The sequence below is a fragment of the Neptuniibacter sp. genome (assembly GCF_024231755.1).
Taxonomy (GTDB): domain Bacteria; phylum Pseudomonadota; class Gammaproteobacteria; order Pseudomonadales; family Balneatricaceae; genus Neptuniibacter.
Genome location: NZ_JAAEQH010000105.1, coordinates 1 through 57671 on the forward strand (window position 1 = coordinate 1; position 57671 = coordinate 57671).

54 protein-coding genes and 5 tRNA genes are annotated in these 57671 nt (G+C 45.3%); 27 read left to right on the forward strand and 32 right to left on the reverse strand.

All coding sequences use genetic code 11. The annotated features are described in order from the left end of the window. Nucleotides 1–652, reverse strand: a 652-nt coding sequence (locus GY843_RS05010) for a thioredoxin fold domain-containing protein (RefSeq protein WP_297307142.1), incomplete at its 3' end; no start/stop codon positions are given. 22 nt (nt 653–674) lie between these two features. Continuing rightward, entirely contained in the window at nt 675–1475 is an 801-nt protein-coding gene (locus tag GY843_RS05015) for a pseudouridine synthase (protein ID WP_297307144.1), read from the reverse strand. A gap of 124 nt (nt 1476–1599) precedes the next feature. On the opposite strand from GY843_RS05015, the gene GY843_RS05020 reads away from it, so the two are divergent. The 6 genes from GY843_RS05020 (at nt 1600) to GY843_RS05045 (ending at nt 4497) form a co-directional block, all read left to right on the forward strand. After that, nucleotides 1600–2280 carry a Bax inhibitor-1/YccA family protein gene (locus GY843_RS05020; RefSeq protein ID WP_297307146.1) on the forward strand — a complete coding sequence of 227 codons (681 nt, stop codon included), beginning with the start codon at nt 1600–1602 and terminating at the stop codon, nt 2278–2280. A 110-nt stretch (nt 2281–2390) separates the two neighbouring features. Continuing rightward, nucleotides 2391–2783, forward strand: a complete 393-nt coding sequence (tusD, locus tag GY843_RS05025; protein ID WP_297307148.1) for a sulfurtransferase complex subunit TusD — start codon at nt 2391–2393, stop codon at nt 2781–2783. Nucleotides 2784–2786: 3 nt separating this feature from the next. Further along, nucleotides 2787–3152, forward strand: a complete 366-nt coding sequence (tusC, locus tag GY843_RS05030; RefSeq protein WP_297307150.1) for a sulfurtransferase complex subunit TusC — start codon at nt 2787–2789, stop codon at nt 3150–3152. 2 nt (nt 3153–3154) lie between these two features. Then, on the forward strand, nt 3155–3451 hold the full coding sequence (tusB, locus tag GY843_RS05035) for a sulfurtransferase complex subunit TusB (RefSeq protein WP_297307152.1): 297 nt from the start codon (nt 3155–3157) through the stop codon (nt 3449–3451). 2 nt (nt 3452–3453) lie between these two features. Continuing rightward, nucleotides 3454–3765 carry a TusE/DsrC/DsvC family sulfur relay protein gene (locus GY843_RS05040; RefSeq protein ID WP_297307155.1) on the forward strand — a complete coding sequence of 104 codons (312 nt, stop codon included), beginning with the start codon at nt 3454–3456 and terminating at the stop codon, nt 3763–3765. Between the two features lie 174 nt (nt 3766–3939). Next, nucleotides 3940–4497: a chemotaxis protein CheW gene (locus GY843_RS05045; RefSeq protein WP_297307157.1), complete on the forward strand. Its 558-nt coding sequence runs from the start codon at nt 3940–3942 to the stop codon at nt 4495–4497. 66 nt (nt 4498–4563) lie between these two features. Here GY843_RS05045 and GY843_RS05050 read toward each other — a convergent pair whose 3' ends face one another. The 7 genes from GY843_RS05050 to pedF form a co-directional block, all read right to left on the reverse strand. Next, nucleotides 4564–4971 (reverse strand): secondary thiamine-phosphate synthase enzyme YjbQ, encoded by a 408-nt coding sequence (locus GY843_RS05050; RefSeq protein ID WP_297307159.1) that lies wholly within the window; start codon nt 4969–4971, stop codon nt 4564–4566. 126 nt (nt 4972–5097) lie between these two features. Continuing rightward, entirely contained in the window at nt 5098–6849 is a 1752-nt protein-coding gene (locus GY843_RS05055) for a PQQ-dependent methanol/ethanol family dehydrogenase (protein WP_297307161.1), read from the reverse strand. Nucleotides 6850–7407: 558 nt separating this feature from the next. After that, complete coding sequence (locus GY843_RS05060; protein ID WP_297307163.1) at nt 7408–7722, reverse strand: hypothetical protein; 315 nt, start codon at nt 7720–7722, stop codon at nt 7408–7410. 509 nt (nt 7723–8231) lie between these two features. Continuing rightward, nucleotides 8232–9155 carry a quinoprotein relay system zinc metallohydrolase 1 gene (locus GY843_RS05065; protein ID WP_297307165.1) on the reverse strand — a complete coding sequence of 308 codons (924 nt, stop codon included), beginning with the start codon at nt 9153–9155 and terminating at the stop codon, nt 8232–8234. A gap of 10 nt (nt 9156–9165) precedes the next feature. Next, nucleotides 9166–9918 (reverse strand): quinoprotein dehydrogenase-associated SoxYZ-like carrier, encoded by a 753-nt coding sequence (locus tag GY843_RS05070; protein ID WP_297307168.1) that lies wholly within the window; start codon nt 9916–9918, stop codon nt 9166–9168. 54 nt (nt 9919–9972) lie between these two features. Next, on the reverse strand, nt 9973–10890 hold the full coding sequence (locus GY843_RS05075; protein WP_297307170.1) for an ABC transporter substrate-binding protein: 918 nt from the start codon (nt 10888–10890) through the stop codon (nt 9973–9975). After that, nucleotides 10883–11326, reverse strand: coding sequence for a cytochrome c-550 PedF (gene pedF / locus GY843_RS05080; protein WP_297307288.1), 444 nt, complete (start codon nt 11324–11326; stop codon nt 10883–10885). The genes GY843_RS05075 and pedF overlap by 8 nt, the downstream gene beginning before the upstream one ends. Before the next feature lie 481 nt (nt 11327–11807). Here pedF and GY843_RS05085 point away from each other — a divergent pair, with 481 nt between their 5' ends. Continuing rightward, nucleotides 11808–13637: a PQQ-dependent methanol/ethanol family dehydrogenase gene (locus GY843_RS05085; protein ID WP_297307172.1), complete on the forward strand. Its 1830-nt coding sequence runs from the start codon at nt 11808–11810 to the stop codon at nt 13635–13637. Between the two features lie 87 nt (nt 13638–13724). Further along, on the forward strand, nt 13725–14363 hold the full coding sequence (locus GY843_RS05090) for a pentapeptide repeat-containing protein (RefSeq protein ID WP_297307174.1): 639 nt from the start codon (nt 13725–13727) through the stop codon (nt 14361–14363). Between the two features lie 74 nt (nt 14364–14437). On the opposite strand, the gene GY843_RS05095 is transcribed toward GY843_RS05090, so the two are convergent. The 3 genes from GY843_RS05095 to GY843_RS05105 all read right to left on the reverse strand — a co-directional run bounded on the left by GY843_RS05095 (nt 14438) and on the right by GY843_RS05105 (nt 17193). Continuing rightward, nucleotides 14438–15079, reverse strand: a complete 642-nt coding sequence (locus GY843_RS05095; protein ID WP_297307176.1) for a response regulator transcription factor — start codon at nt 15077–15079, stop codon at nt 14438–14440. A gap of 9 nt (nt 15080–15088) precedes the next feature. Then, nucleotides 15089–16402 (reverse strand): sensor histidine kinase, encoded by a 1314-nt coding sequence (locus GY843_RS05100; protein WP_297307178.1) that lies wholly within the window; start codon nt 16400–16402, stop codon nt 15089–15091. Between the two features lie 146 nt (nt 16403–16548). Then, complete coding sequence (locus GY843_RS05105) at nt 16549–17193, reverse strand: response regulator transcription factor (RefSeq protein WP_297307180.1); 645 nt, start codon at nt 17191–17193, stop codon at nt 16549–16551. 244 nt (nt 17194–17437) lie between these two features. Here GY843_RS05105 and GY843_RS05110 point away from each other — a divergent pair, with 244 nt between their 5' ends. Next, nucleotides 17438–17629 carry a hypothetical protein gene (locus GY843_RS05110; RefSeq protein ID WP_297307182.1) on the forward strand — a complete coding sequence of 64 codons (192 nt, stop codon included), beginning with the start codon at nt 17438–17440 and terminating at the stop codon, nt 17627–17629. A gap of 75 nt (nt 17630–17704) precedes the next feature. Here GY843_RS05110 and GY843_RS05115 read toward each other — a convergent pair whose 3' ends face one another. Then, entirely contained in the window at nt 17705–18142 is a 438-nt protein-coding gene (locus tag GY843_RS05115) for a copper-binding protein (protein ID WP_297307184.1), read from the reverse strand. 170 nt (nt 18143–18312) lie between these two features. Between GY843_RS05115 and GY843_RS05120 the strand changes: the two genes are divergently transcribed. From GY843_RS05120 to GY843_RS05135, 4 genes are all read left to right on the forward strand, one after another. Then, nucleotides 18313–19482 carry an ABC transporter substrate-binding protein gene (locus tag GY843_RS05120; RefSeq protein ID WP_297307185.1) on the forward strand — a complete coding sequence of 390 codons (1170 nt, stop codon included), beginning with the start codon at nt 18313–18315 and terminating at the stop codon, nt 19480–19482. Between the two features lie 22 nt (nt 19483–19504). Further along, entirely contained in the window at nt 19505–20479 is a 975-nt protein-coding gene (locus tag GY843_RS05125) for a YVTN family beta-propeller repeat protein (RefSeq protein WP_297307187.1), read from the forward strand. A gap of 74 nt (nt 20480–20553) precedes the next feature. Continuing rightward, on the forward strand, nt 20554–21294 hold the full coding sequence (locus tag GY843_RS05130) for an ABC transporter ATP-binding protein (RefSeq protein WP_297307189.1): 741 nt from the start codon (nt 20554–20556) through the stop codon (nt 21292–21294). Beyond that, the gene (locus GY843_RS05135) at nt 21291–22076 is read left to right on the forward strand and encodes an ABC transporter permease (RefSeq protein WP_297307191.1); all 786 of its coding nucleotides are present in this window, start codon (nt 21291–21293) and stop codon (nt 22074–22076) included. Before GY843_RS05130 ends, GY843_RS05135 begins: the two co-directional genes overlap by 4 nt. Nucleotides 22077–22123: 47 nt before the next feature. Here the strand turns inward: GY843_RS05135 and GY843_RS05140 are convergent, their stop codons facing one another. Genes GY843_RS05140 through GY843_RS05155 form a run of 4 tightly spaced genes read right to left on the reverse strand, consistent with a single transcriptional unit; the run spans nt 22124 to nt 25736 of the window. Beyond that, nucleotides 22124–23311, reverse strand: a complete 1188-nt coding sequence (locus GY843_RS05140; protein WP_297307193.1) for an MFS transporter — start codon at nt 23309–23311, stop codon at nt 22124–22126. A gap of 34 nt (nt 23312–23345) precedes the next feature. Beyond that, nucleotides 23346–24020: an ATP-binding cassette domain-containing protein gene (locus GY843_RS05145; protein WP_297307195.1), complete on the reverse strand. Its 675-nt coding sequence runs from the start codon at nt 24018–24020 to the stop codon at nt 23346–23348. Next, complete coding sequence (locus tag GY843_RS05150; protein ID WP_297307196.1) at nt 24013–24774, reverse strand: ABC transporter permease; 762 nt, start codon at nt 24772–24774, stop codon at nt 24013–24015. Before GY843_RS05150 ends, GY843_RS05145 begins: the two co-directional genes overlap by 8 nt. Continuing rightward, on the reverse strand, nt 24771–25736 hold the full coding sequence (locus tag GY843_RS05155; protein ID WP_297307198.1) for an ABC transporter substrate-binding protein: 966 nt from the start codon (nt 25734–25736) through the stop codon (nt 24771–24773). Before GY843_RS05155 ends, GY843_RS05150 begins: the two co-directional genes overlap by 4 nt. 310 nt (nt 25737–26046) lie before the next feature. Here GY843_RS05155 and GY843_RS05160 point away from each other — a divergent pair, with 310 nt between their 5' ends. Beyond that, on the forward strand, nt 26047–26523 hold the full coding sequence (locus GY843_RS05160; protein ID WP_297307290.1) for a rhodanese-like domain-containing protein: 477 nt from the start codon (nt 26047–26049) through the stop codon (nt 26521–26523). A gap of 136 nt (nt 26524–26659) precedes the next feature. Further along, a complete protein-coding gene (locus GY843_RS05165; RefSeq protein ID WP_297307200.1) occupies nt 26660–27328 on the forward strand; it encodes a response regulator transcription factor in 669 nt (222 codons plus the stop codon). 291 nt (nt 27329–27619) lie between these two features. On the opposite strand, the gene rnhA is transcribed toward GY843_RS05165, so the two are convergent. Together rnhA and GY843_RS05180 are read right to left on the reverse strand one after the other, a co-directional pair. Beyond that, nucleotides 27620–28060, reverse strand: coding sequence for a ribonuclease HI (gene rnhA / locus GY843_RS05175; protein ID WP_297307202.1), 441 nt, complete (start codon nt 28058–28060; stop codon nt 27620–27622). Next, nucleotides 28047–28727, reverse strand: coding sequence for a class I SAM-dependent methyltransferase (locus tag GY843_RS05180; protein WP_297307204.1), 681 nt, complete (start codon nt 28725–28727; stop codon nt 28047–28049). Before GY843_RS05180 ends, rnhA begins: the two co-directional genes overlap by 14 nt. Nucleotides 28728–28913: 186 nt before the next feature. Here GY843_RS05180 and gloB point away from each other — a divergent pair, with 186 nt between their 5' ends. From gloB to GY843_RS05220, 8 genes are all read left to right on the forward strand, one after another. Beyond that, nucleotides 28914–29687 (forward strand): hydroxyacylglutathione hydrolase, encoded by a 774-nt coding sequence (gloB, locus tag GY843_RS05185; RefSeq protein ID WP_297307206.1) that lies wholly within the window; start codon nt 28914–28916, stop codon nt 29685–29687. Between the two features lie 93 nt (nt 29688–29780). Beyond that, on the forward strand, nt 29781–31361 hold the full coding sequence (locus GY843_RS05190; protein ID WP_297307208.1) for a LysM peptidoglycan-binding domain-containing protein: 1581 nt from the start codon (nt 29781–29783) through the stop codon (nt 31359–31361). Between the two features lie 15 nt (nt 31362–31376). After that, a complete protein-coding gene (locus GY843_RS05195) occupies nt 31377–31625 on the forward strand; it encodes a hypothetical protein (protein ID WP_297307210.1) in 249 nt (82 codons plus the stop codon). A 96-nt stretch (nt 31626–31721) separates the two neighbouring features. After that, nucleotides 31722–33563, forward strand: a complete 1842-nt coding sequence (locus GY843_RS05200; RefSeq protein WP_297307212.1) for an extracellular solute-binding protein — start codon at nt 31722–31724, stop codon at nt 33561–33563. Beyond that, nucleotides 33563–34672, forward strand: a complete 1110-nt coding sequence (locus GY843_RS05205) for a microcin C ABC transporter permease YejB (RefSeq protein WP_297307214.1) — start codon at nt 33563–33565, stop codon at nt 34670–34672. Before GY843_RS05200 ends, GY843_RS05205 begins: the two co-directional genes overlap by 1 nt. A 2-nt stretch (nt 34673–34674) precedes the next feature. Next, nucleotides 34675–35718, forward strand: coding sequence for an ABC transporter permease (locus tag GY843_RS05210; RefSeq protein WP_297307216.1), 1044 nt, complete (start codon nt 34675–34677; stop codon nt 35716–35718). Beyond that, nucleotides 35715–37340, forward strand: a complete 1626-nt coding sequence (locus GY843_RS05215) for an ABC transporter ATP-binding protein (RefSeq protein ID WP_297307218.1) — start codon at nt 35715–35717, stop codon at nt 37338–37340. The genes GY843_RS05210 and GY843_RS05215 overlap by 4 nt, the downstream gene beginning before the upstream one ends. A 187-nt stretch (nt 37341–37527) precedes the next feature. Continuing rightward, complete coding sequence (locus tag GY843_RS05220; protein ID WP_297307221.1) at nt 37528–38841, forward strand: NAD(P)/FAD-dependent oxidoreductase; 1314 nt, start codon at nt 37528–37530, stop codon at nt 38839–38841. A 120-nt stretch (nt 38842–38961) separates the two neighbouring features. On the opposite strand, the gene GY843_RS05225 is transcribed toward GY843_RS05220, so the two are convergent. Beyond that, nucleotides 38962–39303, reverse strand: coding sequence for a hypothetical protein (locus GY843_RS05225; protein ID WP_297307223.1), 342 nt, complete (start codon nt 39301–39303; stop codon nt 38962–38964). A gap of 90 nt (nt 39304–39393) precedes the next feature. Next, on the reverse strand, nt 39394–41238 hold the full coding sequence (gene dsbD, locus GY843_RS05230) for a protein-disulfide reductase DsbD (RefSeq protein WP_297307225.1): 1845 nt from the start codon (nt 41236–41238) through the stop codon (nt 39394–39396). Between the two features lie 373 nt (nt 41239–41611). Between dsbD and GY843_RS05235 the strand changes: the two genes are divergently transcribed. Next, entirely contained in the window at nt 41612–42679 is a 1068-nt protein-coding gene (locus GY843_RS05235) for a 3-deoxy-7-phosphoheptulonate synthase (protein ID WP_297307227.1), read from the forward strand. Nucleotides 42680–42749: 70 nt separating this feature from the next. Here the strand turns inward: GY843_RS05235 and GY843_RS05240 are convergent, their stop codons facing one another. The 9 genes from GY843_RS05240 to GY843_RS05280 form a co-directional block, all read right to left on the reverse strand. Continuing rightward, a complete protein-coding gene (locus GY843_RS05240; protein WP_297307228.1) occupies nt 42750–43862 on the reverse strand; it encodes an Hpt domain-containing protein in 1113 nt (370 codons plus the stop codon). A gap of 117 nt (nt 43863–43979) precedes the next feature. Beyond that, complete coding sequence (gene clpX, locus GY843_RS05245; RefSeq protein ID WP_297307230.1) at nt 43980–45269, reverse strand: ATP-dependent Clp protease ATP-binding subunit ClpX; 1290 nt, start codon at nt 45267–45269, stop codon at nt 43980–43982. A gap of 121 nt (nt 45270–45390) precedes the next feature. Further along, nucleotides 45391–46017 carry an ATP-dependent Clp endopeptidase proteolytic subunit ClpP gene (clpP, locus tag GY843_RS05250; RefSeq protein ID WP_297307232.1) on the reverse strand — a complete coding sequence of 209 codons (627 nt, stop codon included), beginning with the start codon at nt 46015–46017 and terminating at the stop codon, nt 45391–45393. 165 nt (nt 46018–46182) lie between these two features. Then, nucleotides 46183–47517, reverse strand: a complete 1335-nt coding sequence (gene tig / locus GY843_RS05255; protein WP_297307234.1) for a trigger factor — start codon at nt 47515–47517, stop codon at nt 46183–46185. Nucleotides 47518–47854: 337 nt separating this feature from the next. After that, a tRNA-Leu gene (locus GY843_RS05260) sits at nt 47855–47939 on the reverse strand. An 18-nt stretch (nt 47940–47957) separates the two neighbouring features. Continuing rightward, nucleotides 47958–48033: transfer RNA gene (locus tag GY843_RS05265), tRNA-His, on the reverse strand. A gap of 27 nt (nt 48034–48060) precedes the next feature. After that, nucleotides 48061–48145 (reverse strand) — tRNA-Leu (locus tag GY843_RS05270). Between the two features lie 17 nt (nt 48146–48162). Beyond that, a tRNA-His gene (locus tag GY843_RS05275) sits at nt 48163–48238 on the reverse strand. A gap of 19 nt (nt 48239–48257) precedes the next feature. Then, nucleotides 48258–48334: transfer RNA gene (locus GY843_RS05280), tRNA-Arg, on the reverse strand. 352 nt (nt 48335–48686) lie between these two features. On the opposite strand from GY843_RS05280, the gene folD reads away from it, so the two are divergent. Then, nucleotides 48687–49541, forward strand: coding sequence for a bifunctional methylenetetrahydrofolate dehydrogenase/methenyltetrahydrofolate cyclohydrolase FolD (gene folD, locus GY843_RS05285; protein ID WP_297307237.1), 855 nt, complete (start codon nt 48687–48689; stop codon nt 49539–49541). A 119-nt stretch (nt 49542–49660) separates the two neighbouring features. Here the strand turns inward: folD and cysS are convergent, their stop codons facing one another. Then, nucleotides 49661–51046: a cysteine--tRNA ligase gene (cysS, locus tag GY843_RS05290; protein WP_297307239.1), complete on the reverse strand. Its 1386-nt coding sequence runs from the start codon at nt 51044–51046 to the stop codon at nt 49661–49663. Nucleotides 51047–51126: 80 nt separating this feature from the next. Then, nucleotides 51127–52062: a hypothetical protein gene (locus GY843_RS05295; RefSeq protein ID WP_297307241.1), complete on the reverse strand. Its 936-nt coding sequence runs from the start codon at nt 52060–52062 to the stop codon at nt 51127–51129. Between the two features lie 202 nt (nt 52063–52264). On the opposite strand from GY843_RS05295, the gene GY843_RS05300 reads away from it, so the two are divergent. Together GY843_RS05300 and GY843_RS05305 are read left to right on the forward strand one after the other, a co-directional pair. Continuing rightward, on the forward strand, nt 52265–55270 hold the full coding sequence (locus tag GY843_RS05300) for a PAS domain-containing sensor histidine kinase (protein ID WP_297307243.1): 3006 nt from the start codon (nt 52265–52267) through the stop codon (nt 55268–55270). After that, the gene (locus tag GY843_RS05305; RefSeq protein ID WP_297307245.1) at nt 55260–57527 is read left to right on the forward strand and encodes an EAL domain-containing protein; all 2268 of its coding nucleotides are present in this window, start codon (nt 55260–55262) and stop codon (nt 57525–57527) included. The genes GY843_RS05300 and GY843_RS05305 overlap by 11 nt, the downstream gene beginning before the upstream one ends. Nucleotides 57528–57671 lie beyond the last annotated feature (144 nt).

Below are 57671 nucleotides of genomic sequence, written 5' to 3' on the forward strand. Positions count from 1 at the left end.
GATTACAATCTTCGCAGCCGGGATATTCGAATAGAACCGCCAGAGGCTTCCCTTCCTCCAAGCCACTTAGATTATTGCTGCTTTGAAATGACACAGAGGGATAGAGTTCACCGTCAATTTCTTTATTGATAAGTGACTGCGCAAGAGATGTTTCAGCATCTCCAGAAACGACGTAATCAAGAATTTTGGCCAACATCTCTTTACTACGGTAGCCATCAATTCGCAGGAAAGGCTCATCAGAATCAGTATAAAAAACAAGTGTTGGCGTGTATTGAACTTTCCATTTGATCGCCAGCTCTTTTTCACTAAGAACGGATCCGTCGGGAAGTGTCACTTCACGATCTCCCCAGAGATTCAAGGCGATCAGATCAAAGTTTTCCTGGATGTACTGCCCAAGAATTGGATCAAGAAGGCTTTGCTGTACCAGATTGTAACAGTAAGGGCAGCCAGCCTGGTGGAAGTAAAGGATCAGCTTCTTACCCTCTTCCTTTGCCTCTTCGATATCATCTGTTAACTCTAGGAAACTGTCTTTGAACCAGTAAGGGGATTCAATCACACTACCTGAGTACTCAAGCAGCCGAGTCTCTTCAGCTTTGAGCCCAATACTACTCAGGAGAACTATCAGGGAGAATATATAAGCAACGGTCTTCATCTGCGGCCTGCCTCTTTGCTGATCAACTCTCTAATTTTGGTTGCAGAAACACGGTTCGACAACCTTCTATTAGCTCGTCCTTAAAACTTGCCGGGAAAAGCCCTTGCCAACCAAAGTTCGTAAAGAGCTGGTCAGTGTAAGCATCCACAGGAGCTGTTACTGATAGAGTTTCACCAGTAATCGGGTGTTCAAAGCTAATATGACTGGCCATTAGCATTAAACGCTGCAGCTCATAACGCTCCCTAAGCGCCTTATTATGCTTGTTATCGCCATGCTTAGTATCACCTGCTATCGGGTGAAAGATATGTTTCATATGACGACGGATCTGGTGTTTGCGGCCAGTCTGAGGTTTAACCTCAACCAGCGAGTAACGTGATTTCTCGTAGCGGCTCACAGGCATATCTATTTCCACAGTTGCCAACCGCTTGTAGTGACTTACCGCATCCTGTGCAGGCTTATCTTGATCGGCATGTTTATCTGCAATTTTATCCAGCTGCTCTTTGAGTGGATAATCGATCACATCCTGTTCCGGGGTGTACCCACGCACCATGCAAAGGTAAGTTTTATCCACTTTTCTTTCTGCAAAAACAACATTCATTTTCTGTGCTATCTCTTTGTTTTTGCCGAATAAAATAACGCCAGAAGTTGGTCGATCCAAGCGATGAATTGTATAAGGACTACCACCTTCAAAATACTTTTTCAGCATCGATGCGAGGTTCGGTGTACCCCGGGGAGCGATCCAACTAGGGTGTACAAGCAATCCAGAAGGTTTGTTTACAGCTATCAGATGTTCATCTTCAAAGAGGATATTTAACTCATTCATATATCAAGCGCAGGGCATGTGTGTGGTTATAAAGCTTAAATTATAAGCATCTCACATTGAAAAACCGAGTAAAATGCTTATATATAAGGGTAATAAATAACAAGGAAATTCTTTCGAGGATAATATGCGTAACGTTAATACTTACGACGTTCGTTCTGAGCAATCGGTTCTTCAGACGAACAAAGTAATTCGCAACACTTATATGCTACTGGCAATGACAATGGTTGTGAGCGCGGTAACTGCTGGCATTGCGATGCTTGTGCAAGCACCGATGATTGCTTACTTAGGAGCTGTCATTCTAGGCTTCGTGATGCTCTTCATTCTCAATAAGAAACAGAACAGCGCAGCAGCACTTCCACTAGTTTTTGCTTTCACGGGCTTGATGGGGTTTGGCCTTGGCGCTGTTATCAATCGCTATTTAGGCCTTGCTAATGGTGGTGAGATTGTCACTACAGCATTCGCCATGACCGCTCTGACTTTCTTTGGCCTGTCTGCTTACGTGCTTACATCGAAAAAAGATTTCAGCTTTATGGGCGGGTTCTTGTCAGCAGGGATGATCGTAGCCCTGGTAGCCATGGTTGCTCTTTTCGTACTTCCACTGTTTGGAATTCATATGCCAGCTCTTCATTTGGCATTTTCTGGACTGATTGTACTACTAATGTGCGGCATGATTTTGTATGACACCAGCAATATTGTTAACGGTGTTTACACAAACTACATTATGGCAACAGTTAGCCTGTACCTAAATATCTACAACCTGTTCATCCATCTTATGAGCCTGCTGGGTTTCATGAGCGACGACTAAGAATCAGTTTTAAAGAAAAGCCCCGCTTTCTGTTAAGATGGCGGGGCTTTTTTATTTATATGAACTCAAATTCTATCTTGGCTTTTGCAAGCAACGTTAGTGAACAAGCAATGAAATTTTCCATCATCATTCAGTCCTCCCCTTTTTCCCGGCAGTCAACAACCACTGCTTATCGTTTTGCTGAAGCACTACTGGAAGAAGGTCACGAGCTGTTTCGTGTGTTCTTCTACTCAGATGGCGTATTAGCCGCTAACCAACTCGTTTCACCACCACAGGATGAAAACAACATACCCGATCAATGGAGCGCTCTCGCAGATAAGCACAAGCTGGATCTCGTTGTGTGCATCGCTGCAGCGGTCAAGCGTGGCGTCATAGATGAGAATGAAGCCAAGCGTTACGAAAAACCGGCCTCGAACCTTCAGAATACATTCGAACTTTCTGGTCTAGGTCAACTGGCAGAAGCAATTGCCATTTCTGATCGCGTGATTACTTTTGGAGGCTAATGTATGAGTGAAAAAAAATCAGTTCTTATTATCAATCGTACAGCCCCATACGGTAGCAGCAATGCCAGAGAGGCACTCGACGTTGCGCTAACCTGTTCGATTTTCGAGATGCCCGTATCTTTGCTATATACCGATGACGGTGTATATCAGCTTCTCAATGACCAAAACCCTGGAGCGATCGCCCAGAAAAACCTGCAGGCCCTGCTATCCTCTCTGCCGATGTACGATATTGATCAGATCTATATCTCAGAAACCTCTGCGAACGATAAAGAGTTGGATTTATCCGACTTAAGCCTTCCTGCGCAAGTGGTTAATAGCACTGAAATCGCGAAGCTGATTCAATCCCATGACACTGTACTGACTTTTTGATTATGACTTTACATATTTTAAACAAATCACCCAGCAACACCGGCGTCATAAAGGATATGCTTCAGGCAGTCTCGGAAAACGACTCTATTCTGATGATGGAAGATGCCGCCTATTTCGTACTGGAAGCTCATGTAGCTGTTTTCGGCTCTCTTCCTAAGTCAGTACAACTGTATGCGCTATCTCCTGATATAGAGGCTCGAGGACTGTCCAGCAAAACCCCGAGCATAATCACACTGATTGATGACAAAGGCTTTGTACAACTCTGCTGTGATAACAGCAAAACCGTGAGTTGGTTCTAGAAATGAACATTGAATTAGATGATGAAGGTTACCTGCGCAATCTGAACGACTGGTCTGAAGAGGTTGCAGCGTTATTAGCCGAGCAAGAAAACATTGAGCTTACACCCGCTCATTGGGAAATCATCGAAGTGATTCGTGAATTCTATACTAACTTTGAGCACTCACCGGCCATGCGCCCTTTAGTGAAAGCAGTGTCAATTAAGCTAGGCAAAGATAAAGGCAAGAGCATATATCTAATGAAACTCTTCCCTGGCAGCCCAGCTAAACTCGTTGCGAAAATCGCCGGCTTGCCAAAACCCGATAATTGCCTGTAAATAATCCAGAAATTAGAGCAGTTTTGAGTTTCATCAACACTCAGTGTGGTCTATGCTTTAAAAAATAATTCCAGGGTTTTCAATAGCATCCAAGCTATGGGATACTCAGGTTAATTATGAGTAGTTATCTATACGACTGCTTAACATGTTGTAAATTCAGATGGGTAGAACGTAATGGGTCTAGAAGCAGCAGCTGAACATCTAAAAGCTTTGCAAGCAGAGCAAGCGATTCATAGCGAAGCAGAAAGCAAGCGCAGCAACCAAGAGGAAGTTGTCTACCACCAGTGGGCTACCTTTAAGGTGGATAACGAGCTTTATGGAGTTGACGTAGTTCAGGTTAAGGAAGTGCTGCGTTACAGCGAAATCACTCCCGTACCAGGATCTGATTACTTCATTCAGGGAATTATCAATCTGCGTGGTAACGTAGTAACAGTTATCGATACCCGTCAGATGTTCGGCCTGATGCCTCATACACCTGACGACGACACACGTATTATTGTTGTTGAGTACAACGAGCAAGAAGTTGTTGGCTTGGTTGTAGATAGTGTTGATGAGGTTATCAACCTACCTCAGAACGACATCGATCGCGCTCCAAGCGCAACAGGCGAAGAAACCACGAAGCGTTTCGTTCAGGGAGTATGCTACTACAACGGCATCCTGATTATCTTACTGGATCTTCTGAAGATGCTTCAGAGCATCACCCCAATGGATATGGATGACGATGGGTTTTAATCTACCCTCTTAACAATAAAAAAGGCTGCTTATGCAGCCTTTTTTATTACTAGAACTAAAGCGAGCTTAGTCGCCGATATGTACAGCCACTTTTCTTACCGAACCACTGTGGCGATGCTCCCAACAAAATATCCCCTGCCAGGTTCCCAGGCATAATCGACCATTCAGAACAGGTATCGAGAGCGAGGTAGAGGTCAGCGCACTTTTGATATGCGCAGGCATATCATCTGCACCTTCAAATACATGTGTATAGAGCGGATCGTTCTCTGGTACCAGACGGTTAAGCCAGCGCTCTAGGTCATGCTGCGCACTCGGATCGGCATTTTCCTGAATGGTAAGGCTAGCACTTGTATGCTGTATCAGGAGCGTACAGAGCCCCTCTGCTACGCCAGAACGATTTATCAAACCTTCTACCTGCGAGGTAAATTCATAAAGCCCCTGACCACCCGTTTTTACCTGCAATAACTCAACCATATAAACCCTCGCTACGAACCTACGAACAACTAAACAGAATTGTAAAACGAAAAAAGCCAGCTCGAAAGCTGGCTTTTAAATGGGACAGGTTGAGTCTCACAAAGGAGACTCAGAAGTCATTAAGACTTACTTAGGTAGTTTGAAAGTCCAAACTGTGCCGCCCTGGTTCAGGTGCTTAACACGTTTAGCTACTTCACCACCCCATAGAGGTACTGCACCACCCCAACCGGATACTACAGACAGGTACTGTTCGCCGTCCTGCTCCCAAGTAATTGGGGAGCCAACGATACCAGAACCAGTGTTGAATTTATAAACTTCTTCACCAGTCTTAGCGTTCAGACCCAGCAAGTAACCTTCTGGAGTTCCGTAGAATACCAGGTTACCTTTAGTTGTCAGCGCACCACCCCAAAGAGGAGCGTAGTTAGTTTTACGCCATACTTCTTTACCAGTCTTAGGATCCATCGCACGTAGAACACCGATGTACTCGTCGTTCATTGGTTTGATAGTGAAGCCTGCACCCAGGTACGCTGCACCTTTCTTGTATGCAGTTGGCTCGTTCCAGATATCCATCGCCCATTCGTTAGATGGTACATAGAACAGACCAGTGTCCTGACTGTATGAAACTGGCATCCAGTTTTTACCACCCAGGAAGGAAGGAACTGCTAGAACAGACTTACCTTTTTTGCCGTCTTTAGAGTCAGCTGGGTTGCCTGGACGGTTAGAATCGTCATAGATTGGACGACCTGTTTTTGGATCCAGACCTTTAGCCCAAGTGATCTTATCTACGAATGGGAAACCACGGATGAAGTCACCGTTTTCGCGGTTCAGGACGTACATGAAGCCGTTACGGTCAGCTGTAGCTGCTGCTTTAACTGTTTTACCGTTAGCTTTGTAGTCGAAAGAAACCAGCTCGTTTACACCATCGTAATCCCAACCATCGTGTGGAGTAGTCTGGAAGTGCCATACGATCTTACCAGTATCTGGGTCAATCGCTACACGAGAAGAGGAGAACAGGTTGTCACCAGGACGCAGGTGAGAGTTCCATGGAGCAGGGTTACCAGTACCGAAGAACAGTAGATCTACGTCTGGATCGTATGTGCCGCCCAACCAAGTTGCTGCACCACCGGATTTCCACAGATCACCAGGCCATGTTTTGCCTGCCTGACCACCGGAAATACCGTTTTCCATTTTTTTACCATCTTTCCAGATGAAACCCATGTGACCTTCAACTGTTGGACGAGTCCAAGCAAGCTTACCAGTCTTAGCATCGTAAGCTTCTACTTTACCGATGATGCCGAATTCACCACCAGATACACCAGTGATTACTTTACCTTTAACAACGATTGGTGCAGCAGTGATAGAATAACCAGCTTTGTAGTCTTCTACTTTTTTCTTCCACTTAACTTTACCAGTCTTAGCATCCAGAGCTACCAGTTTAGCGTCCAGAGTACCGAAGATAACCAGGTCATCGTACAGTGCAACACCACGGTTGATTACGTCACAGCAAGGCATGATGCCGTCTGGTAGACGAGCGTTGTATTCCCACAGCTCTTCACCAGTAGTAGTGTCAACAGCAAATACACGAGAGTAAGACGCTGTAACGTACATTACACCGTCTTTAACCATTGGCTGAGATTCCTGACCACGCTGCTTCTCACCACCAAAAGAGAAAGCCCATACTGGGCGCATATCTTTTACGGTTTCAGTGTTGATCTTGTCCATTGGGCTATAGCGCTGGCCACGAAGGCCCATGCCGTTGGACACAACGTCGCCTGTAGTCATCTGGTCGTTAATGATATCTTTATCAGTAACACCAGCTTGTGCCGTGCCTGTAACAGCCATAGCTGCAACCAGGGCAGACAGTGCGAATTTTTTCATTGTACGCTCCTCTACGGATTTTTTTATTAGCGTTTTCGAGTGAGCCGGGAAATTTTCCCGATCCATGCCCGCTATTGTTTTTCTTTACAGCTTTTTCAACAATTAAACAGCGGAACTACTTTTGTACTCCCTTGGTAGTAATTTCAGCTATACCACCGATATATAAGGGATTTTCAAGTAACTAAGGATAGAAATCTCACTCCTCGATTGGATATAAATAGGTGTAGACAAGAAAGTACTTAATAACAAGCCAGCCACCATAAACAGATACTTAAGTAGTAGATTCATGCAATTTTGAGCAGCATTCCCAGGGAATAAACTTCATTAATAATTAAGCACATAGCGCCGGGAGCCCAACTAACACGGGAATATTGCCAAGCACCTAGCAGGCCTAGATGCTGGAAAAAACCAAAAACTCAGCACCAAAGCGAAGCCTTAATGGCTTCAAGAATATCCATCACAATCGGCGATAACTAAATTGTGATGATATTTGAGTAGAGAAAAAGCAGAGACAAGGGATCCTAAAATCGAATCCCTTGTTTTCGGTAGAAGGTTAATCTAATTATTAACTGGCTTATCTAACCATATTCGCCAGGTAGTCGAACCATTGACTCGAAGAAAGTAGTCACCGGGGGCATCAAGCAGGTAACTATCTTCACCCCCTCCCCCAATATGCAGATTCTGAACGACTTCACCTGCCTTATCATGCACAGCCAATACAAAAATGGCGCCATCACTCTGGTAACGAATCACAGTAGGCTCTGAAATCGAGAATAGTTCAGTTTTAACAGTGCGCTTTCCGGCGAAACGAGGTGGGTTTTCGTCCAGCAGAACATCTAAATCCAACTTGTCATAACACTCTAAGCGAGGCATGGATTGAATTATCAACCTGCACTTATCAATTTCTTTCTCAATTGGAAGCGGCGAAGCAAGTGAGTTGGCAGAGGATATAATGGAAGTAAGAAAAACAACTAACGCGCATCTATTCATAATCTTTAATTTTGCAATAACTTAAGATATTCAAATTTTTTTGATTCTGTAAGTATTTTGCAGCTTTGCTCATTGTCCGGATCATCACATAGAACCTTTACACCATCTGGGTAGTGACTGACATTAGAGCATGCAGCAAAGAAAGAAACTGTTCCGTTTTCATTGTCTGTTCTTTCAAGGTTTTTTCGGCTGCAATCTGACTTCATCGATATTAGGCGAATAATCTGATAGTCCTGAATACCTGCATGTGCTGGAATACAAAGACAAGCAAGAACGAGCACCAATGCTTTTGTTTTAATTTATTAAGTCCTTTTAGGAAGCTTTTAATAACCAAAAGGCTACGCAATGTAGCCTTTTGGTTGTGTTGAAGGGATAAATACTAATATCGCGTATCAGAAGTATTTTTCCTCATACTTCGGGTATAAGTGCACTACAGTGCGAGCAAATTCTCGACGATTCAAAGCCACATTCTTAAATTCATCCTTTATTGGCAGCTTCATTACTTCCGTCATACTTAGACCCGCTTTAGCGGACTCAGTTAACACTTGATCGAGCCAGCTCAAGTATGAAGACATCTGATCAAAAGCGCTTGCATCTGTCACTAAAGGCCCATGACCTGGCACCACTAGAGAGTATTTAATGGAGCGTAAATTATCTATTTCATCCAACCATACATTCAGGCCTGGTGTATGTGGAGTTGTCAGAGCTCGCTGATAAAAAACCATATCTGAAGCAAACAACACACCTGTTTTCTGGTCGAGAATAACCAAATCGGAACCAGTATGACCGGTATACCCCATCAGTTTAAGATTGTGAGTCCCAAGCTTTAACTCATCACCTTTTACCGGATTCGATGGAAGAAACACTTCAGTTGAGCGCATCCAGTCACCAACCATTTGATATAAATTGGTAGCAAATGCATCGCCATGTATAGCTATCTGCTTTCCAGTTTCCGGTAGAGCCTGAATATCCACATCACTGAATGCTTGATTCCCCAGGAAATGATCTGGATGGTGATGAGTGTTGTACACAACTTTTATGGGCTTATCTGTAATCTCTTCAATAGCCTTACGCATCGCCTTGCCATATCGAACAGAAGGGCCTGTATCAATAACGACAACACCTTCTTCAGTAACGATAAAAGCGGTATTCACGATATTACCGCCATTTTTGTTACTAAAGTCCTCAAGCACACCTTGGAAGATCCAGGTATTTTCAGCGATTTTTTCCGCTTTAAGGTTGTAGCTTAATGGTGCAGCATTAACAGCAACCGCAAAAAAACATGCCGTGAAGATGAGTGTAATTTTTTTAAGCATTCCCCTTCCCCTAAAGCGCCGTCTCAAACTCATTAGCACCATTATCCCGCATCCAAACACTATATTTGTGAGATTTATCACGCACATCAAAAGTGATTACAGGGTTTTCACTAACTGGTTGCGAAAGATCCATTTTAGCGAGGTCCTTCCCTGCTTCTGATCGAACAACGACCTGTTCGATGTAGAATTCTGGGATAGAATCAACAAGCCCGGTATCCATAGGATGGATTACTTTAAACTTGTAACGACCACCCTCTTCTCTTGGGAAGAAGCGACTTTTGGTTTCACCTAGATGACTTTCCCAGTATGGGTTTGCGTTACCAGTACTAGGCGTGGTGCAACCTCCACCGGCCGCATCAAGATAACTACCACCGATATGCCAAACACCATCCTTTGTTAAAACAGCAGCACGAATTGCCGTGCCCTGCTGAACTTTTATTCTCAAAGAAACACGCGGCACAATTTCAGGATGCGGGTAATAAGTAAAGATATGCTGAATCGGATTTAGGTCAGCGAAAGAGACAATTTTTTCAATATTACCGGAAAGGGCTGAAGCGTTTACGGTGATGGGTACCTGTGTAGGGTCTTCAGCAAATTCAGGGACCTCAACAACAACCCTCTCATCAAAAACATACTTATCCTCTCCGATGAAGAGCAGCCGCATAGAGTTCCATAACGGGGATTCTAGTGGATCAACCTCTGTAGCCTGAGCACCCAAAGGTATTAACGCAGCTAAAAGCACAGCTGCAACTTGCTTTTTCATTTTGCATCCCTCTTGTATTTTATTGTTATGAGGAGGTATCAGGTATTGAATCAGCTATTGCTTTACATCCTGGTAAAACGCTGGCTTATCGTATCTAAGACCATAGCTGTTAAAGATTTGTTCCATTTGCCCATCAGCAACCATCTTCTCAACAATATCACCGACGGCATAACCCAACTGACGATAGGTATGTTTAACCGCCATTCCTATATCCCACTTCTGCTTACCCATATTTGGATAACCGTTTACGCCCAACTTGTATCGATTCTGATCACTTTTCTGGATCAGCCAATCGATTTCAGAACGCATTGCCATGACAGCATCGACCTCTTCAGCTTCCATTCCCTTAAAAGCCAGGCCTGCATTCATGTAGTGATGAGTTTTATCACGCATACGTCCACCAAAGGCCGATGTCAGGTAAATAGCTGGAAGGCTATCTATCTCTACGCCTATTGGGTGATACTGAAACACTGCAACTGTGGAGACATGGTCCAGCTTGGTGCTGTCGTACGCAACTTGCCAGCTTTCCTGGTGATACGGCCCAAACATAACAACCATGTCATTTAGTGCGAGGCCATAACCATCAATCTTGTATGAGTAGTCACGATCGTAAGGTACGCGAAGCATCACATCAGCTATCTTTTTTAGGTTAAGCTGATTATCTTCGCCCTTGTCCAGATAGTGGCCTTTCCAGACATTGTTGCGTAGATCATCTTCCAGATTTTCATCTGGCGTAATCCAATGCGGTCGAAATTCAAGGCCCAGACTTTTAGCGATAGCCTTTCCTACCTCTACATCAATACCCGCAGGCTTTCCATCCTGCATGAACGAGTAAGGTGGAAAATCGCGATAAAAACCAATTCTTATATAACCACTATCAATAACGTCGTCGTAATAACGAGCTTGCGCCAGGCTGCTAAGCAGGCTGGCGCAAGTAATAAGGATAGTGCTGAGGAGTAATTTCTTATTCATCAACAGCAACAGTCTCCAGGTATGCACGGATTGCCCATAGCGCTTCCTGGCTCAGGTGCTCAGCCATTTTAGGCATGTAAACACGACCGTCACGTACCGCACCGTTTACTACACGGTACTTGTACCATTCGTCACCTTCGATACCTGGCTCCAGGTAACGCAGGTCAGGAGCGATACCACCAGAGATAGCATCCAGACCGTGACAACGTGCACAGTTCTGAGTGTAGGCAGAAGTACCGATCTCTACAGCCAGAGCGCGATTTTCGTAATCTTCAGTGTACGGGTTCTCATCCAACCACTCTTCACCCAGCAACTTCAGACCAGTAATATCGATTGACTGAGGCACAACATCGCCATGAGCCATAACCTGACCAGAAAGAGCAGCAGCCAGCATACCAGCTGTAGTTAAACCCAAAAGTTTCTTGTTAATAGACATCATTTATCACCACTTAATTTTTATACTGTGCTCGAAAGCCTTAATTCAGTTTTAATCCTGCAAAACTGAATGCTCACTTAAGCAACCGCCGTTGATTTCCTAAGCAATGCCTTCCGAAGAACCGGTACAGCCAGAGTCCACCCACTCCAGCAGGAATGCCCCATATGATATTGCGAGTGCAAAATGCCCCAGAATTGTACTTTGGATTTCAAAAACTACTCCCTTGGTACCAATTTACTCCCACGGCAGCACAAAAGTATCAAAAAATACCAACACCTCTTATACCAAGGCACTAATCCTGGCTGATTACTACGGGCTTTCGCCCTAATACTCTCAGGATCTCTTCCCTCACTTTCATGGATTTAGCCTTGGCTATCGAGGCGTTATTCCGTTGTTGCCAAACCCACTATGAACGGAGAATGGAATGCAGCGTGGCACAGCCCGCAACCTAAAGACGTTCCTATTTAACAGGATTTAAAACATGACAAAAAAAATAAACAAACTGGGTCTTAAGCCTCTATGCGCAGCAATAGGTTTGAGCCTTGTAGCAGGTACAGCACTGGCTAAGCCGGTTACTTGGAATGATATTCAGAACGACGCCAAGACACCTGCTGATGTCCTGGGTTACGGTATCGGCCCTAAAGCACAGCGTTGGAGTGATCTGAACGAAATCAACACTAAAACCGTTAGCAAACTGACTCCAGCATGGTCTTTCTCTTTCGGTGATGAGAAGCAGCGCGGTCAGGAAACGCAGGCTCTTGTACACGAAGGCATTATCTACGTTACTGGTTCTTACTCACGCATGTGGGCACTAGACGCAAAAACTGGTAAGAAAATCTGGTCATACTCTTACCGTCTACCGGAAGACATTCGTCCATGTTGTGACGTAGTAAACCGTGGTGCAGCTATCTTCGGCGACCTGGTTTACATGGGTACTCTCGATGCTGCAATCGTAGCTCTGGATAAGAAAACTGGTAAGCGCGTTTGGAAGAAGAAATTCGCAGACCACACTGAAGGCTACACCATGACTGGTGCACCTACGATCATCAAAGATCAGAAAACAGGCAAAGTAATGCTGATTCATGGATCTTCTGGTGACGAATTCGGTGTTGTAGGTAAACTGTTCGCTCGTGATCCTATGACAGGTGAAGAGATCTGGATGCGTCCATTCGTTGAAGGCCACTACGGCACTCTGAATGGCAAGAAGAGCACACCAACAGGTGATCCAAAAGCCCCTTCTTGGCCTGACGATCCAAACTCTCCAACTGGTAAAGTTGAAGCATGGAGCCACGGCGGTGGTGCACCATGGCAGTCTGCTAGCTTCGACGTTGAAACTAACACTATCATCGTAGGTGCTGGTAACCCTGCACCATGGAACGGCTGGGCACGTACTGCACCAGGCGGCGATCCAGCTGATTACGATAGCCTGTACACTTCTGGTCAGGTTGCTGTTGATCCATCAACGGGTGAAGTTAAGTGGTTCTACCAGCACACGCCAAACGATGCTTGGGACTTCTCTGGTAACAACGAACTGGTTCTTTTCGAATACAAAGACAACGGTAAAACTGTAAAAGCGACAGCTCACGCTGACCGTAACGGTTTCTTCTACGTTGTTAACCGCGAGAACGGTGACTTCATCCGTGGTTTCCCATTCGTAGACAACATTACTTGGGCTACAGGTATCGATCCAAAAACGGGTCGCCCTATGGAAGTTGAAGGCCAGCGCCCACCAGCTCCAGAGCCAGGTAAGAAGAAAGGTAAATCTATCGAAGTTTCCCCTCCATTCCTGGGTGGTAAAAACTGGAACCCTATGGCTTACAGCCAGGACACTGGTCTGTTCTACCTGGGCGCTAACAACTGGAAAGAAGATTACTGGACTGAAGAAGTTCACTACAAGCGTGGTGCAGCTTACCTAGGTCAGGGTTTCCGTATCAAGAAAATGTACGATGACCACGTAGGTGTTCTTCGCGCTGTAGATCCGAAAACTGGCAAGATCGTATGGTCTCACAAAGAGAAACTACCACTATGGTCTGGCGTACTGGCAACTAAAGGTAACCTGGTCTTCACTGGTACTGGCGACGGCTACTTCAAAGCATTCGACGCTAAAACTGGTAAAGAGCTGTGGAAGTTCCAGACTGGCTCCGGCATCGTTTCTTCTCCAATCACTTGGGAAGAAGATGGCGAGCAGTACATCGGCCTAGCAAGCGGTTACGGTGGTGCAGTACCACTTTGGGGCGGCGACATGGCTGACCTGACTAAGCCTGTATCACAGGGTGGTTCTTTCTGGGTATTCAAACTGCCTAAGCACTAAGCGCCATAGACTAAGCAGCTAAATGCTAACTTAGTACAGACCCGCATTTGAGCCTGGCTTGAATGCGGTTTTTTTGCAGGAGAAACAATGAAGAAACTACTTATTTTATCAGCCGCCCTCGCCCCTTTTGCTGCACAAGCATCGGATTTAGTTATCAATGGCTGTGTTATTGAACCAGAAACTAAATGTGAAAATGCAGATCTTAGCGGCGCTAATCTGAGAAATGCCGATCTATCGGGCGCTATTCTCACGGGCGCAAATTTGAGCGGTGCTGACCTACGTCACGCCAAGCTAAAAAATACCAATTTTGAAAAAGCAAACCTCCAAGGTACTAATTTTGCCCGCGCAGACATGCGCCACGCGACAGTTCGTGGAGCAAAATTACAAAACGCAAATCTGGAAGCGATAAATGGCTGGGCGCTCTTTGCACAAGGCGCTAATTTCCATAAAGCCAATCTACATGGAGCCAACCTGAATTTTGCACGTTTCAGCGGTGCCAAGCTGCAATACGCAAACCTTCAGGCTGCTAATTTAGAAATTGCCTGGATGACCAAAGTAGACCTTACTGGCGCTAATTTGAAGAATGCCAATCTACAAGAAGCCAAGCTGAATGCCGCCAACCTTGAAAACGCCGATTTCACAGGCGTAAGGAAACACTTTGCGACCTTCCAGGCAACATATATGGAAGGCTGTAAAAACTGCCCATTTGGATGGTCCAAAAACTAATTTTTTGAACAACCAAAAAGGGGATTCACCACCCGGAATCCCCTTTTTAAAAGCTAGCTTATTAAACCAAGCTATCAGTTCGCACTACCTACCTTAACAAGACCAGTTTCAATCGCGAGATGAACCAGCTCCGCTGTAGAGCCAATATTAAGCTTACTTTTCAGAATAGCAGTGTAGTTAGATACAGTTTTGTTACTAATGCATAACTCGTCAGAGATATCCTTTACACTCAAGCCTCTTGCAAGCATTACAAAGATCTCAAACTCACGCTGAGTCATGTCACGCAGGCGCTGGTCAGACTGCTCAGGGCGACTTACAGCCAATCGCATAGCCAGCTCATGCTCTACGTACAACTGCCCTGTAGCTACCTTCTTAACAGCCTCAATAAGAATATCTGGCGTACAGCTTTTAGTGATATAGCCTCGCGCCCCTGTATCAAGAGCCTGCGTAACCACAGGCACTTCGTCATACATGCTAAAGAAAAGAATATTTATATCCGGGAAACGCTGAAGAATTCTTCGCGCTGCTTCAATACCACTGATACCCGACATATTTACATCCATAATCAGAACATCCGGCGTTTCTTCCTGACACATACTATATGCCTGATCACCATTACCCGCTTCTTTTACCTCACAGGGAGATAGCACGGTTGCAAGTAAGCTGGCATAGCCCTGCCTGACCACAGCATGGTCATCCACAATTAAAATTTTCATACGGTTTCATTATTCCCCAATCTTTTCATCTGCCAAGGGCAAAACGGCATAAACACAACAGCCTCCCTCCTCAGATTCAATAAATTCAAGCGTACCGCCCAGACAGCGCGCTCTTTCACGCATTGATCTCATACCCAATCCGGACTGAATATCTCCAGACAGGCCCCTGCCATTATCTGAAATACGCATCAGTAAACGCCCTTCACTGCGATCGATAAATAGCGACACATGATCAGCTTGAGAGTGACGTGATATGTTATGTAGCGCTTCCTGCACTATTCGATAGATATGTGTATTGTTCTCATCACTGAAGGAAGGAAGATCATCACAAATCGAGATGCTGACCTTTGTATTTTGCGAACGGGACCAGTTGTCTACTAAGGAAGTCACCGCCTGTTTTAACCCCAACTGCTCCAGAATCACTGGATGCAGGTCTCGTATTAATTGCCTAAAGCTCTCCTGCATTGCATCACAGTTATCAGATATCTGCTGAGCAACAGTCTCAACAAGCTCAGGTTTATCTGTAGTCTGGTTAACAAGATAAGCCTGCGCCTTGATACCTGTGAGGTACTGACCAAGATCATCGTGCAGCTCACGCGCAAGATGGGCACGTTCAGTCTCGCGTATCTTCATCAACTCATGGGTTAATTTTTTATTATCTTCTTCTGCTTTCTCCAAAGCATAAGCCATCATATTAAAATGTTTAGATAACTCATTGATTTCCTTTATAGAATACTGCTTTAAGCGTGCAGTGAAATGGCCCTGCTGAATTTCATCAAGTGCTGCAAGAAAATGGGCTACAGGCTTTATTCCATGCCGGACCCCAAGGTAGATTGCGATATTCGATAGCAGAGCACTAAGAATAAAAAGCATGAAAATACTCTGAACAGATTCCCACACTTCTTCGACTTCATCCGAGCTGTCGGCCTGAAGCCTAAGCACCTTGCCATTGTCCAGATAGCGGAAATACTGTTTCTCTTCCAACTCTTCAAGACCCGGAATCAGGCCTACAAACCAGTCAGGAACATCATCATCACCTTCTTCACGTTCATTACGGCTATCTGAGCCCGGCCCCTTGCTCATCATCTCACCAGACTCGATTATATCCAGACTGACATGTCTTGCATGGCCACCAAGCATGTCGCTCAGTAACTCGTCGTCATTAGATGCGGCGGTTAGAAGTTTGTGACTAAAGCTAACACTAGTTAGCACTTCACGATTGATGTCTTTAGTCGCCTGCTCCAGCATTGCAAATACTGTTACAACAAGGGCAACAACAAACATTAAAGAAACGATAAGGTTAAGACGAAGAACTGCGTTCATTTACATACTCATGGAATTTCTGCCAAGCGTAGAGTATGCAAAGAGTCAGATATGAGAGGTAATCCCCCTAAGGGGCGAAACAATCTACATCTTCGGTATAAGTTTGCACCCAGAAAAGATAAATAATTTCCCAGTGGTAACGGCAGCTAGTCTGCGGATGGGCCAAATTTGATTACACCCGCATCTACAGCCAAATGAACAAGCTCGGCTGTCGATGATATACCCAGTTTACTTTTAAGAGTTGTAACGTAGTTGGATACGGTTTTAGAACTGATTGATAGCTTTTCTGCGATCAGACTATTGCTTTCGCCACGAGCAAGCATCACAAACACCTCAAACTCTCGCTGTGTCAGCTCACGCAAGCGATCATCTGAAACATCCTGATTATTCAACGCCAGCTTCATAACCAGATCATATTCAATAAAGATCTCTCCTTTCGAGATCTTGGTCACTGCTTCAAGCAGCGTCTGTGGTGAGCCCGATTTAGTGATATATCCCATGCCTCCAGCATCAAGTGCCTGCTTAACCACGGGTGCTTCATCATGCATACTAAAAAAAAGAACTTTAGCATCGCTGTCTTTCTGCAAAATCCGGGTCGCGGCTTCAATTCCACTGATACCCGGCAAATTGATATCCATGATGACTAGATCAGGCTTTTCTCGGAAGTATTCTTCAACAGACTCCTCCCCACTCGCCGCCTCGTATATTTCACACTGATCGAGGACAGTTGGTAGGAGGCTGGCATATCCCTGACGTACAACGGAATGATCATCAGTGATAAGTATCTTCATCTTTGCTCCAGGCAAGGTATTGGCATGAGTTGCCATCCTACCATCGAAAGTCGCAATTGTTTACAGCTTTTGTATGAAAAATATTTTCCAGAGACGCATAGCACAAAACACTAACCTATTGATTTAAAAGGCTTACTGTAAAAAAATAGGCTCCTCTCACTTAAACTCAACAAAAAAAGGTTTGCAGTTCCAATTCCCTGTACTAAAGTATGTAGCGTCTTCATCCTTTTTAATGGAAAAAAGAATGCAAGTTCACAATAAAAACAATAAATCTATATCGAGCACTTACGAGCAATTTTTAAAAACGCAACGGGGATCAATAAAAAGCTACGCAGAAGAAGCGGAAGAACGCTACAACTACTCATTAGACAGTGCTGTAGCAGAAGCGGAAAAACTCCTGAATGATGCCAAAAAGATTCTACAAAACCAGTTCTGACAGGAACTTATAAGCTACAAACTAAAAAGCCCGGCACAACTAAGTACCGGGCTTTTTTGTGAGCTATTTCCAGACTTATTTAACGATAAATACGCCTTCCATACCCTTCTCTTCCAGGCCTTCTGCGTAAAATTCGAATTTACCTGGCTTGATAGGTACAAAGTAGATTTCAGCCTCAGCTTCCTGTTCAAATTCCAACTCGGTAAGGCTAACCGCTTTAATTTCCATGTCACCCGCTTCTACTTTACGCAGGAAAATAGATGCGAAGAATTCTGGAGCCTGCAGGGCATATTCAGTCTGACCGCTGGAAACAATTTCCAGCTTATAAGATTTGCCAGTTTCCAGATGATATTCTTTTTGAGACATGTGGTAACGATTATCTTCGGTACCCAGCACCAGCTCTGGCAGTTTAGTCGGGCGGCGAGTCAGGTCACCTTCTGCGACAGCAATTGTGCTGCTAACACCCATTGCTGCAGCCATGCCCAGAACAGCCAGATTCTTTAATACGCGCATTACACACCTCTGTGAATATTGTTATTTAGTGTTCCGCTACATGCTAAAGATCAAACTAGGCAAAAGAATACTACTTCAGGACCATTTGTTTTCTACTTTCTACATATTCATAGTTCACAGAAACCCACCTATGCTGCAATTTGTTCAAAATTATCTGGATTAAAAGAATAATGAATTCAGTTGTACGCAAAATGCTGCTATCAGGGCTTCTCAGTAGTCTTACTTTTTCTGCACAAGCTTCAGAGCAGCTAGAAATCAAGATAGGCTTCCTTAAACAGGAAGTAGATAGCGGGCCAGTACTTTCTAATATCCTACCTAAGCCTGAGAACGCAGGCTTAATGGGTGCAGAACTTGGCATTAAAGACAGCAACACCACAGGTCGCTTTCTAAAGCAGAAATACACTTTAACAACCGGAGAAGCTGATTCCGGTCAGGAACTGATCAAAGAAGCTCAGCAACAATACTCCCAAGGCATTCGTTTTTTTGTCACTGATGCACCAGCAGATACGGTCAAACAACTATCCTCTACCCTTGCAAAAGATGTCATCATTTTTAATGCAGGTAGTGCTGACGACAAACTAAGAAGCAGTGCATGTTTATCCAATGTACTTCACACACTACCAAGCCGGGCAATGCTAACCGATTCACTAGCGCAATGGCTTAAAGCCAAACGCCTGAATAAAGTCCTTGTTCTTACAGGACCTGCTGCTGAGGACAAAGCCTATAGCCAGGCTTTTAAACGTGCAGCCAAACGCTTTGGCCTGAAGATTGTTGCAGAGAAGCAGTTCACATTTGATGCTGACCTACGTCGAACAGCTCAAGCCGAAATGCCTCTTTTCACTCAAACCAAAGAATATGATGTTGTTCTAGTTGCAGATGAGCGCGGTGATTTTGGTGAATACGTACTATATAACACTTGGTACCCTCGCCCAGTTGTCGGCACACAAGGACTTACACCTGTGGCCTGGCACCGCGTTGTGGAACAATGGGGAGCAGCGCAGCTGCAAAGCCGTTTTGATAAGCTGGCAAAGCGCTGGATGATCAGCGAAGATTACGCAGCTTGGGCTGCAGTTCGCTCTGTAGCTGAGGCTGTAACGCGAACAAACAAAGCTGACTACGATACGGTGAACAACTTCATCCGTTCCGATCAGTTTGAACTGGCAGGATTTAAAGGCCGTAAGCTGGACTATCGTGACTGGAGCGGACAACTGCGCCAGCCTATTCCCCTAGTCCATCCTCGCTCTCTGGTGTCTCAATCGCCACAGGAAGGCTTTTTACACCCGAAAAATGAACTTGATACACTTGGCTTCGACAAACCAGAAGTCAAATGCGCTAAATAAAGCAGTTAGCTAAGGAATAGAGATGAAATTGAAAACAGCACTAAAACCACTGGCTGCAGCACTGCTGCTAACTGCTCCTACTGCATTTGCTGAAGTGGCTTATGTATCTAACGAGAAAGACGACACGATCTCGATCATTGACCTCGATAGAATGGAAGTCACAGAAACTCTTGAAGTGGGTGAACGTCCGCGCGGCATCTTATTCTCTAAGGACTATTCTAAACTGTACATTTGCGCCTCTGATTCTGACACTGTGCAAGTAATGGACCTTGCGACAAAGCAGATCATCAAAGAGCTACCATCCGGTGAAGACCCTGAACAGTTTGCATTGCATCCAAATGATCGCCACTTGTACATCTCTAACGAAGATGACGCACTGGTAACCATCGTTGATACTGAAACCAGTGAAGTTCTGGCACAAATTGACGTTGGTGTAGAACCTGAAGGCATGGCAGTGAGCCCTGATGGGAAAATTGCAGTAAATACCAGTGAAACTACCAATATGGTGCACTGGATTGATACTTCGACATATGAGTTGGTAGATAACACTCTGGTAGACCAGCGCCCTCGCCATGTTGAATTTAGCAAAGACAGTAAAATCTTATGGGCAAGTTCTGAAATCGGCGGCACGGTTTCTGTGATCGATGTGGCAACACGGAAGATTTTTCAGAAACTAAAATTCGAAATCAAAGGTGTCCACCCTGACAGGATTCAACCTGTTGGCGTGAAACTGTCTGACGATGGAAAATACGCTTTTGTAGCACTGGGCCCTTCTAACCATGTTGCTGTGGTAAACGCTAAAACTTACGAAATCGAGGACTATATCCTCGTAGGCCGTCGTGTATGGCATATGGACTTCAACGAGGACCAAAGCCTTCTACTTACCACTAACGGTATCAGCGGCGATGTTTCAGTAATTGATATCAGCAAGATGAAAGCAATTAAAAGCATCAAGGTTGGCCGCTACCCTTGGGGTGTTATTGTTAAACCGAAATAAGCTGGTGATCATAAGATCATTTCAAGACAGGCCCGCGTTAGCGGGCCTTTAGCTTTATCTATCTAAGGAAACCTATGACCATCACAGTTGAAAATATCAGTTTCAGCTATGGGCCACGCCAAGCGCTTAAGGATGTAAGCTTTAGTCTGAATACCGGCGGCTTTCACGCCTTGCTTGGCCCAAACGGCGCAGGTAAATCAACCCTATTTTCTCTACTGACCCGCCTATATCAGCTTCAGAGCGGTGAGATCACGATTGATGAGAAGAGTATCAAGCTGCAACCGGCTGAGTTGATGCAACGTTTAGGTGTAGTGTTCCAACAAAGTACTCTGGATCTGGATCTAACCGTTAAGCAGAACCTGCTCTACCACGCCTCTCTTCATGGCATCTCAAGCCGTAACGCTCTACCCCGCATAGAAACTGAGCTCTCACGTATGGAGATGCAGGATCGTCTGGATGATAAGGTCCGCAGCCTCAACGGCGGCCACAGACGTCGTGTTGAGATTGCCCGCGCACTGCTTCATCAACCGGATATTATGCTGCTTGATGAGCCTACAGTGGGGCTGGATCCACAAACCCGCCGCTCACTTAATCAACATGTAAGAAAGCTATGTGAAGAGGATAATCTGACTGTGCTCTGGGCTACCCATCTAATGGAAGAGATCAACTCTGATGATCCTGTGATTCTCCTACACAAAGGTGCTGTAAAAATTAACGGTAAAGCCTCAGAATTGCTTAACCAGTCAGGGGCAAACAACCTTACAGATGCCTTTCATATTCTGACGGAGAATCCTGAAATGGGGGCTCCAGCATGAAAATGGCAGCAGGCTGGCACTGTTTTAAAGGCATTCTGATCCGTGAGTTTTTACGCTTTGTACAACAACGTTCCCGTTTTCTCAGCGCGCTAGTACGCCCTCTCCTCTGGCTTGTCGTCTTTGCCGCAGGCTTTCGTGCTGCGCTGGGCATATCGATCATTGAGCCTTACGATACCTATATCACTTATGAGACCTACATCGCTCCAGGATTATGTTGCATGATCCTATTATTCAACGGGATGCAAAGCAGTTTATCCATGGTGTATGACCGCGAGATGGGCAGTATGCGTGTATTGCTAATGAGCCCTCTGCCGCGCCCTTACCTCCTACTTTGTAAGATGATGGCAACAGCTCTGATTTCATTGACGCAGGTATACGCTTTTCTGGCAATTGCGCTTCTAGTAGAGGTTGAACCACCCTATATGGGTTACATCACCGTACTGCCTGCACTACTGCTGGTAGCACTATTGTTAAGTTCTCTTGGGTTGTTCCTGTCTACGAGAATCAAGCAGCTAGAAAACTTTGCAGGGGTTATGAACTTTGTCATCTTCCCAATGTTCTTCCTCTCCTCAGCGTTATATCCGCTATGGAAGATGCAAGAAGCAAGCGAATGGCTGTACTGGATCTGTATGTTCAACCCATTCACTCATGCGGTAGAGCTAGTGAGATTCGCACTCTATATGCAGTTAGACAGTGACGCTCTGATGATTACAGCGGGTACCACTCTATTTTTCACTGCCCTGGCGGTAATGGGCTTTAATCCACAGAAATCTGGTAGGTAAAAACTACCAAAATGAAGCCCCTAATTAATACTTAAGGGGCTTCATTTTCACTTCTCTTCCATATCTTGCTGCAGTCGCTTCAACCAAATCAGGCTACATATGCCCAGAACTGGACCAGGCGCTAAGAACAGCATAATCCACTCAACCGGAATAACATTCAGCATTAAAGCGGTAACCTGTACCGCAACCATGGTTATGGTAAAACCGATCGAATTGATCATCGTCAGCGCACTACCAACCACCTCTTTGGGTGCTGTTTGAGCTGACAGGGCCGAAAATTGGGGCGAATCGGCCACGACTGTGAACCCCCAGACACACCAGAAAAGTAACATCAAGCCGAACGAAAATTGCATAGCCAATGGTGATAGCAAACAGCATAAGCCTGATAAAACCAGCATTGTCTGAGCGACAATTCGACTACCTACGCGACCCGACCAGAAACCACCAGTTACGCACCCAAGTCCTCCCATCGCAATGATGACAAACGACCAGAAAGAGATATTAATTTCAGTTCCATGCTGATCCTGCCAAGCAAGAAGCCAGTATGGCACAAGAGCCAATACCGCATACAGTTCCCACATATGGCCAAAATAACCACCTGCTGAAGCTCTTAGAGGCTTGTGACGTAACGCAACTAACAGCTCCTTAAACTTCAGCGCTTTACCTTTGTGTAGAGCTGGCCCATCTGGCACAAACAACAAAACCAATAAGCCGCCACATAATGCAGCCAAACTTACGAGGTAAATAACTGGCTGCCAACCGGACAAGTTGAGAGAGGAAAAGAAATGCGCTGAAGCGGTACCCACGGCGAGCGCTCCTACTAGAAAGCCTAAGGCTCGACCCAATCCTTCAGGATACCACCCAGTAGCTATTTTCATTCCGACCGGATAAACACCCGCTAGCATAACGCCGCTCATAAAGCGCAGAACGAGAAACGTATCGAAACTATCGGCCCAAAGCACAATCAGCACATTGAAAAGCGCATTACCCAATGAACAAATAAAGAACAGAATTCTTGGTGAGATTCGATCTGCAAGCGCTAACAAGGAGAACAGTAATGCACCAACAATAAATCCAAACTGAACCGAATTGGTCAGCGGGGCAACAGCACTATCAGGAAGGCTCCACTCACTTTGGAGTATCGGCAAAATTGCATTTCCAGCAAACCAGGTCGAGGTACCGAGTAACTGAGCCAGAACGATACAGGGGAGAATGTGTTTTGGTCGCGTAATCATTCCCGCATATTAACTGCTTTTATGCTTAACCGCTTTAATTAGAAGAAATAGCTTGATCAAACTGTTTCTGTAAAATCTCTTCTAATGACTCTCGCGACAGGTCATCTGCATTAGCGGTGTAAACAATCTCGGATGGACTGTTTCCCAACACTGAAATTTTATCACCTATCTCCAGCGCTTCATCGAGATCGTGAGTCACATAGATCATACAACGCTCAGGATCTTTACAGATCAGATTCTGAATCAACTGACGCATCTGTTTTGCGGTAGGGGCATCCAAAGATACTAGTGGCTCATCCATCAGAACCAGATCTGGTTCAAGCAAGAGACAACGAGCCAACGCTGCCCTTCTCGCCATACCCAATGAAATACGTGTTGGAAAGTATTCCGTGTAATCAACTAGATTAACCGCCTCAAGCATACTTAATACACGCCCTTCATCAGGCTCAATCAACATTAGATTTTGCTTTAAGGTTCGCCACGGAAGCAATCTAGGCTGCTGAAATAGGTAGCCAATTTCCGGCGTCTTTCCATTCCACTTCAGATCACCACCAGATTCCAAGCCCGCCAGTGTTGTCAGAAGTGTAGTTTTACCGCAACCGGAAGCGCCGACCAGACAATGGGTTTCCCCCCTCTCCAGCGCAAGATTTAAACTTCCTAAAACACTCTGACCTGCATACTGGCGACCACTTATACTCCACTCAAACACGGCTATCCCCCTTCTGCCAGCGAGTGGCATACCTTTCTAAAGGCTGCAATATGAACCACTCAATCATCTGAACAACCAGAATAAAGGCAAAGCTATACGCAAGAATCGTTGCCACATCAAACAACTGAAAAGCCAGATGCAGTTGGAAGCCAACACCGTCAGACCGCCCCAGCAGCTCCACAACCAAAACAATCTTCCATATCAGCGCTAAACCACCGCGGGTTGCAACCATCATGTATGGAAAAAGCTGCGGCCACCACAGATCAAAAAGTTTCTGCTTAAAACTAAATTTGTAAGCCTGCGCCATCTCCTCAAGATCAGGATCAAACATTCGGGCGCCTTCACGTAGAGTGACAGCCACATTTGGCATCTTGTTTATTATGACTGCTGCTACTGCCGCAACTTCAACCAGACCAAACCAGATGTACAGCAGAATAATAACAACCAGCGCAGGAATATTCAGGAGCATAATCAGCAACGGATCGAGTATTCGATTTACCGTTCTGAAACGCCCCATCATAACTCCCATGAAGACCCCAAGGAGCATGGCACAAACGAAGCTGATCACCACTCGCTGAAGGGTCATCAAGAGATTTGGCAATAAACGATCCTGAGACCACTCCTTGTAGATCGACTCAGCGACAGCACCGGGCCCAGGGAGCAAGGGGCTATTAACAATCAGCGCGGCAATAACCCAGAGTATTAAGACGACAAAGAGCGCTGTAACCTGATCTCGTAAATGGCTTAATCTCATCTATCAAGTCCAACAAAAATTGCCTTATCGAGTGTCTGACCGGTTGGGTGGCTATTTAGACTATCAATGAGAATGTAGAAGCGTGCTGCATCTTCTGCCTGAGCAGGCGTGATAGGGCCTGGAATACCATTCCTGTAGCCCGACACATAAGCTTTGAACAGCTCATCAGAATCCACTTTCATGATTGGACGAAGCGTTTCCCAGGCCTCATCATTCGTATTTAATTGCTCTTTTGTCTGACTAATCGCTCTAGCAAACCCCTCAAGCGCCTTTTCTTTCTCTAAGTATAAAGACTGCTTAAATAGGTAACCCAGCATAGGTACGCGGCTCTTTATTCCCAGGTCATACATAATCTGTTTCAGACTAACCCAGGATTCATAAGCCTCTACTTCCAAGCGAGCACCGTAATGCCAGAAAGTTACAAGTATATCTATCTGCCCTCGCTTCAATGCCTGGTTTAACAGCGGAGGAGCCCCAAATTGAACTTTAGATTGCTGCTGGAGGTCGATACCAGACTCTTTAGCCGCGGCTTGAAGCAGAACCCAGCCTTTATTCATAGGGCCGCCAGCAACGCCAATATTTTTGCCTTTAAGGTCTTCGTAACCAGAGATCTCAATACCGCGCTTTTTCATCACCATGCCGATCTGACTTGAGAAAGGGATAAAACCAAGTTTCTCTCCATCAGCATTGCGTTTACCTGCCCATAACCAGTCAGAAACAATCAGGTCTGTGCTATCACTGGTTAACCCTAATCGAGCAGCAGAAAGGCTAGCTACTTTATCGATAATGAGATTAAAACCGTTTTTATGGTCCAATTTCTGCTGTTTGAGATGGGCCAACTCCCAGTTAACCGTACCAGATTGCAAAGCAGCTACGCGCAAATCCGGCAGTTCACCTGCCACTGAAAAACATGAAAAAAACACTGTAAAAATAGTGAGATAGCGCTGAAATTTAAGACGCATTTAAAACCTTCTTGGAGGGCGTTATTATCTTTTTTAATCTACACTCAAAATAAGCTTAGGACCTGTGAGTCAAAATAGTACTTTCGTACCTGTTTTTTTGCTCGATGGTAGAATTTTGGCTGACACTTTCGCAGGTTGTAATAGAACCCTATAAAGAACAAGAGGAATTAAGCCCATTAGCATCCTGACCAGATCACTGATCACCTCACTACTTTTTACATCAATTGCGACTCACGCAATAGGTAATGAAGAGCAAAGTGATGAGCAGAAGAAGCCGCACTGGCTCGAAGAGTATCAGGATGACCTTGAGCTGTTTTCTTTTGAGGGCTACCGACTTCATCACTACCGCAGCCCCACCCCCAAGCATAGTGAACATGCAGAAACGCTGGATACAGCTGCCCTGCTAACGCTATTGGATATGCCGCAAAAACCGGCTCTACTGGATGTTCAACCATTGCCTTGGAGCAATGTTTTTATCCAAAAAAATGAGCGAAGGCATATTCCCGGTAGTATCTGGTTACCCAATGTAGGAATGGGTGAGCTTGAAAATGACTGGAGCGAATATTTTCAGGAGCATTTGAAGCGCGCTACAAATGGCGACAAAGGCTACCCGATTGTTTTGTATTGTCGCGCGGATTGCTGGATGTCATGGAATGCGCTTAAACGCGCAAACGAATGGGGTTACACCAATCTGTATTGGTACCGTAACGGTACCGATGAATGGTTACAACTTGAGCAGGAAACGAGTATAGCTGTACCGGAGTCATTCCCTCTGCAGCAAAAATAACCCCTGCAACGAGCAGACTTATGATACTGTATTAAAAGCAATATACAGTGTCTTGTGCTCAGAATGAGTAAAGATTTGGCCTGATGTTTTATGTCGGGCAGGCACCAATAATAAATATAATTTTTGGAGATATGTCGTGTACAAGATCCTGATAGCGGATGATCACCCGCTGTTTCGCGAAGCGATTATCAATGTAATTCAGAACAGTTTTGCTGGTTGCGAAACCCTGGAAACAGAAGATCTGGATAGCGCTCTAGAAATCGCACAAAACGAAGAAGAGCTGGATCTTATCCTGCTGGACCTCAACATGCCGGGCATGAACGGCCTGAACGGTCTAATTACACTGCGTAATGATCTACCAACAGTTCCAGTTGTGATTGTATCTGCAGAAGAAGATAAGCAGATCGTCCTGCAGGCTATCACTTATGGCGCCGTTGGCTTTATCACCAAGTCGTCGCCACGTGACCAGATGACCGATGCCTTGCAGCAAATTCTGGCCGGAAATGTTTACCTGCCTTCGGATATTATTCGTGCAAGCCAGCCTGACAATCGCCGTACACAGCGAAAAGATGAGAACCAGATTCCACCGGAACTGCTGTCATCTCTGACACGTCGCCAACTGTTGGTACTGGAACGTATGTCCAAAGGTGAATCGAATAAACAGATCGCTTACAACCTGAATATCGCCGAAACTACGGTAAAAGCGCACGTTTCTGCAATTCTGCGTAAACTGGGCGTTCACAACCGTATTCAAGCTGTACTATCTGCCGGCAATATCGACTTCAACGAATATCTGAAGCGTTAAAACCGCAAAATAGCAGGATCACCCCTCAGGTGATTCTGCTGGTTCCACCTCTGCTTTTGCAATCCTAAGACAGTTGTCGCCGCTCTTTTTATCCCGCATATTCAAAAACTCGTCATACACCCGCAGCTCCCCTTCAGTAATCGGGGCAGACGCAGATCATCGGCTCCAGCAACAGATGATAAGTTTTCCCGTGCAGTCTGCGGTTGAACATCTCAACACAACCTATATAGATCATGTTGTGACCTTCTGAAGGTTCTCAATCAGTTGCATCTGTATTGAGAACTATCTGCTTCATGCTTTACCTAACTCTTCTACCCCTTTGTTAGCCAGCTGATCGGCTAACTCATTTTCCGGATGCCCACTGTGACCTTTCACCCATCGCCAATCTATCTTATGTGGTTTGGTAGCTGCATCCAGTCGCTGCCACAAATCGGCATTTTTAACCGGTTTTTTAGCAGAGTTTTTCCAGTTACGCTTTTTCCAACCATCCATCCACTCCGTGATTCCCTGTCGCACATACTGAGAGTCAGTGGTCAGGATCACATCACAAGGGCGATTAAGGCTTTCCAGTGAAACTATTGCCGCCATCAGCTCCATGCGATTATTGGTCGTATTCTCTTCCCCACCATAAAGTTGCTTTTCCGCCTCACCGTAACGCAGTAGAGCGCCCCAGCCACCCGGACCTGGATTACCTTTGCAGGCCCCATCAGTGAATATTTCAACGACTTTCACGTATTTTCCTTAATGAATCTCTGGCAGAAGGCTCAGCTACAGGAATATTGATCAGGCGACGTAACGCCCACCCGGGACGAATCGGCGTCATGCCTGCAATGTCTTTTCGAGCCAACATTACAGAAAAAGCACCATTTTTCGCTGGACTAGGCTTAACCCAATTTTTCATACAGGATAAGCGTGATCGCAAGGAGCTCTTCTCTAAAGGCGCGTGATGATACCCGGAAATGTGTTTGAGTTCAGTCAATTCAAGCAATTTGAGCCAATCGGATAGACGTCGATGACTGATGAAGTGCCCACACCAGGGAGGTAAATTCTTTTTGCGTGAAAACAGCCGGTACAGGCCCCATAAGCTCAATGGGTTAAAGCCTACGATAACTACATGCCCACCGGGTCTGAGAATTCGTGATGCTTCCCTCAAAACCTGGTGTGGGGAATCTGTAAAGTCCAGCGCATGATGCAACAGAACCACATCAACACTTTCATGAGCCAAAGGCACTTGAGTATTGTCTGCGACAATGTTGTGGTCATCGATACCTAATTCGAGTCTAGGTATAACCGAAAAGCAGTGGCTAACGGGGCTTTCCTTGTAAAGCTGAACTCGGCTATCAACAGAGAACTGAGCTAAATGCACCCCAAACAGTGTCGAGACAATTTTATCTACCACCTCAGACTCCGCGGTTAACAGCTCCCGACCGAGGTCGGAATCAAACCAGGCCTTAAGTTGGGGTAACAAAATTTCCAGAGGCTGTTGCTTATGAAAACTCATTCCGGCTAAAAATCACTGTCCTGTAGTAATAGAAACAGTATTATATTTATAGAGCTTGAGCACAACAGAGGTGAAGCTAAAGAAATGTTTAATGTAACCCCAATTCCAGCCTTTAACGATAATTATATCTGGGCAATCAGCCTGCCGGAACAAAATGCAGTTGCTGTAGTAGACCCTGGTGATGCCCAACCCGTGCTCGACTACCTGAAGAGTAATAATTTATCTCTCTGCGCCATACTGATTACTCACCACCACAACGATCATACTGGCGGGGTTAGTAAACTGACTGAATCCTTTGATGTTCCTGTATACGGCCCTGCAAACTCACCTTTTAAAGGGATCACACACCCGCTAAGCAAAGGCGATAAGATTGACCTGCTCGGCAAAACATTAACCATTAATGAAATCCCAGGGCATACACTCGACCACATCAGTTATTACACTGGTGAAAATGAACCTCAGCTATTTTGCGGTGATACGCTATTCTTGGCTGGCTGTGGTCGCCTGTTTGAAGGCACTGCAGCTCAAATGCTTGAGGCTATGGACTACTTTGCCGAAATGCCTGACAACACTGAAGTCTACTGCACCCACGAGTATTCCTTAGCTAATCTGGATTTTGCTGTAGCCGTTGAGCCAAACAACAATGAAATAAAGGCTACAGTTGAGCAGTGCAAAGCGTTACGTGCAGACGACCAACCCACTCTGCCAAGCACCATCGGTCAGGAAAAACAGATCAATCCATTTATGCGAACCCATCACGCTGATGTTATCCAAGCGGCGAATAATTTTTCCGGTAGTACGTTGGAAAACAAAGTCGCAATTTTTGCATCAATCCGCGAGTGGAAAAATCAGTTTTAGTTGTGGGCCATCACTTATTGACCCCGCTTATTGACCAAAATTAGTCCGCTGATAGAATGGATCGATTTACACACTCCAAGCCATCGGAGCATCATGTTTTCATCTTGTAAATCGGTCCTGTCCGTTTTTGTAGCAGGCGCAGTTCTCAGCGGTTGTCAGTCCGTATCAGAAAAACCTGGCCAGACAAATACGGCTATTCAGCCAACATCATCAGTTACAGTTAATAAAACCGAGCAGGTTAATCAGGCAGAAACGGCCGCACCTACCGATCTTTGGGTATTAACACGCCAACATATGCAGTTGGATCTTCACCTTGACCAAGCCAGAGTACAAACCCAGCTGAATTGGTATAAAAAACATCCAACCTATATGGATCGCATTGTTAAGCGTGCGACGCCCTATTATCACTATATTGTTAATGAAGCGATTAAACGCGGAATTCCAACAGAACTAGCGCTATTACCTATTGTCGAAAGCGCATTCGACCCATTTGCGTATTCGCATGGTCGTGCAGCAGGTCCATGGCAGTTTATACCTTCAACGGGCAAACATTTCGGACTACAACAAACCTGGTGGTACGATGGTCGTCGCGACATTACAGCTTCAACCGAGGCTGCATTCACCTATCTGCAACAGCTGAACAAGCGCTTTGACGGTGACTGGCTATTAGCCCTTGCAGCCTATAATGCTGGTGGCGGAAACGTATCCAAAGCAATCAAACGCAATAAACGTTCTGATAAAGCCACTGATTACTGGTCTCTAAAACTTCCCAAGGAGACCATGGCTTACGTACCCAAATTACTGGCTATCGCTGAACTGGTAAAAAATAGTGACGCGCATGGTTTAACTCTAAAAGAGATTCCTAACACCCCCTACTTCACCTCTGTAGATACCGGAAGTCAGATTGATCTGGCTCAGGCAGCAGAAATGGCGGGTATTACAACTAAAGAGATCTATCTGCTGAATCCCGGCTTTAACCGCTGGGCAACCTCTCCAGATGGACCACACTCTCTTCTGATTCCCGTTGCCCAAGCCACTCAATTTCAGAGCGCACTGAAAAACCTACCTGAGAAGGAAAGAGTAAAATGGACTCGCTACAAGGTTAAATCTGGCGATTCACTTATCAGCATAGCCTCAAAATTTGATACAACAGTTGCTCAGATCCGCAAATCGAATAAGATCAGCGGTAATCGTATCCGCTCTGGACAAACCCTGATGATCTCAACAGCGAGTCAACAGGCTAGTGAATACGCTCTGAGCCAGCAGCAACGCCACATAGAGAAACAGAAAACCATCTCCCGAACCACTGACCGCAAAGAGCAGTATCACACGGTTAGATCAGGTGATAGCTTCTGGAGCATCGCTCGAAAATATCAGGTGGGTGTTCGTCAGCTAGCACGCTGGAATAGCATGGCTCCTGGAGATGCATTGAGAGTTGGCAAACGTCTTGTGATCTGGAGCAAACCAACCCAAACTGCTTTGAGCAGCTCTGATCGACAGATTATTCGCAAGGTTGGCTACAAAGTACGTAGCGGTGATTCGCTTTCTCTGATTGCCGACAAATTTAACGTTCGTGTTGCAGATATTCTTAGCTGGAATAAACTCAACAAAAAACGCTACCTGCAGCCTGGGCAGCGTCTGACCCTTTATGTTGATGTCACTCGAACCAACTGATGAGCGATTAAAACAATGGAACCCATCTATATCTTCATCATTGTTATCTCCACCCTACTGGCGATCGTATTTAAGGTGGTGATGTTTAAGAAAATTCGTAATTGGATGGACCAGGACTTAATTAAAGGACTGGCAGATGAAAATCCTGACAAACTGAAATTTCTCATCGAGAAATACAATGAGATGGTCGAATCTAAAGTTAACAGGAAAGAATATCACCAGCGCTTAACTGATTTTGCAGAACAATTTGAACAAAATAACTGAATAATTGTCTGTTAACTTTATCAGTGCAGAAGTTAATCCAACTGACTGATATAAATAATAAAATCTAATTCAGCAGTGATAAGGAAATTCGATTCCATGCGAGATATTTCGCTACAGCAAGCGCTTATAGGCCGATTACTCAGAAGCCTGCTTAGCACTCTTGTTGTGATGATTGCCCTACTACCGATATCACTTAAAGCTGATGCAGTTTCTGTTAGCCATGGCATTGCGATGCACGGCGATCTCAAATACGCACCAGGCTTCTCCCACTTCGATTATGTCAATCCTGATGCTCCGAAAGGCGGTAAAGTTGTCCGGTCAGCAATAGGCACTTACGACAGTTTTAATGGCTTTGTAGTGAAAGGCACAGCTGCGGATGGACTAGGAAAAATCTATGACAGCCTGCTGGCCCGGGCTGAAGATGAGCCCTTTTCTCTCTACGGTTTGCTAGCAGAATCTCTCGAAGTTCCGGCAGACAGAAGTTGGATTATTTTTAACCTTCGCCCTGAAGCACGCTTCAGCGATGGCAATCCTGTCACCGCCGAAGATGTTGTCTTCAGTTTTGATATTTTGAGAGAAAAAGGAGCTCCTGGATATAAAGCCTACTACGCAGATATTGAAAAGGTTGAAGCGCTTAACTCCCGTCGGGTGAAATTCACCTTTAAGCATGCAAAGAACAAAGAATTAGCTCTGATAGTAGGTGAAGCCGCCGTACTGCCAAAACACTACTGGCAAGATCGTGATTTCCAAAAGCCCACGCTGGATATTCCTGTAGGTTCCGGCCCCTATATTATTGATTCATTTGAAGCGGGTCGCAGTATTACCTATCGTCGCAACCCTGACTACTGGGGTCAGTCTTTACCTGTGCGCCGAGGTAAAGATAACTTTGATCTGATCACCTATGACTACTACCGAGACGGTACAGTCGCCATGGAAGCGTTCAAAGCCGGTGAATATGACTTTCGCGAAGAGAATTCCTCTAAACGTTGGGCCACCAGCTATACGGGGCAGGCGTTTGATGATGGCCGTATTCTGGTCAGAGAACTGGAACATGAAAATCCCACAGGGATGCAAGCATTCATCCTCAACACTCGCCGCGAACAGTTTGCCGATCCAATCGTAAGACAAGCATTAGCTATGGCGTTTGATTTCGAGTGGACCAATAAGAATATCTTTTATAACGCCTACACCCGCACCCACAGTTTCTACTCTAACTCAGAGATGGCAGCCACTGAGCTACCTACTGAAAAAGAGCTGGAGATCCTGAAACCGATTAAAGATCAGGTGCCGGAAGAGGTTTTCACCAAGGTTTACCGTGCACCAGAAACCCAAGGTGATGGCAAAATTTATACAGAACTGCGTCAAGCGAAGCGTCTTTTGCAAACAGCAGGCTGGCGCTTTAAAGATGGCAAGTTGATTAATGACAAGGGCGAGCAGCTAACTATCGAGATGCTGTTGTATTCCCCGGCCTTCGAACGTGTCGTCGCTCCATTCATCCGTAACCTGGAACGATTGGGTATCAAATCCAATATTCGACTGGTAGATGTCTCCCAATATATCAGCCGGCTGCGTAGTTTTGACTTCGATATCGTTGTCAGCGGCTTTGGCCAATCAACCTCCCCAGGCAATGAGCAGCGTAATTATTGGCACTCATCCGGTGCAAATGTTGAAGGAAGTAGGAATCTGATAGGTATTAACAATCCTGCAGTTGATTATCTTGTTGACCAACTGATTCAGGCTCCTGATCGTGAGCAACTGGTACTACGTACACGTGCTTTGGACCGTGTACTGCAATGGAATCATTATGTGATTCCGCAATACCATATTAATAAATACCGTGTTGCCTACTGGGACAAGTTCGTGATGCCAGATACACGTCCAAAATACAGCCTGGGTTTTAATACATGGTGGTTTAAAGAAGCAGGAGTCGCTCAATAATGGCAGCTTATATCCTGCGGCGCTTATTGCTGATCATCCCTACCCTGATCGGTATTCTGACCATTAACTTCATTATTATTCAGGCTGCTCCAGGCGGACCGGTTGAACAGACGATCGCGCAGCTGCAAGGATTAGATACCAATGCTACTGCACGGATCAGCGGAGCTCAGAATGACATCTCCAGCCAGACGGCAAGCAACACTTCTGGAAACGGCAGTAGCGATAGTGGTTACCGCGGTGCACAGGGGTTAGACCCTGAACTGATAAAAGAGATCGAAGCTATTTATGGTTTTGATAAACCTGCACACGAGCGCTTCTGGCAGATGCTGAAGAATTATGCTGTCTTCGATTTTGGGAAAAGTCTATTCAGCGATAAGAGTGTTATCGATCTGATTATCGAGAAACTGCCAGTTTCAATTTCTCTGGGGCTCTGGGCTACACTGATAACCTATATGGTTTCTATTCCTCTGGGCATCCGTAAAGCTGTACGTGATGGCACGCCATTCGATATCTGGACCAGTAGCGCAATCATCATCGGTTACGCAATCCCCAACTTCCTGTTCGCTATTCTACTGATCGTGATTTTTGCCGGTGGCACCTGGTTTGATTGGTTCCCTCTTCGCGGACTGACCTCACCTAACTTTGATGAATTAAGCCTGTGGGGGCAGATTAAGGATTACTTCTGGCATATCACACTGCCTGTCATCGCTTCAGTAATAGGTAGTTTCGCTACACTGACCATGCTGACCAAAAACTCATTCCTTGATGAGATAAACAAACAGTATGTGCTGACAGCACGAGCTAAAGGCCTGTCTGAAAACCAAGTGCTTTATGGACATGTTTTCCGTAACGCAATGCTGATTATTATCGCGGGTATGCCTGCCGCGCTGATCTCCATCTTCTTCACCGGTTCCATGCTAATCGAGGTAATTTTCTCTCTGGATGGCATTGGCTTGCTTGGTTACGAAGCAGTGATCAACCGCGATTATCCGGTTATTTTCGGCACTCTGTATATCTTCACCCTGATAGGCCTGTTGCTAAAATTGATTAGCGATATCACCTATGTATTGGTTGATCCTCGTATCGATTTCGAGAGCCGGGAGAACTAAGCATGGGACGATTAGCAGCAAAATTTAGTCCGTTAAATCAGCGCCGCATTGAGAACTTCCGCAATAATCGCCGTGGTTACTGGTCATTATGGATTTTTCTCAGCCTGTTCTTCCTTTCTCTATTCGCAGAGCTAATCGCTAATGATGATCCATTGCTGGTTTCATATAAGGGTGAATTTTACTTCCCGGTAGCCACCGAATACACCGAGCTGACTTTTGGTGGAGAGTTTGAGAGCCCTGCCGATTTCAAAGACCCTTACATACAAGATCTGATTCACAACCAAGGTGATGGCTGGATTATCTGGCCGATGATCCGCTATAGCTACAACACCATCAATTACGATCTACCGGTCCCTGCACCATCACCACCGACATTGGAAAACCCACTAGGTACAGATGATCAGGCCCGTGATGTGTTAGCTCGCGTAATCTATGGCTTCCGTATCTCAATTCTGTTCGCGGTAGTACTAACACTGGCGAGTTCAGTAATAGGCGTTATCGCAGGCGCAGTGCAAGGCTATTACGGCGGTAAAGTAGACCTGTTCTTCCAGCGTTTTATTGAGATCTGGTCGGGTCTTCCTGTTCTGTTCCTGTTGATTATCCTTGCAAGCCTGGTTGAGCCTAATTTCTGGTGGCTGCTGGGAATAATGCTTCTGTTCTCCTGGATGAATCTGGTGGACGTAGTCCGTGCTGAGTTTCTGCGTGGACGTAACCTGGAGTATGTTCGCGCAGCACGTGCCTTAGGTCTAAATAACCGCATGATTATGTTCCGCCATATTCTGCCTAATGCGATGGTTGCGACCCTAACCTTTATGCCGTTTATTTTTAACGGTTCAGTGGTTACCTTAACCGCATTGGATTTCCTCGGCTTTGGTTTACCTCCGGGTAGCCCTTCGCTTGGTGAACTTGTCGCACAGGGTAAAACCAATCTGCATGCTCCCTGGTTAGGGATCAGTGCCTTTTTAACTTTGTCTATCATGCTGACACTTTTGATTTTTATCGGTGAAGCTGTCCGTGATGCTTTTGATCCAAGGAAAGTTTCATGACTCAGCCTTTCCCAACAGTTTCATCGAATCAATCACTATTAAGTGTCCGCAACCTATCGGTCCGTTTTGATCAGGGAGAGAGTGAGGCAGTTGATGCAGTAAAGAATATCAGCTTCGATATCGACAAGGGCAAAACCCTGGCGCTGGTAGGTGAATCAGGCTCAGGAAAGTCTGTTTCAGCAATGTCGATCCTCAAACTGTTGCCCTACCCTAAAGCCAGCCACCCCAGTGGTGAGATCTATTACGCAGGACAAAACCTACTTGAGCTAAACGAAAACCAGATGCGTCAGCTGCGTGGCGACAAGGTCAGCGTGATCTTTCAAGAACCGATGACCTCTCTAAACCCACTACACACTATCCAAAAGCAGATTGGCGAAACCCTACTGTTACACCGAGGGTTAACCGGCAAACAGGCGCGAGGGCGTATTCTCGAGCTTCTGGAGCTAGTAGGTATCCCTGAGCCAGAGAAACGCCTGAACAGCTACCCTCATGAGTTATCTGGAGGTCAGCGCCAGCGTGTAATGATTGCAATGGCTTTGGCTAACGATCCAGAGCTGCTGATTGCTGATGAGCCAACCACCGCTCTGGATGTAACAATTCAGGAACAGATTCTGGAACTTCTGAAAGATCTGCAGCAGAAACTGAATATGGCTATCCTCCTGATTACCCATGATCTGAATATTGTGCGTCGCTATGCTCACGACGTTTGCGTAATGTATCAGGGTGAACAGGTTGAAAGTGCTACAACTGAGCAGCTTTTCAGTAACCCGAAACACTCATACACGCAAAAGCTTTTAGATGCAGAACCCTCTGGAGAGCCTGCAGTTATCAATAGTACGGTACAGCCACTGCTTAATACCAACGATCTGAAAATATGGTTCCCGGTTAAGCAAGGCTTTCTCAAGAGAACGGTTGACCATATCAAAGCGGTAAATCAGGTAAATCTGGAACTAAACCGTGGAGAGACTTTAGGTGTGGTGGGTGAATCGGGCTCCGGTAAAACCACACTGGCTTTGGCTATCTTGAAACTGATTCGAAGTGAAGGTGGTATTACTTTCAGCGGAACTGAGCTTTCTGCGATGGGACAAAAAGAGGTTAAACCCCTACGCAGCAGGATGCAGATCGTATTTCAGGACCCATTTGGAAGCCTAAGCCCTAGAATGTCGATTACCGAGATCATCGCGGAAGGCCTTGAGATCCATCAACCAGCAAGCAAAGCTGAACACGAAACACAGATCATCGAAGTACTTAAAGAAGTAGGTATCGATCCCGACAGTCGCCACCGCTACCCTCACGAATTCTCAGGAGGACAGCGCCAACGTATTGCGATCGCTCGTGCCTTAGTATTGAAACCAGAACTCATCGTTCTCGATGAGCCAACATCAGCACTGGACCGTACGGTACAGAAGCAGATTGTAGAGTTACTGAGAAATCTGCAGGAAAAATTTGCCTTAAGCTATCTGTTTATCAGCCATGACCTAGCTGTGGTCAAAGCCCTGAGCCACAAATTAATGGTTATGCATCATGGAGATGTCGTTGAACAAGGTGATGCTACCCGGATCTTCAATAACCCAAGCCATAGCTACACTCAGAAACTCCTCAGCGCTGCATTCAGCCAATAAGTAGAGATTCTGTTCTACTTATTGGCAATTCCTCTGTTGTTCTTTAGAGCGATATCACTGGAGACATATTTACTTTCCCTGCCCATAAAACTAAAGTTCAATACTGACGAAAAAATATGGGATTGGACATAGTTTCAGTTTGGGCTGATTCATCTGTGGTCAATCCCATATTTTTTGAGGATTTACCATGAACAACTCTCCTTCTACAGGCACTCCGCACAAGATCCTTGTGATCGGCGGCGGTGCTGGCGGGCTTGAGCTGGTAACACAGCTTGGTCACCGATACCGCAAAGATCCCAACGTAACTGTCACTCTTGTTGATCAAAAACGCTCACACATTTGGAAACCATTGCTACACGAAGTAGCCACAGGCTCTCTAGACCCAAGCACTGATGCCGTGATCTACCATGCTCATGCAGTTAAACACCACTATGAGTTCCAACTGGGACAGTTTTGTGGCCTGAGCGCTGATAAGAAACAGATTACCCTTGCTGAAACACTGGATGAATCAGGTCAGCAGGTTCTGCCTGAACGTCATCTGGACTACGATACTCTGGTTATGGCAATCGGTAGCGTAAGCAACGACTTTAATACACCGGGTGTATCTGATCACTGCTTCTTCCTTGATACGGCTAAGCAGGCTGAGCGCTTCCATAACGCCCTGATTAATAACTTCATGCGTATCAACCAGCGTGATAGCGGTGTTCTAAATATCGCTATTGTTGGCGCTGGGGCAACAGGTGTAGAGCTTTCTGCAGAACTATATAACGTAACTGATATGCTGAAGTCATATGGCTTGCAGAATATGACTTCTGATCAACTCAAAGTTAAGCTGATTGAAGCCGGTCCTCGCATACTCCCTGCCCTGCCTGGGCGTATTTCGGCCTCTGCGCGTAAAGAGCTGTCCGATTTAGGTGTGGAAGTGCGTGAGAACACCATGATTCAATCGGCAAATGAAGATGGTTTTATAACATCTGAAGATGAACTGATCGAAGCGGATATGATGATCTGGGCTGCAGGTGTAAAGGCCCCAGATTTCCTAGCCGACCTGTATCAGTTTGAACTGACCCGCTCAAATCAGGTTCTTGTTAAACCTACACTGCAAAGCAGTAACAACGATGACATCTTTGTGATCGGTGACTGCTGCGCCTGCGCACTACCCGATGGAAGCTGGGTACCACCGCGCGCCCAGTCAGCTCACCAGATGGCATCACTGGCGAAACAAAACATCATCAATCAATTGCAGGGTAAACCACTAAAAGACTTTCAATATAAGGATCATGGCTCACTGGTTAACCTTAGCCGCTACAGTACAGTGGGAAGCCTAATGGGCAACCTGACCAAGAATAGTATGTTTATTGAAGGTAAAATTGCCCGAATAGTTTATATATCACTTTACCGTATGCATCAGATTGCTATTCACGGTTTCTTTAAAGCGATGTTGGTATTCGTTGCGGAGAAGGTGAGTAAGGTCGTTCGACCGAAGATGAAGTTGCACTGATAACTCATCTTTAGTCATGTGCCATTTAATCCGTTCCTATTCGGCTCTAAATGGCACATGATACGATTTACAGATCTTTTCTAGATAATCTGGCTTATAGCTAAGTCCGCCGGATTAAACTTATTTTTCGAATTTATAGAATTCCTTATTCATATAAGCCGAAACATCAGATACATCTTCCGGAAACCAGCCTACATCAAGATTAGTGTTACAACCTTCAACAAAAGCTTCTAGCTTCGCGTAGCTGGTAACTTTGCGATCTTCACGGCTAAAGAAACTTGTTTCATGACAGGTTTCACAGTTCGCATCTGTGTATTCGATACCTTGGATGGTTTTTTCTATCTCCACCTCATGATACAGCTCTTTGCCATTTTCAGGGTCTGCCGCTGCTGCAGTCAAAGGCATAGCTGATACGCTGATAACTGCTGCCAGAATACCTGTCTTAATAGAATAACCTGTCATCACTTCCTCCATAAATCTTACCGTCTTATTCTTATTTTTGACCGTTGGTCAGTTACCACAGCCTACTAGAAGCCTTCAGCCAAGTCTAATTTAGATTTCGCTGATATGGTTAACAAAATCGGCAGGTTCAACAACCCCGATCAAAGTCTTATTCGCTAGCATATTGCCCTCTGCATTGTAGAAGATCAACGCAGGCGGTCCGATCAGTGAATAAGCTTTGTTCAAGGCTTTGGCAGGATCATCATTTGCGGTCACATCCACTTTAATCAACCGGAATCGTTCCAGAGCTTTTTGAGAGTTAACATCCGCAAACGTTATGACTTCAAGCTCTATACAGGACACACACCAATCAGCATAAAAATCCAGCATAACAGGAAGGCCCTGAGCCTTGGCATCGATCAATTGCTGATCCAGTTGCTCAGGAGTAGTAACTACAATGAATGGAAGCTTTGTACTCTGTTCAGCTGAAGCGCCGGCAAAGCCCTTCAGCGGGTAGATCAGGCTTTTATTACCTCCCAATGCACCAGCCATCAAAGACAGCGCATAGACAAACACGATCAAGCCTATGCCTTTCCCAAGATGCGACGAAGCCGAGGATTTTTTATCCAGTTTGGTCAATACACCCATGTAAACCGACGAAACAATCAGAACAATGGCTGTTAACCACATAGTAACGACGGTTGGAACAATTCGGTCCAGCATCCAGATAGCCAGGAGCAGCAACAACACTCCAAAGAATGCTTTTACTTTCTCCATCCATAACCCTGCATGAGGTAGTAGCTTACCTGCAGAAGTACCAACCAGAAGAATAGGTACACCCATGCCCAGACTCATGGAGAAAAGTGCGCTACCACCCAGAATGGGATCACCTGTTTGACCAATATAAATCAGTGCGCCCGCCAGTGGCGCAGCCATGCAGGGTCCTACAATCAGTGCAGATAGGAAGCCCATAATCGCAACACCCGTAACTGTTCCGCCTTCCTGGCTGTTGCTGGCCTTACTTAAACGTGTCTGTAGACTATTCGGCAACTGAAGTTCATAGAAACCAAACATCGAAAGCGATAACAGTACAAAGACAAAACTGAATACACCAATTATCCACGGGTTCTGGAACATCGCCTGCAGATTTTCGCCAAACAGTCCTGCAAAGATTCCCGCAAGGGTATATGTAACCGCCACAGCAAGCACATAAACCAGAGAAAGGAAGAAACCTCTAGAAGCAGTAACATGTCTTCCCTGCCCCGCTATAATGCTGGACAAGATAGGAATCATTGGAAATACGCACGGAGTGAATGAGAGTGCCAGACCTGCAATAAAGAAAGCACCCAGAGTCACCAGCAGATCCCCCTGCCCAATCATCTGTGCAAACTGATCCTGCTCACTTAATACCGTTGTCTGCGGTGGTGTGATTAGTGTTGGGGATACTTTCTGTTCTTTAGCAGCAATAGATGTCTCCTGCACAGCAGGAGTGATACCTGAAACTTTAACCTCTTTAGTCACCGGCGGGTAACAGATACCCCCTTCCCAGCACCCCTGATAGGTCACTTCCAGAGTGTCATCTACAACTTCAGATGAGAGACTGGCCAGATCAAAGCTGACCTCAGCTCGGTTGTGGTAAACCCAAACTTTGCCGAACAAAGGATCGTCTTTCTGCTTGGCTTCCGCGTTTGAACGGTTAAGAATCTTTGTTTCACTATTATTCTTGAGCTCAATTCGGTCACGATAGAGATAATAATCGTCAGGTATATCCCAATAGAGGTTTAATTTATTCCCCTCTTGGATGTGCCCAAAAACAAAAGCTTTTTCGACCTCTAGAGGTCCATTGTTAGAGAAGGGGCTATTATCAAATAAACCGGCGCTAGCTGGCAGGCTGATAATTGAAGCAAAGGAAACAAATAAAAATAATCCAAGCTTCTGTTTTAGATTCCTAAACACACAGATTCCTTAAATCTAATGGCAATCGTCCCATTGACCATTTTTTAACGTCAGAGTTCGCCAAATTTCAGTCCATTTTTAAATATATTACCGGACATTAGCAATCTCGAATAAAGCTATTTCTAAGTGTACCACGGCAACCTGTAATTTCATGACAGCTCTTTAAAACAGCCAATACTGAGCCAGATCAGAAATATTCCCTAATTTCAGGCTGTAATTGCCAGATTAGCCCCTCCGTATACTTATAACCGACATAGGTTTGTGGTAAAAAAGGCGTCACATTGACATAGAGTCTAGGGAACCGAAGTGATCGCCACATAATTTCATCTTAATTCGTGGCAATGCGGCTTCTCTAAAGCAGGATAAATTAATAATGACTGATACACGCGTTGAAGATTTAAACATTGAATCAAATACCGTCCTGGTTTCTCCGGACGCACTAAAAGCAGAGATGCCTATCTCTGAGAAAGCAGCTGCTGCAGTAATGCAGGGCCGCTCTGTTGTTCGTGACATTCTGGATCGCAAAGATCCACGTCTTTTTGTTGTGGTAGGTCCATGCTCTATCCACGACACAGAAGCAGCTATCGAATACGGTAAGAAGCTGGTTGAACTGCAGGAAAAAGTAAAAGATTCTTTGTATCTGGTAATGCGTGTTTATTTTGAAAAACCACGTACCACTGTTGGCTGGAAAGGCCTGATCAACGACCCTCACTTGAACGACTCCTTTGAGATCGAAGAAGGCCTGCACATTGCGCGTAAGCTTCTTCTTGACCTGTCTGAGCTAGGCCTACCGCTAGCCACTGAAGCGCTGGACCCTATCTCACCACAGTACATGCAGGACTTGATCGCATGGTCTGCGATCGGTGCACGCACAACTGAGTCTCAGACTCACCGTGAGATGTCTTCAGGTCTGTCATGTGCGGTTGGTTTCAAAAACGGTACTGATGGTGGCCTTGAAGTGGCGACTAACGCACTAAAATCAGTTAGCGCTCCACACCGCTTCCTGGGTATCAATGCAGAAGGTCAGGTATCCATTGTTCACACTAAAGGCAACCAGTACGGTCACGTTGTACTACGTGGTGGTGGCGGAAAGCCAAACTACGATTCAGTGAACGTTGCTATCTGCGAGCAGGCCCTGGAAAAAGCGGGTCTGGCAAACAACATCATGATCGACTGTAGCCACGCCAACTCCAGCAAAGACCCGGCTTTGCAGCCGCTGGTAGCAGAAAACGCAGCTAACCAGATTCTGGAAGGAAACAAATCCATTGTTGGCCTGATGATTGAAAGTAATCTGGGTTGGGGCAACCAGTCTATTCCTGACAATCTGGAAGATCTGGAATACGGTGTTTCTGTAACTGATGCTTGTATCGACTGGGATGCTACTGAGAAATGCCTGGTTGAGATGAATGAGAAACTGAAAGAGGTTCTACCGAACCGCTAATTCCTTCTCTAAACGATAAAAAGCGCATGCAGTATGGCTGATGCGCTTTTTTTGTACCTGTAGAAGCTGATCAAATATAAACGCTTTCCAGATCTTCCCTTACTAGCTGGTTAAAGATATCAACGTAATCAGGGTTAAATCGAAGGCCCTTCTCACTGTTCATTGAACGCAGCACCTTAGCAACCGCAATCTTGGCATTATGTTCGACTCTGGCTTTGCGGTACTGTTGCTGATAATAACGTACAAGCGCTAAAATCATCCCTCCCGGGTTGATCTCTTCACCGGCAAGCCCTTCAGGCACTCCCTTACCATCATAACGGGCAAAGCTATGCTCAATCATCTCTGCAGCCGATAACCATTTACCACCAAGTTTTAGAAAACCTGCAGTCAGCTCCAGCTGCTCAGATACGCGCTGTTTCTCCCAACAATCACTGTCCGGTAGTATTTCGAAAATTGGCGAAGTAACAAATTTACTACCCAGCAGATTCATATAAAGTGCTGCGCTTATCTGATCATCACTCACTTTATTAGTGAGGTGCTTATTAATGTAAGTACAGATGCCCAGAAGTCGATCGACTTTACACTGATGCTGTAACGATTTGGAACGCATAATATCTGAGATACGTTGCATAAATTCGAGGTCAGAGAAGTTCTTCAGTTTTTCCTGTTTTTCCAAACGCTCGAGGATCTTTTCGCTGACATCTTCAGTAGCAGTTAACGCACCAGAGAGACTATCTAAGGTTTTAAGAATAACGTCTTCACGCTTATCAGGCTCTGTTTTAAAAACCTGATCAACACTGGTTTGTAGTACAAGGATATTATTTTCTGCAATTTCATTCCCTGCAATTGCAGAGGCGACCAACTGCTCCAGACGCTGAAAAATATAGGTCATAAACTCACCGCAAGGAGGTGTATATGTGTACTCACCTTTGCGCATCTGTGACACAAGATCTTCAAGACGGTGGCAGATATCAGCTATATCGTCCAGAAACACCATATGGCAGTTACCCTTAAGAGAATGAACTGCACGAAACATCTCATGCACAACATCCTCCTGGTAGCTGCAATTCAGAGTACTAAAGCAGATATCCAGCTCATCCATTGCCTCCCTAAAACTGGTGTAGAACTCAGTTTTAAGCTCATCACTTAATGATTGAAAGGCATTGTAGTTATCTTGAGACATTGATCACCATATGACTGACTGTATCCGGCTATCATAACCGTCACGCATAAAAAAAGGATAGCAGAAATGCCATCCTTTTCTTTATGTATTTTAGTAAGTTAGACCAATTATGATCAATTAATCCTCAGGTACAGCTTTTTGCTGTTCCATGTTTTCGTAAATCAGAATTGGATCATTATCACCATTGATAACACCTTCATCGATCACGACTTTACTTACATTATCCATCGACGGCAGTTGATACATAATATCCAGCAGCGTGGCTTCCATGATTGAGCGAAGGCCACGAGCACCCGTTTTACGTTCCAACGCCTTCTGAGCCACCGCTTGAAGCGCAGTTTCACGGAAATCAACCTCAGCCCCCTCCATATCAAACAACGCTGCGTACTGCTTAGTCAGGCTGTTTTTAGGCTCAGTCAAAATCTGGATCAATGCCTCTTCATCCAGCTCAGCCAGTGTCGCAATCATCGGTAGACGACCAACGAACTCTGGTATTAGACCGTACTTAACCAGATCTTCGGCTTCCATTTCCATCAAACTGTCAGAAACAGTTTTCTCTTCATCTTTGCTCTTAACAACAGCACTGAAGCCAATAGAGCTTTTCTCTGAGCGATCACGGATTATCTGTTCAAGACCCGCGAATGCGCCACCACAGATAAACAGGATATTAGAAGTATCAACCTGCAGGAACTCCTGCTGAGGATGCTTACGACCACCCTGAGGTGGAACAGAAGCGACTGTACCCTCAATGAGTTTCAGCAGAGCCTGCTGGACACCTTCACCCGATACATCACGTGTAATAGATGGGTTGTCAGACTTACGCGATATTTTGTCGATCTCATCGATGTAAACAATACCCAACTGGGCTTTCTCAACATCGTAGTCACACTTCTGTAGAAGCTTCTGAATAATATTCTCTACATCTTCACCGACATAACCCGCTTCAGTCAGCGTAGTCGCATCAGCAATGGTAAATGGCACATTCAGAAGGCGCGCCAGAGTCTGAGCCAGCAGAGTTTTACCGCTACCGGTTGGGCCGATAAGTAGAATATTACTCTTACCCAGCTCAACTTCAGAATTGCTGCTTTTCTGGAAACGCAGACGCTTATAGTGGTTATAAACCGCTACTGCAAGAACCTTCTTAGCTCGCTCCTGACCTATAACATACTCATCTAAGGCTGCACTCAGCTCAGATGGTGTAGGAAGGTGATCTCCCTCTTCCTGAGGCTCAGCATCCTGAATCTCTTCACGAATGATATCGTTACACAGATCTACACATTCGTCGCAGATAAAAACAGAAGGCCCTGCAATCAGCTTCCGTACTTCATCCTGGCTTTTGCCACAGAATGAACAGTACAACAGCTTGCCGCTATCATCTCCGTCCTTACCTTTGATTTCGTCGGTCATTCGACTTCCTCGTATTACTAATCAGGGTATTAACCCTATATTGATACTTGCCTCAATCTTTTCAACCCTACAGAGGGCATTAATGAGTATAGTAACAATTACAAAAATTCTTTATTTCGCGTTACTCAGCGTTACGACGATCAAGCACTTCATCGATCAAGCCGTACTCTTTAGCGGCATAAGGATCCATAAAGTTGTCACGATCAGTGTCACGAGAGATTGTCTCAAGGTCCTGACCTGTATGCTCAGACAACAAACGATTCAATTTTTCACGGATACTCAGGATCTCTTTAGTGTGGATCTCGATATCCGTCGCCTGCCCCTGATAACCACCCAACGGCTGATGAATCATAACGCGGGAGTTCGGTAGTGCAAAACGCTTACCCTCTGCACCGCCTGCCAGCAGGAATGCACCCATGCTCGCTGCCTGACCCAGACACATTGTACTGACATCAGGTTTGATAAACTGCATTGTGTCATAAATAGACATACCAGCAGTCACAGAACCACCCGGTGAATTGATGTAAAGATGAATATCTTTATCCGGGTTTTCCGCTTCCAGGAATAACAACTGAGCCACTACCAGATTAGCCATATGATCTTCTACTGGACCAACCAGAAAGATCACACGCTCTTTTAACAGACGGGAATAGATATCATAAGCGCGTTCACCACGTGCAGACTGCTCAACTACCATAGGAACAAGACTGCTCAGGATATCAGCACCACCTTTTCCAAAATCCGTCATTTAACACTCCTTAAACGGAAAAAAACAAAACCAAGCACTCGATAATACTACGTTACCCAGTACAGACAAGAGCCTGAGCGCTTGAGTTCACAAATAACAGGCAAAAAAAACGACAGTCAGGTTACTGACTGCCGTTTTTCTAGAATTGCTTGACTGAAAATATAATTATTCAGCAGCTTCTTCAGCTGGCGCTTCTGGCTGCTCAGGCTTGATCGCATCTTCGTAGCTAACTTCTACTTCAGATACTTTTGCCGCACCCAGAAGAGTATCTACACACTGCTCTTCCAGAACCAAGCCTTTGATCTGGTTCAGCATCTCTTCGTTGCCCATGTACCAGTCAATAACCTGCTGAGGATCCTGGTAAGTTTCAGCCATCTCTTCCAGAGTTGACTTAACGCGAGCTTCATCAGCTTCCAGCTCATTAACCTTGATAACTTCCTGCATCAGCAGACCGATCTTAACGCGACGGTCAGCCTGATCAGAGAACATCTCTTTTGGCAGAGCATTTGGATCCATACCAGAATCAGCACCCGCAAACTGCATTACTGCCTGACGACGCAGGTTATCGATTTCACCATCGATCAGCGCAGCTGGAACTTCAATTGGGTTGATTTCCAGAAGTTTGGAGAAGACCTGATCTTTCAGCTTCATTTTCAGAGACTGATTCAGTTCACGCTCCATGTTCTTACGTACTTCGCCACGGAAAGCTTCTTCTGTCTTTTCTTCCAGACCAAACTTCTCGAAGAACTCTTCGTTTAGCTCAGCCAGAATCTGTTCAGAAACTGTGTGAACTTTCACTTTGAATACTGCATCTTTACCCTGCAGGTTTTCAGCCTGGTACTGCTCAGGGAATGTAACGTTCAGCTCAACGTCGTCACCTGCTTTAGCACCAGCCAGGCCTGTTTCGAAACCTGGGATCATTGTGTTGGAGCCCAATACCAGATCCATGCCTTCGCCTTTACCGCCATCAAAAGCTTCGCCATCTACAAAGCCTTCGAAGTCGATGCGCAGACGGTCGCCATCAGTAGCTTCGCGCTCAACTTCAGACCAGTCAGCCTGCTGCTTACGCAAAGTTTCAATCATCTGATCCAGATCAGCGTCCTGCACATCAGCAGATTTTTTCTCAACTTCAACAGCAGAGAAATCAGCCAGTTCAATCACTGGGTAAACTTCAAACTTAGCTGTGTATTCCAGGTTTTCGCCTTCAACATCTTTAGTGAAGTCAATTGCTGGTGTACCCGCTGGAGTCAGCTCTTCCTGCTGGATAGCCTGATAAAAGCTTTCCTGAACTACCTGACCCAGTACTTCTTCGCGGATACCTTTGCCGTAGCGCTGTTTAACTACTTTTGTTGGTACCTTGCCTGGACGGAAACCATCAATACGTACTGTACGTGCAGTCTGCTGGATGCGCTTGTTTACATCCTGATCGATGCGCTCTGCTGGTACAGAAATCGTCATCAGGCGTTCTAGGCCAGAAGTCGTTTCAACGGAAACTTGCATGTAATGCCTCACAAATAAATTCGTACTTAATAATCTTTAACAGATCGGCGAGAAATACTACCGCCGCTTTGATCTGCGCAGTGCCCGATAAAAAACGAGCAAAATTAAAGCGCGAAATTTTCCGGCAATGGAAAGAATTAGTCAAGTTAAGTAGATGAAATAAAGCTTTATTATGAAATAAATTAATCAAGATTGACTTAGAGCGGAATTTTATAAATCACCAGGGCACAAAAAACCGAAATACTGATGCGGTAACAAGACAACCGAAGAGAAATCCCGCTATCTGAAAAACCAAGAAATGAGTAGAGATTAAGTACTAAGAGATGCTTGTAAGAAATGGTGCGGACGGAGAGACTCGAACTCTCACACATTGCTGCACCAGAACCTAAATCTGGCGTGTCTACCAATTCCACCACGTCCGCAAGAAGTGATGCTTTTAATGGGGTGGACAATGGGGCTCGAACCCACGACCGCTGGAATCACAATCCAGAGCTCTACCAACTGAGCTATGCCCACCACAAAGAATTTCTTACAAGTAAAGAATGGTGCGGACGGAGAGACTCGAACTCTCACACATTGCTGCACCAGAACCTAAATCTGGCGTGTCTACCAATTCCACCACGTCCGCAAAACCATAGAGAGAAATGGGGTGGACAATGGGGCTCGAACCCACGACCGCCGGAATCACAATCCGGAGCTCTACCAACTGAGCTATGCCCACCATTACTCTCGCTAACAAATGGCACGCCCACCAGGACTCGAACCTGGAACCTACGCCTTAGAAGGGCGTTGCTCTATCCAGTTGAGCTATAGGCGCCCTACAATTTGTCAGCCCTTAATGACTTACTCTCAATCCGGCCTACGAAAGGTCCTTTTCAAGCGCCTCGTCTTAAGGAGGTGCGAATAATATACAGCTCATTTTTCAGCGTCAACATTTTTTTTGATCTTTTAAACCTTTCAGTTTTTCTTGCTCAACATTCGAACAGATCTGCCTGATTTATAAGCAATTTTTCGAATTTTTGCCATATTTTGTCCTTACTGAGTAATTACGACTCCACCCTTAAGCCGCTTCCTTCATATTAAGCAAATCATTAAAAGCCCTTGGCGCTAATTCGCAACCATGAGAGAATTTGCCGCAGTTTATATTTTATGAAGGAACCTCCCTTTAAATGAGCGCGAAGATTATTGATGGCAAACAGATTGCCGCAGAAGTTCGCCGCCGTGTTGCTGACGGTGTTCAGCAGCGAATCAACGACGGTAAAAAAGCCCCATGCCTTGCTGTAATTCTGGTTGGTATGGACCCAGCCTCACAGGTATATGTACGTAACAAGAAAAACGCCTGTCAGGAAGTAGGCTTTGAGTCACGCTCCTATGACCTCCCTGCTGAAACTAGTCAGCAGGAACTGCTTGATCTGGTAGATGAACTAAATAACGACTCTTCCGTTAACGGTATTCTGGTTCAACTACCTCTTCCAGAGCATCTTGATGGTAACGAAATTCTGGAGCGCATCCTTCCAGAAAAAGATGTTGATGGCTTTCACGCATTTAACCTGGGCCGTCTGGCTCAACGTATGCCAGTACTTCGTCCATGCACACCTAAGGGCGTGATGACACTGCTCGACTCTACCGGCCAGCGTCTGCAGGGTATGGAAGCGGTTGTAGTGGGTGCGTCCAATATTGTTGGTCGCCCAATGAGCCTTGAGCTGTTGCTGGCAGGTTGTACGGTTACAACTACTCACCGATTTACTAAAGATCTTGAAGCGCATGTTCGTCGTGCCGATCTTGTAGTTGTTGGCGTTGGTATTCCTGGCCTAGTTAAAGGTGAGTGGATTAAGGAAGGGGCTACCGTTATCGATGTAGGTATTAACCGCTTAGAAGATGGTCGCCTAGTTGGTGATGTAGGCTATGAAGAAGCAGAAAAGAATGCAGGCTTCATTACCCCTGTTCCAGGCGGTGTTGGTCCAATGACTGTTGCTACACTGATGGAAAATACACTGGAAGCAGCAAACAAACAGGATTCGTAGAGACTACCGCATTCACGGTAATGACGATAATAAAAAGGCAGCTTATTAGCTGCCTTTTTATTTGCATATAGGGATAGGTTTAAACCTATCCCAGAACTATCAATTTAAGCCTCACGAAACTAAGCCTCACGGAACCAGGTCGTACCTTCGCGACTGTCCTTCAGGATAATCCCCTGCTCTGCCAATTCATCACGAATACGATCTGATTCAGCAAAGTCGCGGTTCTTCTTGGCATCAGCACGCTGAACGATCAATGCTTCAATCTCTTCTGCACCCAACTCACCTTCTTTGGCTTCACCCTGCAGGAAAGCAACAGGATCTTGCTGCAATAAACCTAGGATTCCTCCCAGACGTTTAAGCTGACCTGCCAGCTTAGGAGCATCATCAGAACCTTCTCGGCTTGCTTTATTTAGCTCGTTAACAAGCTCAAACAGGACTGAGATAGCTTTAGGCGTATTGAAATCATCGTTCATGGCTTCAACAAAGCGAGCATCAAAATCATTGTTTGCTTCCGCTTCAACGACTTCCACACCACGAAGTGCCTGATAGAAACGCTCCAGCATCACGCGTGCTTCTTTCAGGCTATCTTCGCTGTAATCGATATAAGTACGATAGTGAACACGCGCCAGAAAGAAGCGAACAACTTCAGCGTTATACTTTTCCAGTACATCGCGAATTGTGAAAAAATTGCCCAGAGACTTAGACATTTTCTCTGAATTAACGCGAACCGGTCCTGCATGCATCCAGGTATTAACGTATGTATAGCCATTCGCTGCTTCAGACTGAGCAATCTCATTTTCATGATGTGGAAATGGAAGATCGGGGCCACCGCCGTGGATATCAAAGGTATCACCAAGGCAGCACTTGGACATGGCAGAACATTCAATATGCCAGCCTGGGCGGCCTTTACCCCATGGTGAATCCCAACTCACCTCACCCTCTTTTGCCCCTTTCCAGAGAACAAAATCCAGCGGACTTTCTTTTGCTTCGCCAACTTCAACCCGCGCACCAGAACGAAGTTCATCGACGTTTTTATTTGTCAGTTTGCCGTATTCAGCAAACTTCTCAACACGGTAATAAACATCGCCGTTATCAGCAGCGTAGGCAAAACCTTTATCAATCAAGGTCTGAACTAAGTTAATAATATCGCCAATATGTGCTGTAGCTCGTGGTTCTTGTGTTGGGCGTAACACAGCAAGCTTTGCTTCATCTTCATGCATGGCTGAAATCATGCGTTCCGTTAGCTGATTCGGCTCTTCACCATTTTCAGCCGCACGCTTGATAATTTTATCATCCACGTCAGTGATATTACGCACGTAATCCACATCCCAACCCTGGGAGCGCATATAACGGGTAATCACATCAAATGCCACCATGACCCGGGCATGACCAATATGACAGTAGTCATATACGGTGACCCCACACACATACATCTTGATTTTACCCTCTTGCAGAGGTTTAAACGGTGCTTTTTCTTTGGTCAGGGTGTTGTAGATCTGTAACATACTCGTAACTTACTTTCGGATACGTAAAAAGGAGCGCTATTATAGGGCAATTCACCGTAGCTGGCAGTAATTCCTGATGGTTATTTGGTGGATGTTTGTGAAACAGGATTCACTGGTAACCTCATCTCGCCTAAAGACACATCCAGCAAAGGGCTTTTTTCAGTACTTAACAGCAGATGCCCTAGCTCTGATTGCCTATTCCAGAGTAACACTTCCCATTGAGCATACGGGTGTAGTTTTTTAAAACTTGCCGTTGACCAATCTGGCTCTTTACCGTTGGTCGTTTCCATCAATGGCACCAACCAGATAAAAGATTGTCCAAAAAGAACGTTCTTCCCGTAACCAAGAAGAATCAGTTGATCTGTTCTCTCATCATAATCAGCAGCTGTAATCAAACCATTAACCGGATAGCTTCGACTAGGTTTGACTACCTGATTTTGCTGATTTTTGTCTAGTCGATAGAGTTTAGTCTGCTGATCACCCCGGTTTTTTGTAAATAACCACAGTTCGTCATCTACGACAGCCAATGCCTCACAATCGAAGTTGTGATTTTTATCCGGTGTGGCCAACGGTTTATCAGCATAGGAAAACTGCAATTTAATCGCTTTAACCTTTCTGGTACTGGGCTGACCCAGTTCCTCCAAGCGGATTTTATAGATCTGTAAGATATTTCTATGCCCACGGTTATTGCCGCAGTCTGCTATATAGAGGTGATCATTATCCTGAGCTAACTCTTCCCAGTCGTAATTCTTTGCTCCAGCAACCTTTATCTTTCGCTTTACTTGGTGCTGTTCATCCAGCCCATACAGCCAAGCTCCATCACCACTGTCGTTGATAGTCCATAGTATTCCACCGTACTGAGCGAGTCCTGATGTTTCCTTAACCTGAGAGGGCCAACGACTAACTAGATGAACATCACCTGAGAAAACAGCTTGGGGGGCTTGCTCCCGATGCATTGCTGTGCAGCCAGATATAAGAGCAATAATCAAAAATTGAGAAAGAAATCTGATACTCATTGTACGTACCTTTGCTACTCTCCGGCCAACAGACAATTTGCCAAAATTATACTCCTCAAAGGCGATTAAATACTCTCTAGCAGATAAAAAATCAGCCCGACTTTGAAAAGTTCTCATATAAGGTCTACAACTAAAGAGTCGCATAAAAATCAGATAGTTGATAAAAACAGATGCAGGATTTTATCGAACGGAATTCAGGTCTATGAGCCCAGACCAGGCTACACCAGACAGTAATATCTTAGCGCTATATAAACTGTCTTCATCTATTGGCAACAGCAATCTGCCAGAACCCATCTGCCGTGATTTTCTTAACGCGTTGTTAGGCCACGGGAAGATAATTCAGGCTTCTGTCTGGTTATATACAAGCAGTCTGGCTTGTCCAGATCGTCACCTGGCCTGCTTTTACCTACTACCTGAAGTCAACTCATCACTGATATCTGACACTCACCCTGAGCAACTTCAGGCACTCGCAGATGGAGAGAAACACGCTTTTATTCAGCCAGGGTGTGAGGAATTCTCCAAATTCCATGAATACTGGGGAGAGGAACAGCCTCATGTTATGGCGGTCTTCGATCTCGCAGGCATTGGCCTCCTGGAGATCTCCAGTAACGATCAGCAAGAGTTCCAAACTGAACAATTTGATGAATTTCAGAAAATCATTAACCGTTTTAGTTTTTGCCTAAAAACATCTATTGAAACTGCCACACTGAAAACGGAAAACCAACAGCTTACAAATATGACTGAAGATCAAGAAGCGATAACCAATGCAGCTTCTGATTTTCTGTTTAAGTGTGACAGAAATGGACATATCCTCTGGCACAATCATCAGTTTGAAACCTGTTTTAACCTGCCAAAGCAGAGACACAGAGATAACTTTGCCTCTTTTTTTCCCGAATCAGAGCAGAAGAAGCTTCACGAAGCACTACACCAAGCTTTCAAAACTGGTACATCCCAGATTGAACTTTCCCTAGTCTCGAAGAAAGAAAAAGAGATCATAACTCTTTCTCTGAATACGCTATTTACTGATTTGTACTCATCTTTTGTCGGAACTGGGCACAAAATCACGGAGAAAAAACTAGCAGAGCAGCGAATACGTCTGACCTCTGCAGTTTTTGAAAATGCTCACGACGGCATCATCATTACCGACCCCCAAGGACAGATTATTGAAGCCAATCAGCGATACCTGGAGCTGCTGGGATTAACCAAAGAACAGCTGATCGGAATCAATTCACGTGATGATAATCCTATTCAACAACAGGCTATTTTCGACACAAACGTTTGGAACACCCTGCGTGAAACCGGACACTGGGCGGGCGACATTCATCATAAAGCGATGTCTGGTGAAGAGGTTTTCCTTCATACCCGGATAACTGCGGTAATGGATCAGCAGGGAGAGATCCAAAACTATATTGCCCTTGTATCAGACACGACCGAACTGACCAGCTCACGTAATGCGCTAAGAGAGAGCGAAGCCCACTTTCACCAGATCGTAAGTAACTATCCTCAGCCAATAATTGTTCTGGACAAGGAGCACAGAGTTATTCAGTGGAACAAAGCTTGTGAGCAGTTCATTGGCCTGACAGAAAAAGAGATGATTGGTACGCGGGATCAATGGCGAGCTTTTTATCCATCCGAACGCCCGATCATGGCAGATATCATACTGGATGGGGGAAGTCAGGCTTTGATGTCTGAATACTATGCAGGAAAATACAAACAATCTCCCTTTATAGAAGGCACTTACGAGGCAGAAGATTTCTTTCCCCATATGGGAGAAAACGGCCGCTGGCTCTACTTCACCGCCTGTGCACTGACTAACGCAAAAGGGGAAGTTGTAGGTGCAATTGAATCTCTTATCGACATTACAGAGCGCAAAGAAGCTGAAGCTGAAGCGCAACGCCTCAACAGCGAGCTTAACCAAGTTATAGCCGCCTACCCCCAGCCAATACTCGTATTAGATAAAGATCACCGTATCACACACTGGAACCATGCTTGTGAAAAGGTTCTAGGCGGGAAAGCTGAAGAGATGATTGGTACAGATGATCAATGGAAACCTTTCTACCCGAATAAACGACCTATTATGGCCGATATGGTGATGCAGAATGATGGTGGGGAGTCATTGATAGAGGATTTTTATTCCGGAAAATACCGAAAGTCGCCTTTTATAAGTGGCGCCTATGAATGCGAGGACTATTTCCCAAACATGGGGGAAGATGGTGAGGGACGCTGGTTATATTTTACTGCATCACCACTACGCAATGAGAAAGGCGAGATTATTGGGTCTATTGAATCCCTTATCGATATAACCCAACGCATGCAGGCTGAATCAGAAGTACGGACTCTAAATGATGAACTCGAAGAAAGAGTTCAGAATCGCACCCATGAGCTAAAACAAGCTAATGAAGACCTGCATAAAGCAATGAATCAACTGGTCACTTCTGAAAAGCTTGCTTCTTTAGGTAATTTAGTCGCTGGTGTAGCCCATGAGCTTAATACTCCCATTGGCAATATGCTGACGGTATCTTCTACCTTACGAGACAGCGCAAAGGACTTTGAAGATGCAGTTAAGGGGGGTGCGCTAAAGAAAAGCACACTGGATAACTTCCTTGAAATCACCGCTGACTCTACCAGCCTAATGGAAAGAAGCGCGCATAGAGCAGAAGAACTGATCAGTAACTTTAAACAGGTTGCAGTTGACCAGACCAGCGTGCGGCGGCGTGAGTTCGATCTCAGAATTACCATCGATGAAGTACTGACTACCCTTGGTCCAACCCTAAAAAGGACCCAGTGTGATATTGAAAACCTAGTACCGGTTAATATCAATCTGGATAGCTACCCAGGTCCCATCGAACAGGTCCTCACCAATCTGATAAACAACTCACTAATACATGGATTTGAGGGCAAAGATGATGGGTGTATATCCATAAATGCCACGGCTGATGAGCAATTTATAACCCTAACATACCAAGACAACGGCAATGGAATTCCGGAGAAACTAATGCATAAGGCGTTTGACCCATTTTTTACTACTAAATTAGGAAGCGGTGGTAGTGGACTTGGTCTATATATTATCTATAACCTAATAACAGCCGTATTGGGAGGGGATGTAAAATTAACCAGTGAAGAGGGGCACGGCGTAAAGTTTGTGATTAAATTACCGACCATAGCTCCACTATCAAAAACAGAAAAGGAAGCGTCCAATGAGCAGTAATGACGACTTCATTCAGATAATCGATGATGACGAACCGCTACAGACCTCAAGTTCAAGAGAACTACCCCCCTGGAAAATCCTGGTAGTTGATGATGACGAAGGTGTACATTCAGTAACCAAGTTAGCACTTAAGAACCTAACCATACTTGATCGCCCTCTTTCCTTATATCACTGCTACAGCGTTAAAGAGACCAAAGAGATTCTGCAACATAACCGTGACTTCGCAGTCATTCTGTTAGATGTAGTAATGGAAACAGATGATGCGGGTTTACAGATGGTAAGTTACATCCGTAAAGAGATGCAGATGGAAGAGTGCCGGATCATTCTCCGCACCGGTCAACCTGGGTACGCCCCCGAACTATCAATATTCAATGAATACGATATAAATGATTACCGCACCAAAGCCGAGCTGACACGAAATCGACTTATTACCAGTATCACTGCAGCACTTCGTTCGTACCGCCAGATCAACACCATTTCAGAAAACAGGCGCGGACTAGAGCTCATTATCAATGCCACGTCCTATCTGATGGACCGCACTGCAATCAGAAGTTTTTCTCAGGGCGTTCTGACCCAGCTAGCCTCATTACTAAATTTTCCTCAAAACGGCATTGTCTGCGTGCAGAGAGGTTTTCCAGATGCGGCAAACCCTGACGGCCTCTTTGTCGCGGGTGCAGCAGGAGAGCTTTCCTCTCTCATCACGCACCCCATTGAAGATATGCATGATACAGAGGCACGGGCCGCCATTGAGGAATCAATTAAAAAACGTCACCATATTTATGGTGAAGATTACTGTGTCATCTATCTACAAAGCAGCGATAACGAGGGTGCTGTTTACATAAATACCCAGCATATTCCCTCTGAAGATGACCAACGTATCCTGGAGGTATTCGCAGCCAATATCACAGCCTGCTTCAACAATGTAAATATGGTTGAACGACTGAATTTCGCAGCTTATAACGATCCACTCACCCTTTTACCAAACCGTACCCGTTTTATCATCGAGCTTGATCACTACGCTAACATGGCGGTTCCAGATAAACTTGTAGCTCTTATAGATATCAGTCACTTTGCCGATCTTAACGAAGGTCTGGGTATAGACGCTGGTAACTCTATGTTGATGGAATTTTCCAAGCGCCTGAAAAGTAATCTGGGAGAGCAATGTTACATTGCACGTTTAGGTGCCGATGTTTTTGGTATTATCGGCTCCGAAACTTTCCTCAACCCTGAAAATCTTAATGTAATACTCTCCAAACCATTCCAGATCCAGGGCATGGAGATTCCAGTTCGTACAAATATCGGTTTGTGTCGACTCACAGGGAACCAGGTAGCCGGGCTGACGTTACTAAAGCATGCCAATATAGCACTGACCCAAGCTAAACAAAGCAACTCCAGCCGATTCGAATATTACGCTGAGGAGATGGAGGGGAATACCCGCTGGAGATTGAATGTAATTCGAAGACTTCATGAAGACTTTGATTCACGCAAACTGCAGCTCTGGTATCAACCCCAGATAGATCTGCGTAATGGAAAAGTCTGGGGGCTTGAAGCTTTGCTTCGCTGGCCTGATGCCGAACAAGGATTTATTCAGCCCCCTTCTACGTTCATACCGCTTGCTGAATATTCAGGTCTGATAATACCCATCGGGGATTGGGTAATAGAGAAAGCGTGTGAAGATTATGCTGAACTGAAGTCCCTGCCCGATTCCCCCGAATACATCTCTGTTAATGTCAGCATTCCTCAATTCCGTAGCTCTGGATTCGTGGGCAAAGTGAAAGATAGTCTATACAGGCATCAACTTGAGCCTAATAGCCTTGTCCTCGAGCTGACTGAAAGTCTATCCATTGATGATCAAAGTTCCGTTATCGATACGTTAAAGGATCTACAAAACGCAGGCATAGCCACATCGATTGATGATTTTGGTACTGGCTACTCTTCACTAAGCTATCTAAAAGACCTCCCTATTAGCTGCTTAAAAATCGATCAAGCGTTCGTAAAAGATATTCGTAAAGAAGGCGAAATATTTGTGGGCGGGGATTTCGCAGACACCATACTCACCCTAGGTAACAAAATGGACCTTAAAGTTGTTGCTGAAGGGGTCGAAACCGTTGAACAGATGCAGTATCTGCGAAGTATCGGCTGCGAAATTATTCAAGGTTTCCTCTACGCTAAACCCATGCCAATGGTGGAACTTGTTAAGTGGTTGGAGCATTGGAATATGGAAAAGGGATCAGATCAATACGACTGGGTCATTTGATCACATCTTAACACTCACCAATTAACTCTCTGCAGGGGTACTCACACCCCTGCCTCCTCTTCATACACCTACCAAGCACAGTTTCAGAATTCTGCTTTGAAAATTTTGAAATGAACGTGCGTTTGAATTGAATATAAATCAGTC

Bases quoted from the DNA above. Each gene is read 5' to 3' on its own strand.
- GY843_RS05015 (WP_297307144.1), bottom strand. From the start codon at position 1,475: ATGAATGAGTTAAATATCCTCTTTGAAGATGAACATCTGATAGCTGTA.
- GY843_RS05020 (WP_297307146.1), top strand. From the start codon at position 1,600: ATGCGTAACGTTAATACTTACGACGTTCGTTCTGAGCAATCGGTTCTT.
- tusD (WP_297307148.1), top strand. From the start codon at position 2,391: ATGAAATTTTCCATCATCATTCAGTCCTCCCCTTTTTCCCGGCAGTCA.
- tusC (WP_297307150.1), top strand. From the start codon at position 2,787: ATGAGTGAAAAAAAATCAGTTCTTATTATCAATCGTACAGCCCCATAC.
- tusB (WP_297307152.1), top strand. From the start codon at position 3,155: ATGACTTTACATATTTTAAACAAATCACCCAGCAACACCGGCGTCATA.
- GY843_RS05040 (WP_297307155.1), top strand. From the start codon at position 3,454: ATGAACATTGAATTAGATGATGAAGGTTACCTGCGCAATCTGAACGAC.
- GY843_RS05045 (WP_297307157.1), top strand. From the start codon at position 3,940: ATGGGTCTAGAAGCAGCAGCTGAACATCTAAAAGCTTTGCAAGCAGAG.
- GY843_RS05050 (WP_297307159.1), bottom strand. From the start codon at position 4,971: ATGGTTGAGTTATTGCAGGTAAAAACGGGTGGTCAGGGGCTTTATGAA.
- GY843_RS05055 (WP_297307161.1), bottom strand. From the start codon at position 6,849: ATGAAAAAATTCGCACTGTCTGCCCTGGTTGCAGCTATGGCTGTTACA.
- GY843_RS05060 (WP_297307163.1), bottom strand. From the start codon at position 7,722: ATGCCTCGCTTAGAGTGTTATGACAAGTTGGATTTAGATGTTCTGCTG.
- GY843_RS05065 (WP_297307165.1), bottom strand. From the start codon at position 9,155: ATGCTTAAAAAAATTACACTCATCTTCACGGCATGTTTTTTTGCGGTT.
- GY843_RS05070 (WP_297307168.1), bottom strand. From the start codon at position 9,918: ATGAAAAAGCAAGTTGCAGCTGTGCTTTTAGCTGCGTTAATACCTTTG.
- GY843_RS05075 (WP_297307170.1), bottom strand. From the start codon at position 10,890: ATGAATAAGAAATTACTCCTCAGCACTATCCTTATTACTTGCGCCAGC.
- pedF (WP_297307288.1), bottom strand. From the start codon at position 11,326: ATGTCTATTAACAAGAAACTTTTGGGTTTAACTACAGCTGGTATGCTG.
- GY843_RS05085 (WP_297307172.1), top strand. From the start codon at position 11,808: ATGACAAAAAAAATAAACAAACTGGGTCTTAAGCCTCTATGCGCAGCA.
- GY843_RS05090 (WP_297307174.1), top strand. From the start codon at position 13,725: ATGAAGAAACTACTTATTTTATCAGCCGCCCTCGCCCCTTTTGCTGCA.
- GY843_RS05095 (WP_297307176.1), bottom strand. From the start codon at position 15,079: ATGAAAATTTTAATTGTGGATGACCATGCTGTGGTCAGGCAGGGCTAT.
- GY843_RS05100 (WP_297307178.1), bottom strand. From the start codon at position 16,402: ATGAACGCAGTTCTTCGTCTTAACCTTATCGTTTCTTTAATGTTTGTT.
- GY843_RS05105 (WP_297307180.1), bottom strand. From the start codon at position 17,193: ATGAAGATACTTATCACTGATGATCATTCCGTTGTACGTCAGGGATAT.
- GY843_RS05110 (WP_297307182.1), top strand. From the start codon at position 17,438: ATGCAAGTTCACAATAAAAACAATAAATCTATATCGAGCACTTACGAG.
- GY843_RS05115 (WP_297307184.1), bottom strand. From the start codon at position 18,142: ATGCGCGTATTAAAGAATCTGGCTGTTCTGGGCATGGCTGCAGCAATG.
- GY843_RS05120 (WP_297307185.1), top strand. From the start codon at position 18,313: ATGAATTCAGTTGTACGCAAAATGCTGCTATCAGGGCTTCTCAGTAGT.
- GY843_RS05125 (WP_297307187.1), top strand. From the start codon at position 19,505: ATGAAATTGAAAACAGCACTAAAACCACTGGCTGCAGCACTGCTGCTA.
- GY843_RS05130 (WP_297307189.1), top strand. From the start codon at position 20,554: ATGACCATCACAGTTGAAAATATCAGTTTCAGCTATGGGCCACGCCAA.
- GY843_RS05135 (WP_297307191.1), top strand. From the start codon at position 21,291: ATGAAAATGGCAGCAGGCTGGCACTGTTTTAAAGGCATTCTGATCCGT.
- GY843_RS05140 (WP_297307193.1), bottom strand. From the start codon at position 23,311: ATGATTACGCGACCAAAACACATTCTCCCCTGTATCGTTCTGGCTCAG.
- GY843_RS05150 (WP_297307196.1), bottom strand. From the start codon at position 24,774: ATGAGATTAAGCCATTTACGAGATCAGGTTACAGCGCTCTTTGTCGTC.
- GY843_RS05155 (WP_297307198.1), bottom strand. From the start codon at position 25,736: ATGCGTCTTAAATTTCAGCGCTATCTCACTATTTTTACAGTGTTTTTT.
- gloB (WP_297307206.1), top strand. From the start codon at position 28,914: ATGTTTAATGTAACCCCAATTCCAGCCTTTAACGATAATTATATCTGG.
- GY843_RS05190 (WP_297307208.1), top strand. From the start codon at position 29,781: ATGTTTTCATCTTGTAAATCGGTCCTGTCCGTTTTTGTAGCAGGCGCA.
- GY843_RS05195 (WP_297307210.1), top strand. From the start codon at position 31,377: ATGGAACCCATCTATATCTTCATCATTGTTATCTCCACCCTACTGGCG.
- GY843_RS05200 (WP_297307212.1), top strand. From the start codon at position 31,722: ATGCGAGATATTTCGCTACAGCAAGCGCTTATAGGCCGATTACTCAGA.
- GY843_RS05205 (WP_297307214.1), top strand. From the start codon at position 33,563: ATGGCAGCTTATATCCTGCGGCGCTTATTGCTGATCATCCCTACCCTG.
- GY843_RS05210 (WP_297307216.1), top strand. From the start codon at position 34,675: ATGGGACGATTAGCAGCAAAATTTAGTCCGTTAAATCAGCGCCGCATT.
- GY843_RS05215 (WP_297307218.1), top strand. From the start codon at position 35,715: ATGACTCAGCCTTTCCCAACAGTTTCATCGAATCAATCACTATTAAGT.
- GY843_RS05220 (WP_297307221.1), top strand. From the start codon at position 37,528: ATGAACAACTCTCCTTCTACAGGCACTCCGCACAAGATCCTTGTGATC.
- GY843_RS05225 (WP_297307223.1), bottom strand. From the start codon at position 39,303: ATGACAGGTTATTCTATTAAGACAGGTATTCTGGCAGCAGTTATCAGC.
- GY843_RS05235 (WP_297307227.1), top strand. From the start codon at position 41,612: ATGACTGATACACGCGTTGAAGATTTAAACATTGAATCAAATACCGTC.
- GY843_RS05240 (WP_297307228.1), bottom strand. From the start codon at position 43,862: ATGTCTCAAGATAACTACAATGCCTTTCAATCATTAAGTGATGAGCTT.
- clpX (WP_297307230.1), bottom strand. From the start codon at position 45,269: ATGACCGACGAAATCAAAGGTAAGGACGGAGATGATAGCGGCAAGCTG.
- clpP (WP_297307232.1), bottom strand. From the start codon at position 46,017: ATGACGGATTTTGGAAAAGGTGGTGCTGATATCCTGAGCAGTCTTGTT.
- tig (WP_297307234.1), bottom strand. From the start codon at position 47,517: ATGCAAGTTTCCGTTGAAACGACTTCTGGCCTAGAACGCCTGATGACG.
- folD (WP_297307237.1), top strand. From the start codon at position 48,687: ATGAGCGCGAAGATTATTGATGGCAAACAGATTGCCGCAGAAGTTCGC.
- cysS (WP_297307239.1), bottom strand. From the start codon at position 51,046: ATGTTACAGATCTACAACACCCTGACCAAAGAAAAAGCACCGTTTAAA.
- GY843_RS05295 (WP_297307241.1), bottom strand. From the start codon at position 52,062: ATGAGTATCAGATTTCTTTCTCAATTTTTGATTATTGCTCTTATATCT.
- GY843_RS05300 (WP_297307243.1), top strand. From the start codon at position 52,265: ATGAGCCCAGACCAGGCTACACCAGACAGTAATATCTTAGCGCTATAT.
- GY843_RS05305 (WP_297307245.1), top strand. From the start codon at position 55,260: ATGAGCAGTAATGACGACTTCATTCAGATAATCGATGATGACGAACCG.